Genomic DNA, 57671 nt, shown 5'->3' on the forward strand with positions numbered 1-57671 from the left:
GGGGGGGGGTAGAATGTGTTTATAAGGGGCATTGGTAGTCATTAAAAATAAATTATTATGAGTGTTTTGTTTATTTATTTGCAAATGATTTATACCCAAAAAAGTAAAATTTTAATTTATCCCATTAATGTTTATTTGTCAAAACAAAGGATTATCCATTTCTTTGGGTATTTCTAATCCCATCAGTTTTAAAATACTTGGTGCGATATTGTTTAAACCTCCATTTTGCACCTTTTGCACATTAGGTGCGGAGATAAAACACCATACTTCGCCTGTCGTGTGGTTGGTGAGAATCTCGCCTTTGTCATTTTGCATTTCTTCACAATTCCCATGATCGCTTGTAAGGACAAAGGCATAACCATTTTGCTTGGCACTCTCATAGATTCTACCAATCTCGCTATCTACTGCTTCTACTGCTTTTATCGCTGCTTCATACACGCCTGTATGCCCTACCATATCGCCATTTGCAAAATTTACAACGATAAAATCATAGTTTTCTTGTATCGCCTTTAGCACACAATCCCCTACTTCTTTGGCACTCATTTCTGGCTTTTGGTCATAAGTTTTTACCTTTGGGGAGGGGATTAAAACTCTTGTTTCATTGGGATATGGCTCTTCTAATCCACCATTAAAAAAGAAAGTAACATGGGCGTATTTTTCTGTCTCTGCTGTGTGGAATTGGCGGAGGTGGTGTTTGGAGATTACTTCTGCTAGTGTATTTGGGATATTTTCTTTGGGGAACAAAATGGGGAAATCAAAATTTTTGTCATAAGGCGTCATAGTGATAAGCGGTATTTTGAGCCATTTTTTTCTTTGAAATTCACTGAAATTTTCATTGCCTAATGCACTTACAATCTCTCTTGCTCTATCGCTTCTAAAATTTACAAAAATTAAGCCATCTTTGGCTTCTATCCCGTTATTATCAAAACTTGCAGGTTTGATAAATTCATCAAAAATGCCCTCTTGGTAGCTTTGGTGGATATATTCTTTGGGCGAAATGGATTGTGGATTTTCTGCACATACAATGACATTATAAGCTTCTTCTATCCGCTCCCAGCGATTATCTCTATCCATAGCATAAAAACGCCCACTAATCGAAGAAATCTTGATATTTTTATTTTGTATTTTTGTTTGCACTTCTTCTAGGAATTTTAACGCAGTTTGTGGCAAAACATCTCTACCATCTGTAATGAGATGCAATAATATCTCATAGCCTTTGCCCTCTAAGCCTAATGCTAGGGCTAAAATATGTTCCAAATGCGAATGCACTCCGCCATCACTCATTAAGCCAACTAGATGAATCCTTTTGCAATTTTGCAAAGATTGCAATGCGGGATTTTCTAAAAGTGTCCCATTTTGAATTGCTTGATTGATTTTGACTAAATCTTGGTAGAGGATTCTTCCGCTTCCCATACACATATGCCCTACTTCAGAATTTCCCATTTGTCCATCAGGCAATCCCACAGAAAGCCCATAAGTTTTAATCATTCCATAAGGGACTTCTTGGAATAACCTCTCATAATTAGGCTTCTTTGCCGCCTTAAAAGCGTTGTATTTTTCTTGTTTGCTATCACCAATGCCATCTGTAATTATCAAAATTGTCTTCATAATCTTATATCCATTTTAAAGTTTATTTAGATAGAATCCTACCTTATTTTTTTGATTTTTTGAATTTTTTGTGAAAGTTTTTAGATGATCTATTATTTATATAGTTTTTTAGAAATTAATTTGTTTCAATATATTACATTTAGGGCTGCGATTGCTTTTTTTGTGGCGTTTTTTTTGACTATTTTTATTATGCCTTATTATATTGTATGGGCAAGGAAAAAGAATGCTAATCAGCCCATTTCGCAATTTACCCCACAAAACCACAAGCAAAAAGTCAATATCCCTACAATGGGCGGAATCATTTTTGTATTTGCGACACTTGTTGCGTCTATTTTGTGTGCAAAACTCGATAATGCCTTTGTTGTCTTTAGTTTAATGAGTCTTGTTTTGTTCTCAAGTATTGGAATTTATGATGATTATTCTAAAGTGCTACAAAGAAAAAATGCCGGCATGAGTGCAAAAATGAAATTTACCCTGCAAGCTATAAGCGGTTTTTTGGTTTCTTTGGGACTTTATTGTTATGGTATGGATAGCCATTTTTATTTGCCATTTTTCAAGAATTTTATTTGGGATTGGGGGCTATTTAGTCTTTTGTTTTGGACGCTAGTGTTTGTTGCTACAAGCAATGCAGTCAATCTCACCGATGGCTTAGATGGACTTGCAACTATTCCTTCAATTTATGCTTTAACTTCTTTGGGAATCTTTGTGTATATCGCAGGACATTCTGTATTTAGCACCTATCTTTTGTATCCAAAAATCCCAGATAGCGGGGAAGTTGTGGTTGTCTCTGCTGCTTTGATAGGTGCATTAATAGGCTTCTTGTGGTATAACTGCCACCCTGCACAAGTCTTTATGGGTGATAGTGGAAGTTTGGCATTGGGCGGAGTGATTGCCTATATGGCAATTATCTCTAAAAATGAAATTTTGCTATTTGTGATTGGATTTATTTTTGTAATAGAGGCACTCTCGGTGCTTTTGCAAATTGGTAGCTACAAAACACGAGGAAAAAAGCTGTTTTTGATGGCACCTTTGCATCACCATTTTGAAGAAAAGGGCTTAAGTGAGAGCAAAATTATCGTCCGATTTTGGATTATTGCTTTGATGAGTAACCTCATTGCACTTTTGACTATCAAACTAAGATAAGGGAGGATTGAATGCTTATTTTACTAGGATATGGACAAACTAATAAAGCACTTGCAGAGAAATTTGCCCCTTGCTGTATTTTTGATGATAGTTTTACTCAAATTTCAAAAGATTCTTATGGGAATACTCTACTTCCTCCAAACAAACTTCAAGAAACTTTGCAAAAATATCCTCAAGCACAAATCATCACCACACCGGGAATCCCACCACAAAACGCAATGATAAAACTTACTAACCCCATAAGTGAGTATGATTTTTTTGCTACAAAAATGCCTTTTAGTATTTGGATTAGCGGGACAAATGGAAAAACCACTACCACCCAAATGCTCACTCATCTTTTAAAACACAAAGGGGCTATAAGCGGTGGAAATATCGGGAATCCTCTAGCAAATATGGATACTAACGCACCGCTTTGGATTTTGGAAACTAGCTCTTTTACCCTCCATTACACCAAAATTGCTAAACCTAATCTTTATTTGCTTTTGCCCATTACACAAGATCATATCAGTTGGCATGGGGATTATGAATCTTATATCAATGATAAGCTCAAGCCTATTTTGACAATGCAAGATAAAGAAATCGCTATTCTTCCAAAGTCTCTACAATCTCACCCCTTTTGCCAAAAAAGCCTTGCAAAGCTTTTTTTCTATGAAGATTCACAATCGCTTGCTAGAGAGTTTTTTTTGGAGATTCCAAAAATTCGCTTCCAAGAACCCTTTTTGCTTGATGCACTTTTGGCTTTGAGTGCAACACAGGTTTTATTCCAACAAGTTGATTATGATTTGCTCAATTCTTTTAAAATCGGGGAACACAAAATAGAAGAATTTTGGGATAACCAAAATCGCCTATGGGTAGATGATAGCAAAGGGACGAATCTTGATGCGACTTTGGAGGCTATCAAACGCTACAAAGATAAGAAAATTCATCTTATTTTGGGGGGAGATGATAAAGGGGCGGATTTAACTCCGCTTTTTGAATTTATGCGATTATGCCAAATTAGCCTATATGCCATTGGCTCTAATACACAAAAACTAACCCATTTAGCAGAAAAATATCAAATTAACCATTTGCCTTGCTATACGCTAGAAGTCGCTGTCAATGAGATTAAAAAACACCATAATTCCCAAAGTATTGCTATGCTTTCCCCCGCTGCTGCAAGTTTGGATCAATTTTCTTCTTACAAGCAAAGGGGGGAGAAATTTAAATCTTTTGTGCTAAATACCCCTTAAACCCTCGCTTACAAATTCTTCAAAACGCGTCAAAACAGAGTTAAGAAGCTGACTTTTTCGCTTTAGGCTATAAAAATGTCTCTCCAAATTTAGATTGATAATTTCCAAAGGGAATAAGATTCCATTCTGCAATTCTTGTTTGATAGCCACTTCTGAGAATACCGCAATCGCTCCTTTGTTAATCACCAAATCCTTAATCGCTGTCGTCCTATCTAGCTCCAAAAAAATTGGAATTTCCTTTTTGAGATTCCCCAAAGCATTCAAAAAACTATCCCTAAGCCCAGAACCATACTCCCTAAAAATCCATTTTTTATCTAATAATTCATCAATATATCTAGGCTTAGAAGCCAAAATAAAATCATTGCTTGCCACTACCAAAGTATCTTTACACAAAACCTCTCTTATTAGCCCCTCGCTTTTAGCATATTCTAGCCCGATTTCCCCCTCTACAATCGCTAATTCCACATCACCATTTTTTAGAAGGCTTAAACACTCTTTGGTATTGTAAATTTTAAAATTAATTTTAACTTTGGGGTATTCTTTGGCAAAATCAAACAAAATTCTAGGCAAAAAATATTCTCCAATAGTATGTGTTGCTACAATATTAATCTCTCCTAGCAATACACCCTCTTCCCCCAAAGCCTCCAAACTCGAATAATACCCCTGCACCACTTCAAGCCACATTCCCCCAAGGTATAAGGCTTGAGTAGTGGGCAAAAGCTTTTTGCCTAATCTTTCAAAAAGCTTGATACCAAACATTTTTTCGATATTTTTAACAATCACTGAAACATTTGGCTGAGTAGTTTTGAAGTTTTCTGCTGTGAGCGTGGGACTTTTGGTGTGCAACAAATCTATAAAAATCTCTAAATCTCTTATTTTCATTCTATTTCCTTATTTTTCTTTATGGATTATTCCACATTTTCAATAAATTTTCATTAATATTTTTTATTGTTTTAATAAAATTGATATATTTTTATTATTTGATACAAAATTATATAATTTCCAAAAATTTATTAAGGGGGTTTTATGATAAATCTTATTCATTTTAAAAATTTTTTGCAATCTATCTTTAGGGGACTATTTTTTGTCGGAGTTATTGTAGCTTTGGCTTTTTATCTAGCAAGTGTAGAAAAAATCCATGATTCTACGCATTTGGCAGCCACTGCATTGGCAATTATCATTGGCGCTATACTTTCTCCTTGGTTTTTTAAATACCAACATTCATTACAAGCTGGGGTTCAATTTAGTGCTAAAAAACTCTTGCGTTTGGGGATTATCCTTTATGGATTTAATATCACTTTTAATGAGCTTTATAATATCGGATTTTATGGATTTTTGATTGCTTTTATTGTGATTAGTGTCGTATTTTTGGTAGGTCTTTTTGTGGGGGTTAAAGTTTTTGGGCTTGATAGAGAAATCTCTATGCTTGTAAGTGCTGGGAGTGCTATTTGTGGTGCTGCTGCGGTTTTGGCATTAGAATCCACTCTCAAATCTGATTCTTTTAAAGGGGTTGTTGCAGTTGGAAGTGTCGTTGTTTTTGGGCTTATTGCGATGTTTTTATACCCTATTGCCTTTAGTAGTGGATTTATACCGCTTTTAAATAGCGATGGAATGGGGCTTTTTATGGGGGCTACTTTGCATGAAGTTGCTAATGTCGCTGGAGCAGCTGAAATGGCAAAAGATATGACAAGTGGAGCCTTTACTCAAAGTGCTGCAAATCTTGCTATTATCCTCAAAATGATGCGAGTAATTTTATTGGTGCCCTTTTTGCTAATTGTTGGCTATTATGTCGCCAAAGATAATTCCCATAGCAATAATCCCCACCACACTAGCAAAAAAATCGATATTCCCTATTTTGCTTTTCTTTTTTTGGGTGTTATTGTTTTGAATACTTTTTTGAACACTTACAAAGAAACTTTAATTTTTGCTAATTTTAGTGTGCAATCTTTGATTGATTGCGGTAGGCTTCTTTGCACTCTTTGTATTGTTTTTGCTATGGCTGCCTTGGGCTTACAAATCGATTTTAAAAAATTTATAAAACTAGGGGGAAAGGCATTTGGATTAGCCCTTGTATTATTTGCAATACTTATTTTTGGTGGATACTTCCTTACCCTTTGTTTTCAAGGTATTTTGTGGTAACTATTCTAGGCAATGAGCGATTTCTTCGTCCAAAAAATAAATATTTTGGTATCCTGCTTCTACCAAATCACTACCCAGCAAAGAAGCAGAATGCCCCAAATAGCAATTAATTAGAATCTTTTTATTGAGTGTGAGTATTTCTTGTAACTCTTCTTGTGTTGTGATGTTTTTTGCACCCTTTAAATGTCCAACCCTGAAGTCATCGGGCATTCTAATATCTACACAAATCCATTCATCATTTTCCAAAATCCCTTCTAAATCTTCTTTAAAAATCGCTTTAGCTAGGCTTTTGTATCGCTTTCCATAATATTGCATTTTTTTCCTTTTAGTTTTATTGATTAAGCTACAAAATAACTCAAACTACTTTTGCCAAATTTCTTTGTTTTTACCTTTTGAAAACTTCCAATGAATTGCGGTATTTCCAAACCAGAAATATGCTCTAAAATAACAATTCCAAAAACTTTGGTATCGAGTTTTTCTATCATTTTAAAGCATTTTTGATAGATTCCAGTCATCCCTTCTCTAATATCAAAAGGTGGGTCAAAATACCCTATACTCAAATAATCTAAGCCCTTCAATGCTTCTTGATATTTTTCAAAAGTATCCCCAAAAACAATACGATAATGGCAACCTTGACAGATATTTTGCAAATTTTCTTCCAAAATTCTACAAGATTCTTTGTTTTGTTCAAAGAATATTGCACTTTTGGCACCTCTGCTTAGTGCTTCAATGCCAATGCTTCCACTTCCAGCAAAAAACTCCACAAAATTTGCCAACACCACTTCTTGATTTAATGTATTAAAAAGAGATTCTTTCAAAATCGCTTTAGATGAGCGAGTAATTTCTAGGGGTGCCATTTTGATATTTCTCCCCTTAAAAGCACCTCCAATTACTTTTAATAAAGGCTTCTTATTTTGATTTGTTTTCATTATTTTTTTTCTTTGTAATGCTCTTGCACTATCATTGTGATTTCTTTGGCATAATTTTCTAACACTTTAAGAATCTTTTGATGAAGTTCCAAATCTAAAGGCTTCTTTTCCTCCTCTATCTCTACATCTTTTAGCATTTCATTCCAATTTGCACTCTCTACATTAGTATATTTAATCTCTTCCTCTTCTTTGGCTTCTTGTTCCCCTCTTATTTGCAAAAAGAAAGCTTCAAGGGCTTGTAATAAAATCTCTTTTGTAAAAGGTTTATGCAAATTTGCATTTTCATATTCACCAATCAAAAAAACAGGCTTTTGAGAATCTACAGGTTGTGTTGCGACAACAAAATCACAAAGTTTATAGCTTGTCAAATAATCTTTTAAATACATCTCCAAAGTTCTATCAAGCAACAAAGAATCGCTTATGAGAGCTATCTTCATAAATATTCTCCCTAAAATCAAAAAATTAAAGAATTATATTCAAAATTTTACAAAAAGGTAAAGAGGAAATATTGATGAAAGTATAGAGATAATCTATACTTTCAAAAATGCAAGAATCAAAAAATAAATTATCGGATAACTCCACACACCATTCTAGCACCACCTCCACCTAAAACTTGTGGATGATCATGGTAATTATCACCGCCAACATGAATCATTAAAGAATGATTTTTTAATTCTTCTAAAGTTTTAATTTTTGGGGACAATACCGGAGTTTTAATCTCATTTTTATCGCTAGAATAAAGTGCTGGCAAATCTCCCTTATGCCCTTCATCTGCCCAAGGATAAGAATGTGCCTTATTCTCTTGTGGATCCCAATGTCCTCCTGCTTTCATTCCTAAGCCCTTCTCTGTAGCTCCACAATCTGGATTAACATGCACATGGAATCCATGTATTCCGCTCTCAATACCCTTTAAATCTGGATAAAAGGCAACTCCATATTTTGTCTCTACTGCTACAATCTCACCTGCTGGGGTATTGCCCTTTTCCCCTAAAATCTCCATTTTAATTACGAGGTGATTCTTTTCTGCTTTTGGATTGTAAATCTTTGTTTCATCTTGTGCCATTAAACCTACTGAAACAAAACTAACCGCCAATGCACTAAGTAAAATTTTCTTCATAATCTATCCTTAATCTTAAAAATGTTTAATGCAAAATTATTCTAACACACTCCCAAACAATATTCAATTTTCTTGTATAGAAAAAATCATTTTTATTTTACTTTGTGCAAAAAAGTAACCAAAAAATCTTTTATAGAAAATCAAAATAGAAATTGTTATGTTTTTTGTTATAATTACCAAAATTTTTTACTTTGTATATTAAGGAGCTTTTATGAAAGTAATTGTAATCCAAGGACCAAACTTAAATATGCTTGGAATTAGAGAACCGCGAATCTATGGGACAGCAAAACTCGAAACCATTCATCAAAATATCCAAAAACACGCCGAACAAATCGGACTAGAAGTAGATTTTTTTCAAAGCAACTTTGAGGGGGAAATCGTCGATAAGATTCAAGAATCTTTAGGACAATACCAAGGTATTATTATCAATCCTGCGGCTTATTCCCATACTTCTGTTGCTATCCGCGATGCAATTTCTGCGGTGGGATTACCAACTATTGAAGTGCATATCTCTAATATCCATGCTAGAGAAGAATTCCGACAAAAAAGTCTCACAGCTGGAGCATGTTCTGGAGTGATTGCTGGTTTTGGTCCAATGGGTTATCATTTGGCATTGCAAGGCATCTCACAAATCCTCAATGAGATTCAAGCTATCAGACAAGCTAGAGAGGCTCAAGCAAAACAACAAGAACAATAAATAGTGTAAAATATGGATAATTTTATCATCAAAGATGAAAACGCAGTTTATTTTGAAACTAATTATAGTTGCGATAATGTAATCTTCCTTGCTATTGGAGAGAAAGGTTATTTTATCACAGATGGACGCTATGAAGTCGAGGCAAAAGAGAATATCAAAAATCATAAATACGAAATTGAGATTCTCATCAGCCACAATCTCATACGCACTGCTAGGACTATTTTAAAGAAAAACGAAAAAATCTCTCTTATTTATAACCCTCAAGAATTTTCTGTCTATGAGTTTGAAAAACTAAGCAGTGATTTAAAAATTAATTTTATGCCAAAGCCAAATTTTCATCAAGAAAAAAGAATCCGCAAAACACAAGATGAGATAAATCTCATTGAATATTCACAAAAACTAAACATTAAAGCCTTTGATAAATTTGCTAAGTGGATTGACAAAAAGGGCAAAAATCAAAGCGAGGCTTTTTTGCATTTTAAATCACAAAGTTTTTTAAGCAAAAAAGGTCAATATGATTTGAGTTTTAACCCTATTGTTGGCATTAATGGAAATGCAGCAAAACCGCATGCCCTACCCTCAAGCGATATTCTCCAAAAGGGAGATTTGCTACTTTTTGATGCGGGCATAAAATACAAAAGATACTGCTCTGATAGGACAAGGACAGGATACTTTAGCAAAGATGGATTTAACTTTGCCAAAAAACAAACCTTCAAAGATAAAGAATTACAAAAAATCTATGATATTGTTTTAAAAGCTCAAGAAAATGCCATTAAAAACGCAAAAGCAGGAATGTTGGCTTGTGAAATTGATGCCTTAGCGCGCAGTGTGATAGAAAAGGCTGGTTATGGAAAATACTTCGTGCATTCCACTGGACATGGGATTGGCTTAGATATTCACGAACTCCCAATCATCTCTCCACGCTCTAAAACCATTATTGAAGAAGGTATGGTTTTTTCCATAGAACCCGGCATTTATATTCCCCAAAAATACGGCGTCCGCATTGAAGATTTGGTCGTGATAGAACAAAATGGAGCAAGGATTCTTGGAGAATAAAACCAAAACTTATTTCAATACAAAAACCTACCACACAAAAGAAATCAAAAAAGACTTTTGGCGTTTTATCCCCCTTTATCCAAAGCCCAAATACCACTTAAAGCCTGCTAATAAACTTCCAAGATTCCTTCTTATCCGCAGAGAAAATCCCTATCGCCACTTCAAAAACTATTCTAAACTTCAATCTTATGTAATTTTAGGAATTGGTAGCAATCAAGGAGAATCTTTGGTAATTTTTTGGAAACTTTTTTTAAGGTTGCAAAAGAAAAATGATATAATTTCTTTTTCTCCTTTTTTGAAAAATCCAGCTTTTGGATACACAAAACAGGCAGATTTTTATAATGGTATTATTTGGCTAAAAACAAGGCTTGGTTATGCTGATTTTTTTAGCCATTGTGCGTATTTGGAAAGAAATTTTGGGCGAAAACGCAAACGAGATTTTAAAAATGCACCAAGGACTTTAGATATTGATATTTTGGGTTTTAAAAACAAAAATATAACTCTTAATCATTTATGTATCCCACACAAAGAGTGGGCAAAAAGAGAGAGCGTAACTATCCCTCTAAAAGGATTCAAATGAAATTATTTACTTATACCGCAGAAACTTCTACTCTAGCCTTAGCAAAGGCTAAAAAAGAATTAGGCGATGAATTTTCTATCATCTCACAAAAGAAACTTGCCGATGGAAATTATGAAATCTCTGTTGCCATTAGCGAAGAAGATTTAAAACAAGTCAAAGAAAAACAAGAATTAGCCCAAAAAGAAAATTTGCCTTTGGTAAAAAGCAATAATATCGCTGAACGCTTAGAACTCATCGCACAAAAAGAACTAGAAAGAAAACGCGCCGCTCAAAGCCTCCAAAGCCTCCCAGAAGAAGTTTCACTCCAGCTTTCAGATGCAGTGCGACAAATCTCACAAATTGCCGGTGTGAATACAAAAATCCCTCCAAAATCTCCCTATAATCCCAAAGAGAAATCTTCACGTGATGAAAAAATAGAAAAGCCTCAAGCACCATCTAATTCCCTTGAAAATACCAAAGCCAAAAAACAAGAAAATCCTCAAGATTCAGTCAATCTCCAAATCATAAGAGGGGAAATTGACAAACTCAATGACAAAATCAAACTCATTCAAAATATGTTTTGGGAAGAAAGAGGACCAAAAAAAGAAGGTTTGATTATCCCTCATGAATTTGCAGAAATTTATCGCATCGCAAAAGCAAGCGGAATGGCAAAAGAACATTTAGAAAAAATTATGCAGCTAACTTTGGAATTAATGCCTATTAAAATGCGTGAAAATTCTATACTAATCAAACGATACTTCCGAGAAGTATTGCGAAAAATGGTTTATGCAAGGGCAGAAAATCTTAGCAGCAATGTAAAAAATATTATGATGTTAGTTGGTCCAACAGGTGTTGGAAAAACCACCACTTTAGCCAAACTTGCAGCCCGCTATTCAAGAATGCTTAATAAAAACTATAAAGTTGGTATTATTACCTTGGATACTTATCGGATTGGTGCAGTAGATCAGTTGATGTTTTATGCAAAAAAAATGAAACTAAGCATTGATACGGTGGTAGATACAGAAGAATTTATTAATGCACTTGATTCACTCAAATATTGCGATTATATCTTAATTGACACCGTGGGAAGCTCCCAGCATGATAGAGCCAAACTAGAATCTCTCAAAAATTTTGTCAATGCAGACCCAAACACCAAAATCGATGTTAGCCTTGTGATGAGTGCAACGACAAAATACGAAGACTTAAAAGATATTTATCACACTTTCTCAACATTAGGAATTGATACACTCATTTTTACAAAACTTGATGAAACGCATAGCTATGGGAATATTTTTTCTCTCATCTATGAAACCAAAAAAGCAACGAGTTATTTTTCAATCGGTCAAGAAGTCCCTAATGATTTGATGGTTGCTACAAGTGATTTTTTAATTGATTGCTTACTTGATGGACTAAAACGAGCCTAGAGATGAAAAATCAAGCAGCAAACTTAGAGCTTTTATTGGATTCCCCCAAAAAGATAAACACCAAATTTGTAACTATTACAAGTGGAAAAGGTGGCGTTGGGAAATCTACCTTTAGTGCAAACTTGGCTTATAAACTTTGGCAATTAGGCTTTAAAGTTGGAATTTTTGATGCAGATATTGGGCTTGCAAATTTGGATATTCTTTTTGGAGTGCGTTGCGAAAAAAATCTTTTGCATGTCCTCAAAAATCAAGCCACTCTAAAGGATATTATCATTCCAATAGAAAGAAATCTCTATTTAATACCCGGAGATTCTGGCACAGATATTTTTCGCTACAAAAGTGAATTTATGTTTGAAACACTTATAGAAGATTCAAGTTTCCTAGATGGATTAGATTTTGTCCTCATTGATACGGGTGCTGGGATTGGTGAATACACACAAACTTTTCTCAAAAATAGCGATGATTCTATTGTCCTTACAATTCCAGATCCTGCTGCAATAACCGATGCATACGCAACTATCAAGCTCACTTCCACTTTCAAAGATAAAATTTTTATGGTTATTAATATGGCTAAAAATCAAGAAGAAGCTGAAATGATTTTCAAAAAAATCCAAAAAATCGCCCAAAGCAATATTGGCAATATTAGCCTAGATTATCTTGGCAAACTCACAAAAAATCCACTGATTAATCATTATAGCAAAAACCGCGGAATCTTTGTAAAAGAAGAGCCAAATTGTAGTGCTTCTATGGAAATAGAAAAGATTGCAAGAACATTGGCAGCAAAAATGGAACAAAATGTGCTAGTGCAAGAAGATAAAAGATTCGGAAAATTTCTCAAAAGAATCTTAGGACATTTTTAAATAAGGATATTTATGTCGCTAAAAATGGATAACTTCTTAAGTTTTGCAATTGTCAATGGATTTTTTATTGGACTTTTATTGTCTTTTTTGAAATTTGATGAACCAGAGATGATTGTAGCTTGGACGCTTGTTTCAACCATAGGTTTTTATTTGATTACTTTAGTTAGCGTTTCTTTTTTTGTGAAATTTGTAGATGAACAAGAAAGAACCACCAAAAAACCTTCTTATAACGCAACCTTAGAAGAATATATCCAAGAATTTGACAAAAGAGAAAAAATCGCTAATAAGATTCGTGGTTTCTTAAGAACTATGGAAAAAACAATGCGTGAAGAAGAAGAGGAAAAGTATGCCTCCTCTAAAACCAAACACAATAAAGAACGAGAAAATGTTGAAGACTTCTAAGGGCTATCAAAACATTATCAAACAAAATCAAGATAACCTTGCTCTAGATTATCTACCTGCCCTCAAAGCCCTTGCTGCTAGGCTAAAAGAGCGTCTCCCAGCAAATGTAGAATTTGCCGATTTAGTCTCTATTGGCACAGAAGAACTCATCAAACTTGCTAGAAAATACGATAGCACCCTTAATGATTCTTTTTGGGGTTATGCAAAATCAAGAGTCCATGGTGCTATGCTAGATTATCTAAGAGGGCTTGATTGTATGAGTCGCTACTCAAGAACTCTAACAAAAAATATCGATAGAGAAATCTCCAAATATTATAATGAACATCAAGAAGAACCAGATAATGCCTATCTTAGTCAAGTTTTAAATGAAGATATAGAAAAAATCAAAGATGCAAGAAATGCTAATGAAATCTATGGGATTCTACCTTTGGATGAAGAATTAAGTGCTTCACAAGATGATAAAACCTATAATAAAGTTGAAAAAGAAGAGTTGATAGAAATTATCCAAAAGATTCTAGAAACTTCACCACAAAATGAACAACTAGTTATTCAACTCTACTATTATGAAGAATTAAATTTTAAAGAAATTGGGGAAATTTTAGAAATTACTGAATCAAGAGTTTCACAAATCCATAAGGCAGTGATACGAAAAATTAAAAAATACCTTGAAGAAAGGGGGGTAGATGGCTGATATACTAAGTCAAGAAGAAATTGATGCACTCTTAGAAGTGGTTGATGATGAAGGGACAGAGCCAGAGACATTAGAGCGACCAACTGCTATCCAACAAAGACAAGTTACACTATATGATTTTAAACGCCCAAATCGCGTTAGCAAAGAACAGCTAAGAGCTTTTAGAGGCATACACGACAAAATGGCACGCTCTCTCTCTAGTCAAATTTCTGCCATTATGCGTTCGATTGTAGAGATTCAACTTCACAGCGTTGATCAAATGACTTATGGGGAATTTCTTATGAGTTTGCCAAGTCCTACTAGCTTCAATGTTTTTTCAATGAAACCCCTTGATGGAACAGGTGTTTTAGAAATCAATCCAAGCATTGCATTCCCGATGATTGATAGGCTCTTAGGAGGCAAGGGAGATCCTTATGAATCAACAAGAGAATTTAGTGATATTGAGCTTAACTTGCTAGATACAATTTTGCGTCAAATGATGCAAAATCTCAAAGAAGCATGGGCGCCTATTACAGAAATTTTCCCAAATGTAGATGTCAAAGAATCTAGCCCTAATGTTGTGCAAATTGTTGCACAAAATGAAATTGTCATTATGGTAGTTATGGAGATTATCATCGGGCATAGTAGCGGTATGATGAATCTTTGTTATCCTGTTATTTCTTTAGAATCTGTGCTTTCTCGTTTGGCAAGTCGCGACATTATGCTAAGTGAAACTAGCTCCAAAAAATCCCGCAATAAAGAACTTCAAGCACTACTAGGAGGTGCAAAAGTCAATGTTACTGCTATGCTAGGTGAGACCAAACTCACACTAAGGGAAATTTTGGAACTAGAAAGTGGCGATATTGTAAGGCTTGATAGACCCGCAGATGATACGGTGATTATCAATGTTGATGGGAGAGAAAAATTCCTAGCAAGTATTGGTTTGCACCGCTATCGCAAAACTATCGAAGTCAAAGAAATGATCAAAACAGAAAAAGATCAAGTAAAAGAAATTTTAGAAATGCTAGAATCTCAACGCAAATCTCGTGCTAATGAGATTGAAGATGAATAGGAGTGATTATGTTAAATGATTTTTTAAAACTCATTACACAAGAAAGTATTGCAACCATTGAAGGATTACTAGGACAAACCCCAGATATTAGCCATTTAGAAGAAAAAAACGGAGACAAAGAATCCATTAAAGCCCCCATAGCAAGAATCGATATTGCAACCGATAATGACGCAAATCTAGCACTTTTTATTTCCCCCAAAGTTGCTACCGCACTTGCAGATATGATGCTTGGCGGGGAAGGCACTACCAAAGATACAATGGACAATGACGATTTAGATGCTACCAAAGAAATTACTTCCAACATTTTTGGAGCCATCTCCACTTCTCTTGGTGCACAAAAAGAATTACCAAAACTAAGCTTCACACTCAAAAATATCCAATTTATCACCGAAGATTCAGAGTTGGGGCTAGAAAATTTTAGCGGTTTTTACACCTTTGCTTTTAATCTTGGCAGCATTCAAGACTTTCTTTATTTTGCTTTCTCTTCAAGTTTTGAAAACTCTTTCAACCCTAATACCGCAGAAGATAGCGATAATGTTGCTTTGGATGCAAATACCCAAACTGAAGCTGAGGAAGAAAAATTCGAACTTAATAATGCTGGATTAAAAAATATTGCCATGCTTCTTGATGTGCGTTTGCAAGTCAAAGTAAGAATCGGACAAAAAAAGATGCTCTTAAAAGATGTCATTGCAATGGATATTGGTAGCGTTGTAGAACTCAATCAGCTTGCTAATGATCCTTTAGAGGTATTAGTAGATGATAAGGTGATTGCTAAAGGCGAAGTGGTTATTGTCGATGGAAACTTTGGAATCCAAATTACAGAAATTGCTCCCAAAAAAGATAGAATAGAACAATTAATGTAATCTTTATCCTATTTTAGCTTAGGGTTTATAAAATTTAGAGGTAATTTTTTGTGAATCTTTATGCAAAATTTAGGTTCTCCCTCCCCAAAGCACACTCTCTCTTTATCCCAAAATTCAATACAAAAATCTCCGCCTTTATAATGTTTTGCCAAAGTTTTAATCATAGTTTTTTCAAACATAATAATCCTTTAATGTGAAATATTTGCATTATTTAATCAAACTAATATATGCAACAATAATGCTTCTTAGACAAAATGCAACTAAAATTACATATTTATTTTTGCGATTCTATCCCTGTGCTACTTAAAAATTTTAAATTTTTTTAAAATTTTTAACCTTTACCCCTTGACTTAGAGTACTCTCATGCTTTATAATCCCTCCATTTTATTTTAATCAACCACCAAATAAAGGAATAAAATGTGGAATGATGGTTATGTAATGGGAATTGATTATATTAATGCTTATTTTTATGGTCTAAATCCTCTCAATATAGATTTCAATCTCACATTAGCAGGCATCAAAAACACCAAAGATTCCTCAATAAGCTATTTAGAGCTAGGTTTTGGCAAAGGATATAGTCTAGCTTTGCATTCTGTTTGCAACAAAGGGGAATTTATCGGAGTGGATTTCAATCCTTCTTTTGCATTCAATACCAAAGAACTATCCCCCAACAGCAAAATTTACAATGAAAGTTTCAAAGATTTCTACAAGCGTGCCATTTCTGAAAAAATAAGTTTTGATTATATTGTTTTGCATGGAGTATGGAGCTGGATTAATTCAAAAAACAAAAAATATATTCAAAAAATCATTGATAAATGCCTCAATATCGGCGGAATTGTATATATTAGCTACAATTCTTTTCCCGGCTGGGAAGGGGGATATTCTTTGCAAAAAATCCTTAAAGCTTTTGAAGAAAGACAAAATGGAACGCCCACCACAAAAATCAAAAATTCCCTCGAAATTTTAGAACAATTTAGCAAAATACCTATGTCCTTTTTGCAGCAAAATCCCAAAGCGAAAGAAGAAATTTTATATATTTTAAATCAAGATATTTCTGTATTAGCACACGAATTTTTTAATAAACACTGGAATTGCCATCACTTCTTAGATATTGCAGAAATGATGCAAGAATGCAAGTGTGAATTTGCTTCTAGTGCAAATGTTTTGTGGCATTTTGATGATTTAACCCTCTCCCAAGAAGAACTAAATTTTATAAACACCCTACAATGCCCCTTATTGCAAGAACAAATCAAAGATTTTTTTGTCAATAGAAAATTTAGAGCAGATTTATTTATCAAAGGCAAATGTATGCTAAGCACACAAGAAAGAGAACAAAAACTTTTAAAAACCGCTTTTGTGTTACTTAGAGAAGATGCAAAAATACAGGGATTAGAAAACATTGCTGAAGTGCAAAAAATCTATTCAAAAATTTTAAATTTTCTCACTTTGGATAACTTTGCCCCAAAAACAATAGAGCAAATTATCCAAACTTGCGATATAACACTCTTGCAGGTTTTACAAATCTTGTGCGTAATGATGACTTACCAAATCACCGCACCCACACAAAACATTTCCCAAACACAAATCCAAAACGCAAAAATCTTTAATCACAAAGCCTTACAACAAAATCACGACAAAATCTATCTTGCTTCCCCACTTATTGGGGGAGGATTTTCTATCACCCAGCAAGAAGCCACAAAGATTAGAGATTATCTAAATAACAAAAATCTACCAACAAATTTGAACTTAGGATTCTATCAACAACTTAGCATTCTCTAAAATTTTAGATTTATTAGCAAATTTTAGATTTTTGCTCTTGACTTAGAGTAGCTCTCATATTTTATAATTTCATTTGTAATTTAATTTTTAAGGAGGCAATATGCTTTTAGATTCAAACCTAAATGAAGCTAGAGAGGGCAAAAGAATCACTGCAAAGGGCTATGCGGTGCAACACAAAAGTGATAGCTTTAAACCTTTTGAGTTTTCACGTCACGCGTTGGGCGAAAATGATATTTTAATCGAGATTCTGTTTGCTGGAATCTGCCACAGCGACATACACTCCGCACGCAGTGAGTGGAAAGAGGGAATCTACCCTATGGTGCCCGGGCATGAGATAGCAGGCAAAGTCGTGGCAGTGGGTAGCAAGGTTAGCAAGTTTAAAGTCGGCGATTATGCGGGAGTTGGCTGTATGGTCAATAGCTGTGGGGAATGTGAGGCGTGTAAAGCGAGCAATGAGCAGTATTGCGAACGCGGAATGGTGGCTACCTATGATTGCCACGATTATTTTCATAACAATGAACCAACCTATGGCGGATATTCTAACAATATCGTGGTAAGCGAGAATTTTGCTGTGAATGTGCCACAAGATGCTCCACTAGAGAAAGTCGCACCCTTGCTTTGTGCGGGGATTACCACCTATGCACCGCTAAAATTTAGCAAGGTAAAGCCGGGTGATAAGGTCGCGGTAGCAGGATTTGGCGGACTAGGTATGATGGCGGTAAAATACGCTGTGCAAATGGGTGCGGAAGTGTATGTGTTTGCGCGTAATAAAAACAAAGAACAAGACGCGCTAAAAATGGGGGCAAAAAAGCTTTATGATACCACAGATTCTAGCGTGGTGGCAGAGCGATTTGACCTCATCATCTCCACAATCCCCACGCCTTATGATATTACCGCTTATCTTAAGCTTTTAAAACTTGGCGGAGAGATGGGAATCGTGGGGCTTCCACCTACAGAAGTCGCACCCACCATCGATGCAGCAGGGCTTATCTTTAACGCACATAAAAAAGTCTATGGCTCACTTATTGGCGGGATTAAAGAAACTCAAGAAATGCTAGATTTTTCTTTGAAACACAAAATCTATCCTGAAACTGAAATCATCGCAGCAAATCAGATTAATGAAGCTTATGAGAATCTCACTAATGGCAAGGCAAAATTCCGCTATGTGATAGATATGAAGACATTAGAAAATTAACCTACAAAGCATTAGAGTATCTCAAAATCTGGGATACTCTTACTGCCTAATCAAGTCAATTTTAAGTTTTAATTGCTTCAAACGACTTTCATCACTCACAAAATCACTCAAAATATGAAACACATAGCCTTCATTGGTAAAATTATGATTTGAATCTGTAGAATCTTGTAAAGTAGAATCCAAATAGGATTTTAATTCTTGATTGATAGATTTTTGAATTTGTGAGGTTTGGGATTCTTTTGTAAAAGCAGGATTTAAATTATTAGAATTTTCTAAATGCCCCCCCCCCCCCGCTAGAATTAATTGTTTCATTTTGATTAGAATCTACACAAAAATCTGCAAAAGTCTTGTTAGGATTTGTATTTTTAATAATGCTTGTTATTAAAACTGCGGCATAGGGAATGTATTTTTCATCTGCATTAAAAACAATGTGAAACATCCAATCTCCTATAAATTCAATATTTAAAGGCAAAATTATAGCATTTTTGGAATCTTTTTAACCCGCTAGGTAATTTTAAGATTAATAATTTTGTGATAGAATACTATAACTTTTTATTCTTAAAATACTCAAAATAAAGGAAGGCTACCTTGAAAAGCGGAATCTTCACACTCATAGAAAATTGGGACAATAATGAAGCAAATACAATTTTGGATTCTCTAGCACTTATTCAGCATTGTGATGCTTTGGGATTAGATGAAGTATGGATTGGCGAGCATCATTTTAATAATTTCACGCTTTGTTCTGCGATTATTCCACTTATTAGTGCCGCTCTTGCTCAAACCCAAAATATCAAAATAGGCAGTGCTGCAATTTTGCTTCCGCATTACCACCCCATTAGAATCTCCGAAGAAATCGCCACATTAGATTTAATCTCCAAAGGACGCTTTTTGTTTGGATTTGCACGAGGGGCATTTCCTATTTTTGATATTGCTATGGGCAATAATGCTAAAAACAATCGTGATATTATGCTAGAAAATGCACAAATCATTCACAATTTGCTTTTTAAAGAACAAGTTAATTTTAGTGGGGATTTTTTTGAAATCAATAATATTAGCATTCGCCCTCACCCAAAAGGGCTAATCCCCTTTTATATCGCTAGCACTCACAAACCAACGCTACAAAAAGCCGCAAATCTCGGCTACAATTTTTTAGGCTCCCTGACACTAGATAGCACAGAAGCAAAAGAGATTCACCAAATTTTTCAAACCAATGCCAAAAAATACGATTTCACTCTCATGCGTGCATTTTATGTAGATAAAGACCGCAAAGTAGCAGAGGAAAAGGCACAAATAGGAGTTGATATTTTTACTCAATGTATGCTAAGAGCCAATGAAAATAATCCAACCTTTGAATCAATTATCAAAACAAGCGATTATGAAGAATTTAGGGCTGACTTTTTTAACAAAGACAAAATCCTAAAAACCATGATAGTTGGCACTCCACAAGATTGTATAGAGCAAATTAGAGACTTACAAAAAGAATATGGCGTTACTTCATTAGCCCTCAAACTCCTCTCATCAAACCTTGAAGATTCTAAAAATATTCTAAATATTTACAAAGAACAAATACTTCCTAATCTCTAAATTAGATGAACACTCCCCCAAACCCCTCTTCTTTGCATACTGAAATTTTATTATGGTATTCAAAAGGGGGAAGGAAGTCGCTCCCTTGGCGGGACAAAACCCAAAAAAATCGTGCTTATAGAGTTTGGATAAGTGAGATTATGCTTCAACAAACTCAAGTTAAAACCGTGCTTGAAAACTACTATTTTCCTTTTTTAGAAAAATTTCCCACTTTAGAATCCCTTGCTAATGCTAAAGAAGAAGAAGTTTTATTGCAATGGCGTGGGCTTGGATATTACACCCGTGCTAGAAATCTTTTGAAAACCGCTAAAATCTGCAAGGAATCTTTTAATGGAGAGTTGCCAAAGAATTTGGATTTACTCCAAAAATTGCCGGGTATTGGTAGATACACCGCAGGTGCGATTGCTTGTTTTGGATTTGATTGTGCGGTAAGCTTTGTAGATTCTAATATCAAAAGAATCTTGATGCGTTTTTTTGCTCTTCAAAATCCTACCCAAAACCTTTTAGAATCCAAAGCCAAAGAGATTCTTAACTGCTATGATCCCTTTAATCACAACCAAGCTCTTTTAGACATCGGAGCAACTATTTGCACACCCAAAAATCCGCTATGCCCTAAATGCCCGCTTCAAAGCTTCTGTCAAGGCAAAGCCAACCCATTCCTTTATACACAAACCCAAAAAACTACCACTATCAAAAAAGATTTGCTTTTGGGGATTTATATCCAAAATTCAAAAATCGCCCTCACTAAAAGCACTAGCAAGCTTTATTATAATCTTTACAATTTCCCAAACCTCACCTCCAAAACACCCAAACTACTAGGCACACTCAAACACACTTACACCAAATACAATCTCACTTTACATCTCTACAAACTCAACTCTTGCAGCCAAATAGCCGCTAATCAAAAGCTAGAGTTTTTCTCTCCAAGTGAATTAAAATCTCTACCCATCTCAAATATGACGCTTAAAATTCTACAATTTTTAAAAATTTTCTCCAATTAAACTTTTTGTGAATTTTTTTTGTATAACATTTCAAAAATATTTTATTTAAAGGATTTTTATGCCACTTTTAGATAGTTTCAAAGTTGATCACAAAAAAATGCCAGCCCCTGCTGTAAGACTAGGCAAAGTAATGCACACGCCAAAGGGCGATGAAATTTGCGTTTTTGATTTGCGTTTTTGCAAACCAAATGTTAAGATTCTAAGTCAAGAGGGCATCCACACTTTAGAGCATCTTTTTGCAGGATTTATGAGAGACCATCTAAATAGCGATAAAGTAGAGATTATCGATATTTCCCCGATGGGTTGTCGCACAGGATTTTATATGAGCTTGATTGGCAAACCAAGTTGCGAGGAAGTCAAAAACGCATGGGAAGCAAGTATGAAAGATATTTTGGAAGTGAGCGAGATTCCAGAAGCCAATGAATTGCAATGTGGCACTTACAAAATGCACTCCCTACAAGCTGCCAAAGAAATCGCACAAGATACACTAAATAAAGGAATCGGGATAATGGACAATGAAGCCCTAAAGCTTGATTTATGAATTATACACAATACCTACAAGCTATCAAAACTCTAAATCTTTGGGCAAAACATTATTATATCTTAGATGATCCCATTGCAAGTGATGAAGAGTATGATACACTCTATCACCAAATTAAAGAGTTTGAAGCCAAAAATCCAAATCAAATCGCCAAAGATTCCCCCACCCAAAGAGTTGGGGATAATATCTTAGAATCTTTTAGCAAATCCGAACATATCGAGCGTATGTGGAGTTTGGAAGATATTTTTGATACTCAAGAATTACAAGAATGGATTAATCGCGTCAGCAAGGGAGAAAACCTGCTCTTTACCATTGATCCAAAATTTGATGGTGCAAGCCTCAATCTGCTTTATGAAAATGGCAAATTACAAAAAGCCACCACAAGAGGCGATGGATTTATCGGAGAAAATGTAACACAAAATGCAAAAACTATCCAAAGCATTCCCCTAAGCATTCCTTACACTGATAGAATCGAGATTCGCGGTGAATGCGTAATTGCAAAAAATGATTTTGAACGCTTAAATCAAGAAAGGCTAGAAAATAACGAATCGCTTTTTGCCAATCCACGCAACGCAGCTGCTGGAAGCTTAAGGCAACTAGATTCCAAAATCACCGCTAAACGCAAATTACAATTTATCCCTTGGGGCGTTGGATTTTGCACCATAGAAGAAAATAGCTTTTTTGAACTTATGCAGAAAATCCGCTCTTTTGGCTTCCTCACTTCTCCCTTTTCTAAACTTTGCAAAAATCTCCAAGAAATCGAGGAATCTTACCAAAACCTAATCTCCAAACGCGATTCTTACCCTATTATGCTAGATGGAATGGTGATTAGGATTGATAGCATTGCTTTGCAAAAAAATCTAGGATTCACGATAAAAGCCCCACGATTTGCTTGTGCATATAAATTTCCAGCTATCGAAAAAAAGGCAAAGATTCTTGATATCACTCTGCAAGTAGGCAGGACGGGCGTTGTTACCCCTGTGGCGATTTTAGAACCCGTGATGATTGAGGGGGCAAAGGTAGCTAGAGCCACTTTGCATAATTTTGATGAAATTAGAAAAAAAGATATTTTGATTAATGACTCGGTAATTCTTATCCGAAGCGGCGATGTGATACCCAAAATCATCAAATCCTTGCCCTCTTTGCGTGATGGCACTCAAAAGAAATGTGAAATCCCAACCCACTGCCCGATTTGTGGAAGTGAGTTACTCATCGAAGAAAAACTCATCAAATGCCAAAATCTAAGCTGCAAAGCAAGGCTAAAAAACTCCCTAATCCATTTCATTAGCAAAAAGGCACTCAATATCGATGGGCTAGGCAAAAGGATTATTGATTTGCTTTTTGAAAGAGGCAAAATCACCAAAATCGAAGATATTTTCTCACTTCAATATGAGGATTTAGAGGGCTTAGAAGGCTTCAAAGACAAGAAGATTCACAATATTTTAAATGCGATAAAAGAATCCAAAGGCATTGATTTGTGGCGATTTATCAATGCTTTGGGGATTGAACACATCGGCGAGGGAGCAAGCAAAAAGCTAGCCAACACTTTTGGGCTGGAATTTTATCAAAAGGATTTTGAGGACTTCATCACTCTTGATGGTTTTGGGGAAGAGATGGCAAACTCTTTGATAGAATTTTGCCACATCAATCAAGAGAGGATAAAAAATCTACTCAATATCCTAACCCCAAAAACCACCCAAACACCCCAAAGCACCACAAACCTTAGTGGCAAAACCTTTGTCATCACAGGCACACTCTCACAAAAACGAGAATCCTATCAAGAAATCCTAGAATCCCTTGGTGCAAAAGTCTCTAGCAGTGTTTCTAAAAAAACTGACTTTTTGCTTTGTGGAGAAGAAGCAGGCTCCAAACTCGCCAAAGCCCAAGAACTAGGAGTGAAAATCCTAGATGAAAAAGACTTTTGGGAACTTATAAAAGAATAAGCTATGGGATTCTAGCTTTTCTTTTGTTGTTCTTGATTTAACAAACTCAAAATTTATTTTAACTTCATTATATCTTTAGATTATCCACAGCCTTTTTCTACTTAGATACTGCCCTTTTAGCCACTACAATCCCTTTTAACTCCCAATTAAGCAAATATTAAGGGGGGGGGGGGGCATAATAAAAGCTTTAAACAAAACTGCTCAAAGGAAAAAAATGGGAAAGAAAATAGAAAAAGAAAAATGGCGTAGAATGCAATTTTCAAAATTTAGAGAACTTGAGAATTGTGAAAACCCCGACAAAACACTCACAAAACGACTTAAAAACTACCAACAACAAGCAAAAAGCCCATATTATCGATTTTGGGAGATTTTAAAAGATTGTGAATTGTATATGACAAATTTTGAGAAATTTAATGATATTGATGAGGGGAGATACTCTTTTTATAGCTCACATACAGACCCACAAGAAATAGAATCAATATGTCAAAAAATTAAAAATATGAAAAAAGATAAAAATATTTGTGCTTTTGCCGATTTGAAAAGATTAGAAAATAATGAAAATAATCTAAGTCTAATGTGGGCACATTATGGTGGCTCACATTGTGGAGTAAAGATTGATTTTAGAATCAATCCAAACTATGAGGGAGATATTTATAAGATAGATTATAATATACACGATAACACATACAATATTAATCTTGTTGATAATAGATTATCACTTTCAACAGAAAATACTGATTCAGAGATTATTAATATTCTTGCCACCAAAAAACCTTGCTTCAAATACGAATGCGAATACAGAGCCATTAGCTCAAGCACAAAGAAGCTTCCAATCATCATTGAAAAAATCACTCTAGGCAGAAGATTTGCATCAGAGATTGTTTGTAGCCAAGAAAATGAAGAGAGAAGTTTTAGCGATGAAATCAAAAATCTTGCAAAGAAAATTTTGGAAGTTTGGGAAACGGGAGTAAAAAGAGGCGATATAGAACCTGAAATATGGGCTTACAAAACTAGATATTCCGAAAAACCAAAGAAAGTTGAAACAGAAATATAAAGGAGGGTATAATGGTTGAATTTATAGGTTGGGTTGCAATAATCTTTATTGTTTTAATGATTATTGGCTATTGGATAGAAAGAAATGAAAATGCTCAAAGAGTAAGTTCACATAGAAAAATATTAAAAAAGGATAATGAAAAGGATTTTGTTGGAGTAGAAATAGGCACAACCACACTATATGACTTAAAAAAATATGGCTTATTATGGCGAGAAGATAATAACGGTTATAGTATAAATAATAAATTTTTAAGCTATGATAATTTACCAGCTTACGAAAATATTTTCAATTTTGATACAAATGGAAAACTAACAATTTATTTTATAGTTTACTGCAAAGACCCAATGTCAACAGCTCTTTTAGGCGAATCTCTAAATGCTCATTATAGTTTAAATTCATTTTCTAGTTTCGTTAAGCAATTTGAATATTTTTTGGATAACCCCAAACAAACTTGGATTGATTTCCCACGAGCTATCAAAGCGATAGTAATGGATAATGGCTCAAAAGCTGCATTCATTGTACTCAATGATGACTATTCCATTTACATTACAATTACATATTCATCAGCAATGCCTATTTATATTAAAATAACTAAAGAAAAGGCTTTAAAAAAATAACTTCATCAGAAGTATCATTTCTGATAAAAGTTTTTAAAGAATTATGTAAAATGTTTCTATAAGGGGCTACTGCCCCCCCCCCCATCCTATTTATCTAAGCTCCCCTACTTTTGCAGCACCTTATACAAAAACTCTTGCACTCTTTTGTTTTTTGGATTATCAAAAAGCATATTAGGCGTAGAATCCTCAATAATCTCGCCCTCACTCATAAAAAGGATTCGGCTTGCCACATTTCTGGCAAACCCCATTTCGTGCGTTACAATCATCATTGTCATTCCCTCTTTTGCTAAATCCACCATTACATCTAGCACTTCTTTTATCATCTCTGGATCTAGTGCAGAAGTTGGCTCATCAAATAGCATAATCTCTGGCTCCATAGCCAATGCCCTAGCTATCGCTATCCGCTGCTTTTGTCCCCCTGATAGTTTGCTTGGATAAAAGTCTTTTTTGTCTATAAGCCCCACTCTCCCCAAAAGTTCCATTGCCTTTTTTTCTGCGGTTTCTTTTGGAAGTTTTTTTAGCTTTGTGGGTGCTAAAGTGATATTTTCTAATACATTTTTATGGGGGAAAAGATTGAAATGCTGAAACACCATACCTAGCTTTTGTCGCACTTTGTTGATATCTGTCTTTTTGTCCATAATGTTTTGGTTATCAATATAAATCGCCCCGCTACTTGGCTCTTCTAGTCTATTGATACAACGCAAAAAGGTTGATTTCCCACTTCCTGATGGTCCAATGATGGCTATTACCTCCCCTTTTGACACCTCTATATTAATACCCTTTAAAACCTCTAATTCACCAAAATTTTTGTGTAAATTCTCAACCCTAATCACTTTCTTGTAACCTCTTCTCTACTTTTCTCATAAGCATTGCAAAAAGCGAAGTAAGAATCAAATAAATAATCCCTACTGCCAATAAAGGCTCTATTGCTCTATAAGTTTGGCTTGTAATAATGCTTGCCGAACGCAACAAATCCACACCGCCGATAAAACCAACGATTGAAGTTTCTTTTAGCAAGGCAATAAACTCGCTCACAAGTGGAGGCAAGATTCTTTTAATCGCTTGAGGGATAATAATCTCTTTCATCGACATTGCATAACCCATCCCCAAAGCTCTTGCTGCTTCCATTTGCCCTTTATCCAAACTTTGGATTCCAGCACGGATAATCTCTGCGACATAAGCGCTTGAATTAATCCCAAATGCAATCGCTGCAATAAGCAAAATTGGCGTATCCCTCAATGCTCCTATAAAAATAATATTTGCCCATATCATTAGCTGCACCACAGCAGGAGTCCCACGGATAATATACACATAGGCATAAGCAATCTTTGATAAAGGATTAAAATTCGCCAATGCTTGAATATTTCTAAAAGGATAAAAATTCGTAAGCTGCATCAATGCCACTACAATACCCAAAACAATACCGATAATAGCTGCTAGTGCAGTGGTAGAAATAGAAAATATTAACCCCTCTAAAATATATTTATAGCGGCTATCTACAATAAAGATTTCTTTGAGTAACTCCAAATATTCCAACATCAACTTTCCTCAAACGAATCTTTAACAATTATTGAAAATATTTAGCAATCAAACCATCATAAAAACCATTTTCTTTGATTTGTTTGATTGCTTGATTGATTTTCCCTAGCAATTCTTCATTCCCTTTTCTCATGGCAATAGCATATTCTTCTGAAGCAAAATCTGTCTGCACCAACTTTAACTCACTATTTTGTTTTGCATAATTTTTAGCAGTTTCATAGTCCATCACAACAGCTTCTATTTTTTTGGATTTAAGAGCCAAAATCACCTCTGAAGCTGCATTGAACTTTTGAGATTGAATATTTGGGATTTTACTTACCAAAATATCCCCTGTAAATCCTAATACCACGCCGACTTTTCTACCTACCAAATCATCAAAACTTTGTATTTTTTGCTCATCTTGATACACCAAAATTGCTTGTTTGGTACTATAATATGGGGAAGAAAAATCAACAAACTTTTTCCTATCTTCTGTGGCAGTCATACCAGAGATAATCAAATCAATTTTTCCTGATTCCAATGCAGGCAACAAACCATCAAATTGCATATCCACAAACTCAATCTCAAATCCAGAAATTCTAGCAATCTCTTTTATCAAATCAATATCAAAACCAACGATATTTTTTCCTTCTCTATATTCAAAAGGTGCAAATTCCGCATTTGTCCCTACATAGACTTTAGAGCCTTTTTCATTCTTTTGACAACCAAAAACCAAAGCAACTACCAAAATAGCCAATAAAAACTTCATCATATTTTTAATCATTTTTTTCCTTAGAATTTAAATTACAATCTTATGGATTAATCGGTACAGCGGCTTGAAATGGCGGTAAAATCAGCATAAGATTCCGCAAATCCACATTAAACAATCTATCAACATCACAAGAATTAATCCCAAATCCAGACTTCCTAGGGGTATTAAAAAATGTAATACATTCATCTGCATTTAGCACCATAGAGCGTATTTGCACTGCAGAAGTCGTGGTGGGTATGATAGAAAACACCGTTTCTAATTTTTTGCTTTCAATATCCTTTTTGCAAGATTTACCAACAAACTTCCCACTCTCATCAATAGCAAGGCATACATCAGCATTATTAGGGCTTACAAACTGCACATAACTTAGCTTAAAAAATGGCCATGGATCGCGTTCTTTAATCCCACTATCATCGGTAATTTCACGCAAATTCCAATTCAATTGTTTTTCATCAATGGTAAGCACAGAGCCATCATAAGCACTGCGTATCATAAATGAGGGGGTAAAATCTGGCAAATCCTCAGGATTTTCAGCAAACAATGGCATACTTCCACACAAAAGCACAAAAGCCAAAAAAGATTTCCACATTTGCTTATGCAAGGTTTGCAAACTACGGCAATAAACTAAAAAAGCATTTTTCATAAATATCCCTCTATATTTCATTAGAATCTTCCAAATCGAACAGGAAAATGATCAGAACTCAAGTATGAACGCACACTAGCTGCTGCCAAAATCGCACTTAAAGCCGGGAGTGAAACTTGCACTCCGGGTGCTTGTGTATTCCCCACAATCGCATAATCCAAAATACGATTAGTCCCACGGGAACTAAAATGCGTAGCTGTATTTGGCGAGATAATGCGGATATTGTTTGTCACTCTAGAATCCAATCCACTCAAAAGACTTGCTGGCTCGCGATTGAAATCCCCAGCAATCAACCAAGTAATTTGTGGCATATTCATAAAATGATCGTGTACCGCAGTAACAAGTGCAGTCGCATCGCCCCCGCCACTTGCTAAGGCATGGAGAGAGAAAAACACATCAGTGCCTATGCGTATGCCAAGTGCTGGGCGAGAAGCCTCTGTGGCTATGGTATTTTGATGCACGACAATAACCTCATCAGCCATTCTATCTGATACAATCGCCAAATTAACGCGTCTTGCTCCCACATCAATATCTGCATGATAAATAAAAACCGATCTTGGACGAGAAATTGTGCCAAGCTCCCAAATGTATTCTTCCACAGGTGTGCCACCGGGTTGCACCATTCTACCCGTTCGTCTTGCGGAATTTGGCACACTCCCTGCCTCTTGAAGCATAAGAATATTAATAGGATTATCCCCTGTAACCAACTGACGCACACTAACTTGCCATTTATTTTCTGTGCTAGCTGATGAACCTTGTAGATTCCAAGTCCCCACCCTAAAATCCTCAATTTTAGCATATACAGCTGTTAGCACCAAAAGCAAACTAATTAATATTTTCTGCATAAACTCTCCTTAATCAATCACAAAAATAGGCGGGGTAGATGTAAGTGGTGCCGTAATCACCCATTGTTGTGAAATATTATCATTTCCGCTAGAAGGATTTTGCTGCGTTACACATTTAGCCAAAAAAATACTGCCAAAATTTTTCGTGCGTATTACGGGAGTTTGCAAACAAGTTTTGGTAGCTTCATTTTGTAGCTGTATAGCACGATTTGAAAAAGGATTGATATTCCACAATTGTGAAGGATTATTCTCTCTGCAAGGCAGATGAATAACGCCATTTTTATAAGCACTCATACAAGTTCCAGTTTGCACATTTTGAAAACTTATTTTTCCATTAGAGCGAGTAAGTATCCTCCATTGTCGTGCTTTACCAAACTCTATGCTATTAAATGGGGGATAGCCCCAAAGCCAGTTTCCCGGATTTGTCGCCCACACTGTAAGTGCAATACCACCTCCACTCAAAAGCGTAATAACATCCGAAGTGTCCAAGTTTCTCAAACGAGAGGAATTTGCATTAGAGGGTTTTTGAGAATTACGAGAATGATTATCCAAACTCGTAGTTGTTTGCTTGAGAAATTCCTTTATGGCTTCTTCTTTGATATTTGGACCTGCAAAAAGCTTTGGATTTTCTATCGTTTCATTAGCAGAGATTCCACTCTCAGCGGGAATCATCGGAGTATCTCCGATACCAAAATCAACCCCATTTGTAGTTGCAGGGATAATATCTTGACTAGGTTTTTTGCTTCCACATCCACAAAAGCAAATCACAAAAACCATTCCCAACATAATAAAAGTCTTCATTTTCTCATTCCTAATAACTTGAAAATATTATACTTGTGTGATTATAGCAAAACTTTTTAACAATCATTTTATGTTTTTGAGTTTTCCTGCATTAGTTTTGATGAAATGCCAAAATTCAGAAAATTTCTCCACCAAAGTTTGACATTACACGATTGCATTGACAAAATATAAATCACGCCCAAACTTCAATCTCAAAATGCAAATTAGCCGTTACCCAGCATATGATATTATAAATTTTAAACAAATTAACAATGAATTATTATGCCTTAGATTACTAAATTTATCAAATTAACTTATTTTTATGCGTTGCACTCATTATCAAAGATTCTTTATGAAAACAAATACCATCCATCACATACAAAACCAAGCTCTTGCCAAATAGTTTCATTAAACAAATCACACAATGTTTCTAAAGTTTGCAAATCTGCTTCAAAATTCGAAAAAATATCTAAAATAAAACCCCCATATACTTCGTATTTGTAAGACATTTGATGCAAAAAAAGAATACAAACAACACTTACTTCACTATCTCATCAATAATTTCTTTTACGCTACTCTTTTTGTATTTTTCAAAGCCTATAAATTCCCCCACATTTTTATTATAATAAAAAAGATAAGTTTGAATCTTTTTACCTCGATATAAAAACTCCTTGTCTTTAAATATATCCTCAAAGCCTTGTATCTTATCTCTAGCATTTGCCTCTCTTGTAAGCCCTTTTGGGTCTATGAAAAGGATTTTATATTCTCCATTTTCTTTACTTTTAAACCAAAAGATGAAGTCTGGATAAAACTTTCTTTCGCTTTGTGCCTCATTATCAAAATATGGGATATAAATAGTATCGATATTTTCTACAAGCTTAGAAAAACACCATTCATATTTCATAAGCTTTTCAGAATCTCCTTGTAAAAACTCCTCTAAATCTTGTAAAAATTCCCTTTCACTCTCCTCATTTATTGCAAAATTAATCCCAGAATCTCTATCGTTTTTACTATAAATAATAAGCGGATTATAGTAATGCTCTCTTAGTTTTGCACTGATTTGATAAGAATCAATAATCCTACTTTGTTTTTTGGCTTCAGATTCTAAAATAGCTGGGATATATTCCTCTGCTACTCCCTCTTTTTGCAAATCCTCTCTTGTTTTTAAGGCTTTATGTGCATTGAGAGTTTTTATAATCGCATTTATCTCATTTGCGAAACTTTCTCCCAAAGTGGTTTTAAAGCTTTGATAATGATTGATTTCATCGCTTAAATCTACAAATTCTTTAAGCTCTCTGTTTCTAACATTTAAGATTCTATGAATATGGCTAAAAGTCTTATTTTTATCAAATTCTTGAAAATCCCCGTATTGGATAATTCTCTCGCTTTTATCGTCTAAAAAATCTTTAATTTCCCTTAGCGTGTCATAGCTACATTCTTTATGTATCACGCATTTACTAAGCGTTAAAATATCCTCATCAAAGCTTTGTATATAAGCTTTTAGTTTTTGCGCCTCGCTTCGTCCTATTTTATACTTTCTTTCTTTAGATTCTATCTCTTTATACTTTGGTGCGGGTAGGGGATTTAGCTCATTTGTCTTTTTAAAGCCTTTTAGTGGATATTGAGTGATGAAGCTTTCAATCTCTTCTAAAATATATTTAATAGCCTCATTATCACTTGCTAGGATAAACAAAGTCTCTAGCCCACAAGCAAGAGGGCTTAGAATCTGCTTTGTGCTATACTCGTGTATATCACAATATCGCATTCTCTTTCGCACATTAGAAAAAGGCTCGATTCTAACACCTCTACCGATAGTTTGCAAAACATATTTTTTCGCATTTTTGCTGCCAATGTTGATAAAATAGATAAGATTCACGCGGTTGCTATCCCACCCTTCGCTAAAGACTTTGCTTCCAAGCATAATGTTAATGCTTGAATCGCCCTCATTGATATGTTTAAAATAACTTTTTTGCAAATCCTTAAAGCTCTCTACTCCAAGCTCCAATAAATGCTCTTTCTCCCATTTTTTAGCCTCTGCGATATTAAGCAGCATAAAGGGCTCATTGGCATTCTTGCTTTTAAAGGCTAATTCTTTATCATTTGCCCTAAAACATTCTAGGTGTGATGGCTCACTCGCATAAAATATATGTTCCCTCACACTCTTAGAATCTATGCTTTTTACATATTCTAAAAATTCATCGCTTAGATTATTGTTTGCAAAATACAGCTCTTGTGCTTTGAGTTTCTCATAAAGATTCTTAGCTATCTCTTGTATATCTTTATCTTCTTTTAGAATCTGTAATATCGCTTTAAAATACAGCTTTATCCCAGCATCTTGGGTATTGACCTTATCAGATACGGCGATGATTAGGGGATTATGGTATTGTATATTTGAGATACCAAAGTCCCTAGCCTTACGCAATAACTCCTTTTTACTTTGTTTGATAGCACTAAAAAGTATAAAGCCCTCGATGATTCGTATTATCCTTTCACTCTCATCACTCTCTTTACTAAAAGATTTGAGATGAGAATCTAGCACAGCGATATTCTTGCCATATCCATCATTATTAAACTTTTCTAAATTATAATTAAAGGCACAAGTAAAAAAATCTAGCTCATCGCTAAAAGTCGCTGAAAAATTAAAAATAAAGCCCCTAGAGTAGCCATTATAAGAGTAGCCCTCATACTCCCTAAGCTTATCCCCGCAAGCTATTTCATTGATATAGTATTTTCTAATAGATTCTTTGCTATCTCCCCTATGGGCTTCATCTAGCAAAATATACCAGCCCTCATTATTGCAGTAATTTTTATAATCAAGTCTTTTGGCACTTTTATCTTTGCCCACATTTTGTGCGCAATCTAGCAAATCGCTCCTTGCGATAAAAACAGTAGTCTCTGAAAGCAAATTATTTTGCATAATGCTTTCGTATTCTCTAAGCTCTTTTAGCGTGATAAAGTCGGCGTTGTAATTGTTATATTTTGCTACATTGTCTTTAAATTGTGCTAAAATCGTATCATTTGGAGCAAGTAGCATTATGGGCTTATTTGGAATCTTTTTCTCTCTTATAGCCTTACCCAAGAGTGAGAGTAGCTTTATCATCACTATGCTTTTGCCACTGCCTGTCGCCATCCAAAAGGACGCACGGTTAATCTCCTCTTTTTCTAGCTTACAATCTTTGTATTGCTCTTTATAGATTCTATAAAGCTTTTCGCCTATTTGCTTTGTAGAATCACAATCTTTGTAGCACATATACAATTCTAAGGCTATAAGGGCATTTTGCAAACTTGCTATTTGATAATCTTGTAAGGAAATATCCGCACTAAAGCTTTTTAAATCATAGTTTTCATAGCTTTCTTTATATTGCACTCTTTTTTCATTTACTATTTTACTTAAAAGCAGGTGTTTTTTTATGTTTGTTTGCTTCTTTGGCATTATCTATCCTTTAAAGCCTTGTAGGTTTTTTCTAGCATTTTTTCATCTTCTAAATCAGCTTTGATTCTTGTTTCTTCTTTTCTCTTTTTATCAAAAATTTCATATCTTTGCCTTACGACTTGCTCCATTTTTTCATTGGAAATGCCACCATTGCCCTTTAATATATCCTTGCCTTGAAAGGTAAGCAAACTATCTACATTTTCTTTCCAAAAATCCATAGTCAAAGTTTTATTGTCCCTTACTCTAAGCTCTGCTGATTCCAAAAAGACATTGACAAGCCTATTTAAATTATCTAACTCATCTTTAGAAAGATAGTTTTTAGCGATGATAATATCGCCCTTTCGCACTTTAGTCCCTTTCCAAGAAGTAAGCCCCATATTTGGCTTATTAAGATTAGCCCTATTGTAGATAATTTCAGCCGCAGTTTGTTTGGTAATGGCATATAAAAGCTTGTTTTGCGTATTGGCAAAAAACATCTGCGTAGCCTTATCACTAGAATCATAATCTACACACAAAGCAAATAAATCTCTTATCTTTTGATAAAACCTTTTCTCACTAGCTCGTATATCTCGTATTTGCTCTAACAGCTCATCAAAATAATCCGTTCTACCATTTGGATTTTTAAGCCTATCGCTATCGATGATAAAGCCTTTTTGTAGATAGCTCTTTAAGTGTTCATTAGCCCAGATTCTAAACTGCACTCCCCTTTTGCTTCTAACTCTAAAACCTACGGCTAAAATCATCTCTAAAGAATAAAATTTTACTTTATATTGTTTATTATCTTTGGCAGTTGTTCGGAAAATCCGAACAACTGAATCTTCCTGCAGTTCCCCATCTTTTAGGATATTTGTTATATGCTCACTTATGCTAGATTTTGAGGTGTCAAAAAGTTTTGCGATTAAATCCTGTGTGAGATATACGCTCTCGCCAAACTCATAAAGCTCGACTTTTATTTTTTTATCTTGCGTGGTGTAGAGGATTAGGTTATTTTGCATTATTGATTACTTCCAAAAAACTCATATCCATCTATATCACATTTTCCATTATCATCTACTTCTATTTTACATTGAATTAGGTTATCCTCTGATGAATATGTAGGTCTTTTTTGTGACATAGAAGCGGGATAAAGAATAAGACTTTTTGCATTTTCTATGGCTGTATTAAAATCAATATTTTTACTGTATTTATGCAAATAACTTTTATAAAGATATTCAAAAAATATTTTAGAGCTTTCTATTTGTCGTTTAGCCTTTTCTCTAGTTTCCCTAGTGTTGCTAGACTTTATTTCACAAAAAAATATTTTTAAATCTCTATTTTTTGTTAAGAGTACAATAAAATCACAAGATTCTATTCTATTTTCATTGTTACCAAATAAATTTGTGATTGGAGGACAATTCTTAATGTCCTGTTGAATAATTAAAACGTTATCTCTTTGGGCAAACTTGAAAGTGATTTCCTGTATTACACTTTCTTCTTCTTGTTCTTTAACAACAAGATATATACCTTTTTGCATAGCTTTCAGACTACCATGCAAACAATTTTTAAAATCTTGCAACTCCCTATTTGTCATCTTGCTTCCTATGCATTTCTTTAAAAATCAAACCCTGATTTTCATTCTGCCATTCAATAGCTTCATCAAAGGTTTCCATAAAAATACCTTGCTTCTGTGTTATATTCACTTTTTCTAAAGTATTTTTTCCTTGAATATTTTTTGCTACATATGCTTTAATTTTATCACCATTTAATTTATGCTCTTTAAAATAACACCTATTTTTAAGCTTTTGTATTGCTTGGTCTGTTAGATTGCTAAGCATGATACAATTACTCAATTCTCTCACAATATAATCACTATGAGTGGTGATAAAAATTTTAATGCCTGCATTTACTAGTAATGCAAAAAGTCTTGCCAATAGAATCTGATTTTTAGGATGCAAGTTAAGCTCTGGCTCATCTATCATCAAAATATCACCTTTTTGAGCTTGGTGTAAAATATAGTAATTCAGCATAAGTAGAGAACGCACAGAACTGGATGCTCTTTGTATTAAAAATCTGCCTTTAGTAATTCTCTTTTTGGCTCCCGGTGCAAATTCAATACCTCCTTGACTTACTATATATTTTCCACCAACTATCTCAAACAATAAATCCAAAATTTTTTGATATATTTCTTTTGCATTAGAAACTTCTTTAACTCCTTTTTGTATGAAACTTGCTTCTTTAGTTATATCCTCCAATTCTCTTACAAAATAAATATTATCTTTAACTGGTTTTGGGTATCTAGAATATCGTTTTATTAGGATACTAAGGACAGCCCGTTCAATGTCGCCACTTTTTGCTTGAGAAATTTGATCTACAATTTCATTTTTATTAACATCTAGTTCTTTTTGAAACATAGAAGCTCCTGTCCGCTCTGCACTCAATATAAATGCTCCAGAATAATCTGAACACAAAGATCTAAAAAAAGCAATTACAAAATGAATCTTTTTTGCTTCTGAATTTTTTCTCATATCTTCAATAAAATGATTTTTACTTTTACCGTAATCCAATTTAATATAGTCCTCAGCAATTTTAAGCACTTCAAAGAAGTTATTATTCTTTTCAACAACTTCTTTAAATGCTTCATTATTGTTATTAATTTTATTTATTGATAATTTTAGATGCTCATCTTTGAATATGCTATGTTGAAAATCATCATCTTTTCCAGCTAATACTTCTGGAAGAGTTTTCTTATACTCCTCTTCTACTTTTTCAATAATTTTCTTACAGAAATCCCAAATAACACTCTTTGGTATTTTTACAATGCAATCTTCTACTTCTATTTGCTCTAAATAATCTCTTATAATCTCAAAAATAATGCTTGCCAATTTATCATTTAAAAAATTAAGATACCCATATAAACTATAAGTCACATAAGTTTTTCCAGTATTATTTTCACCGCAAATTAAAGTAATATCGCCTATTTCAAATTCAGCTTCATCAAGCATTCCTATATTTTTTAGTTGAATTTTCATTTTACCTCTCCCACCAAATGAGATTTGTTAGCTTTGGATATTTACATAAATCCACGCTATCACTAGATACTATATCGCCATTGTCAAATTCCGCACATTCTATGCCTTTAGAATCTAAAAAGAGTCGCTTGATTTTTAGCCCTAAAACATTTGCCATAGTGTGCAATACATCAAAGTCTTTTCTATATCCGCTCATATCTAAGCTTATAGCCTCGCCTTTATTTAGGGCTTTTATGAGTTTTCTTGATTTGCGATAATCGATGATTGAATCTTTATCTAGCACATATTCACAGTTTGCCAAACTTTCCTCATAAGATTCTAGCTCATAGTATCGAAAAGCACCACCGCCTTTAAATTCTACTTCTTTACTAATCCCACTAGCAAAACCACCGATAACCTTTTTCATTCTAGGAATGATAACTGTATAAAAATGATCTCCCATTTCTACACCTAACCATTTACGCCCTAGTTTATGAGCAGTAGCAATCGTCGTGCCAGAGCCCAAATGATAATCTAACACGACGGAATTTTGATTGCTAGCCGTCAAAACCACTCTTCCTAAAATTTTTTCATGGTTTTCTGTCTGAAATCCCCAATCACTAGAATAACCAACCCAATCAGTCCAATTGGAAGTTAATTTCTTTATACTTCCTTCTAGAGTTTTTGGAACACCATCAATCAGCTTTATACCACCTTTTTTCTCTAGATCAAAAATGGTTTCTTGACTTAAAGCCCAATGTCTTCCACTTGGTGGTAAATATTCTTTTCCCAAAATAATTCTAGCTTTACTCGTCCATTTATTATTTTTGAAAACTAAATTTTCCTTTGAAAACAATTTTATATATTCATTTAGGATAGGCGACCACCTTTCTCCGGGTAAATGCATTGGACGCCATTTTCTTTCTGCCCTTTCAATTCCCTGAACATTAAAAATATAATTTTCGCTTTTAGAAAAGAAAAATAAGGTATCGTTTCCACTGTGGTATTTTTTAATGGTTTCTGTAAGTTTGGCAGACTTGCTTACAATTATCTCATTGACAAAATTATCCTCTCCAAAAATATTATTTAAAATACTTCTTACAATAAAATTACCATTATAATCGCAACGCACAAAAATACTTCCTTTAGTGCTTAAAAATTCTTTAGCAAGTTCCAAACGAGAATCTAATAATGAAGCCCAAGTGGAATCTTTAAAATTCACCTTATAATCAAAACTTGCATTTTCTCCAAGATTAAAAGGCGGGTCGATATAGATTAAATCCACCTTGTTTTGATATTTTGGTAGTAGGGTATTAAGTGCCTGAAAATTATCAGCCTTGATAAGTTCGCCATTTAGGGTAGATTCTATATCCTTAAATGTGCTTAGAATCTTGTATTTTGTTGCCTTGCTAAAGTGCTTGGTATCAAGGGGTAGAAATTTATACTTTTCATCACTGATATTTTTTGTATCAAAGCTTTCATCTACTAGCTTTAGCTCCTGCCATTCTTTTAGCTGTGCTTTAAAACCCTCATCGTTGATGACAGAATCTAATAAGGCAGAATCTATCCTATCAAGGCTAAAGACATACTCCACCCTCTTAGCAAATTTTGGCTTACACCATATCGCCTTTAGCTCCTCTTCAAAATCTGCGATGAAATCAATTATCTTAAAGGCTACTCTTTTTAGGGTATTTAGCTCATCGATTTTTTCTTTACTCCAGTGCGTAAGCTCATCTACTGTGTGCTTAAAGAGCCATAGAGAAAACTGCTCCTCTAAAAAGGCTTTGGCATTTTTATGGATAAAAAAATCTATCTCATTTTGTCTTTTATAAGAGTTTAGAATCTTTTTTATCTCCTCTTCTTTAAGCATAATTTTCTCATTTTTTAAGGCTTTGAGAAAGTCCTCACTTAACTCCGTGCTATTTTGCTTAAATACAGGGGGAAGGTCTTTTAAGCTTTCTTTATCATTTAGCACATAGATTCTTATATTTTCCTCTATTGTAAATTTAAAAATAGCCTTGTTTTTGGCATTATCAGCATTTGGGGCAAAATAGCTTGTATCAAAGATAAAAGTGTATGCAAAATCCTCGCTTGTAATCTCTGCATCGTGGTAAATTGTATCGGATTTGACATAGTAGAGGTTTTGAGTTTTATAAAAAAGGCTTGTGTCTTTTGAGTTGGTATAGACTTTAGCATAGATGTTTTTGTGCATGGGCGTATCGTAAAAAAAGGGCGTGCCTGTCTCGTTGAGATAGCTTGAAAAGAAATTATACAGCTTAGTATAGATTGAATGGTTTAGCTTTTCTTTCTCTAAAAGATTCTTAATATGCCCAAAATATTTTGATTTCATTTGCAATAAATTGATAAAGCCACTCTTTTTGAGGGCTTCCCTTGATAGTGAATCTTGTGAGAATAAATCTTTTGTATCTTGTATCTGCACACCAAGATAGCTATTTTCTAGCTGTGATAAAAAGGCTTGTTTGTAGTCCATATCCTTGCTTCCTTAATAGTTTTGCTTATATTATTGTTTTTGCCTATGCAATTTTTACATTTTTTAGCTTTTTTTGCACTTTTTTGCTAGATTCTAGATTCTGTAAATACGTCATATTGAGCGTAGCGAAATATCTAAGGATTCTAGAATCTCTAAAGAGTCTTCATATAGTCATTGCAAACTTTGCTATGTAAAGTTTAGAATCTCATTTCACTTTCTCCCGTCCTCTAGCACTTTAGAATCTCCATTAGAATCTATTTCAAGCACGACATAAGGTAAGCCTTGTTTGTTGAGTTCTTGCATAAATGGGTCGGGGTTGTTTTGCTCCATATTCCACACACCACTTCCATTATCAGAATCTATGCCTTGATACTCCCCACCTTGTGGCATATCAGCATTGAGGGCTAATCGCTCTTGTGCATAGCTAGATTCTGCAATTCTAGTATCTTGCGTAAGAGATGAATTGCTCCCAACGCCCCACTTGCCCTCACATATAAGCTTTGCTCCTATCATCGCTGGCACTCCTGTGGTATAGCTTACCCCTTGTGCATTTACCTCTTTATAACAAGCCTCATGTTCGCAAATATTATAAATATAAATCGTGCGTTCTTTGCCATCTTTTACGCCCTTTATATAGCAGCCGATGTGTGTTTGTCCTTTGGTGCGGGGCGCTAAGGAAGCTGGGTCTGGTAAAAGTGTCTTTAGCACTTGGATAGGCACGATTTTTTGTCCATTATGCTCCACCTCATCAACACGCAAAAGCCCGACATTTTCTAGGCATTTCATATGCGTTAAATAACTCTCGCCAAAAGTCATAAAAAAGCGAATTCTGCGTAAGCCTTTGATATTTCTTATAAGAGATTCTAGCTCCTCGTGGTAAAGCAAATAGCTATTTTTTACCCCAACTTCAGGATACTCCCACTCCTTCATTAGTGCTAACGGTGCTACATCACGCCACTGCCCACCAAAATAAGCCTCATCTTTTAAATCCTGCGTATTAGATTCTAGCTTAAAATGCTTTTCCTCTCTTTCAAATTTGCGGTAAATCTCATCTTTTTTTAAGTCTTTATTTAGGGCTAGATTGGATTTGATATTATCATTTAAAAGCTTGGCTAGTAATTTCGCCCTTGATATAGCAAAATGAATGATAGCAAAGTCCCTGCCCTTTGAATCTTTTTGGCTTTTGCCACGCTCTTTAAAGCCTAGTTTTTGATAGAAAGTTAAGCCTCTTTCATTTTGCTCATTACAATCTAGCAAAATTTCATTTTGCTCTGTAAAAAAGGCATTTACAGCCTCTAGGATAAGCCTTTTACCAAGCCCTAGATTAAAGAATTTTGAAGCCACAAAAAGCATTTCTATACTTTTTTCACTCACACCGATAAAACCTGCAAAGTCGTTATTTAGCTTTGCTACAAGGATATTTTGTAAAAATGCAAAAGCTCCCTTTACTTCCTCTTTTATCTCTACTATGTCATTATCTTTTAAGAAAAAATGCGAGGCTCTTACAGAATCTTCCCAAATTTCAAGCATTGCGGGTAGCATTGAAGGCTCATAGGAAAGGATAGTGATGTTACAAGGATTTGCCTCTTGGGCTAAAATCAGTGATTGTTGAGATTGTGCGGGGCTAGATTCTGTAATTCTAGTATCTTGCGTAAGATTTGAATGTTTTTCAAGGTGAGGCGAAGGGAGTTTATTAGACATAAATGACCGAGCCGAACCGCCGAAATCATTCAAAGATTGCGTAAGAGACGAATTACTAACCCAGTAACGGGCTTTTGAGCTTACCTCGCGTAGATTAATCTCTGGATTAAAATTCGTAGCAAAGGCATAGCCGTGATCCCCTGCATTACAATCCAAAATATCGATAGTATGTATCTCATCAAAATAATGTTTTTGCGCATAAGCACAAAAGACATTCGTAACGCCCGGATCAAAGCCGCTGCCAAGTAGAGCAAAAATCCCTGCTTGTTTATAGCGTGTATCATACGCCCACTGCTCTTTATACTCAAAGTGCGCTGAGTCTGGATGCTCGTAATTTGCGGTATCAAGATAATGCGTCTTAGTTTGTAAGCAAGCCTGCATAATACTTAAATCCTGATAAGGCAAAGCCACATTCACCACCAAAAAGGGCTTATACTTTTCTATCAACGCCACGATTTCATCGACATTATCCGCATCAACCCTATCTATCTCTATCTCGCCTAGCCCCTTAGCACGGATAGAATCTGCTATCGCCGCACACTTAGCGATGTTACGCGAAGCCAAAACAATGCGTGAAAACACCTCCCTATTCATAGCCATTTTGTGTGCTACCACACCGCCAACGCCACCAGCACCAATTTGCAAAACACAAGCCATTTTCTTTTCCTTTCTCTACAAAACTAAATTAAAATTTAAAAAATCAAAAACAATCAGCCAAACAGCTTTTTGCTGCCAAAACCAAGCCATAGCGAGATAATCCCAAAAAACAACACCATTAATGCAATCATAAAACCAATTGTAACACCACCAACAGTGGGATTAGCGATGAAAATCACGGCAATTAGAATATTCAAAAGTGCAATAAAAAAAGTCATCCCCCAACCAAATCCTAGCTTTTTGAGTTTAAAGGCATAGCCAATTCCCAAGATTCCTTTAAACAAAATCATAAACGCCACGAAAGCAACAATGGCTAGCGAAGTGAAGTCAATTCCATTCCAAAAGAAAATCCAAGCAAATAAGAGATTCAAAAGTCCATCAACCAAAATAAACTCCGCACCCCTTGCTTCCCTAGCATAGAAATAATAAATCACATTACTAAGCCCACCAATAAGCAAAAATATCGGTAGCAACACTGCAAACCCCACAAAAGTCTCAAGCGGCATCAAACAGCCAAAAACGCCACTTACAATCATCACCACACTAAACAACAACCAAACCACATAGCTAAAAAACTTCATTTTCTCCCTCTCTTAAGCTCTTGATTCTACACTTTTAATTCAATTAAAATTCAATCAAACCGCTCTACTTCACCAAATATTCTTGCATAAGACAAATAGAATCTTCTCCAACTTCCACATAGGCTTCCACTTGCCAACGCCCCTGTTTTTTGACTTCAAAAGCAGGACTTTGATAGATTCCATCCACCAATTCACCCGCTCCAAGTTTTTGATCTTCTTGTGTGGTGTTTGGACGCGTCAAAAAGAAAGTTATCTTTGCATTATTTTGTATTTTTTGATTCTCCAAATTTTTCACCCTCAAAAAAGCCATTTTAAATTCATTAATACTTTGCTCTTTTGCCCCTTCAAAATTTATAGCATATTGCTTTAAAAAAGCCTGTCTTTTTTGAGTGATTGCATTAATATTTTCATCTACATATTGCGAGTCCATTCCGCACATTCCCTTCATCTCTACAGGATTTGCCAATGCAGTTTTGATTGTCAAAACAATCAAGCCTACCACCACCATCGCCAACAAAAAAATTCCAACAGGCCAATAATTTTTATTCATTATTTTCTCCTTAAATACACAAAAACAAACAAAATCAACAATACAAAAAGCATCACATAAAGAGCTGTTCTAACTGCGATTTGTATTCCTTTGTTTTGCTTAGGGAAACTATGCTCAAGCTGGACTTGATAATATTCTGCTATCCTATCTGCGATATCCACAAGACCATTGAGCAAAAATGCAGAGATTCTTTGGCTATTTAATTCTTTATCTGAAGTAGGTATCAATGGGACAATATAATCCCAATAAACTTCTTTTTTGTCAAATACTTTTTCAATATCTTGACTAACAAGAATATCAATTTTTTTTTCGGCTTTCACAAAAAAAAGCAACACATAGGGAGCTTTTAATTTTTCAAGATAAGTTTGTTCTTTCTCCTGAAGATTCACTCCATTTAAACCCTCAAGAGCAACAACATGCATTCTTACACCTGTTTTTTCATAGACTTCATCTGATAAAATCTCAATAAAACCTGTTGTTTTTTCTACTAACTGATGCTGGTTTTCCAATACATAAGGCTGTGCAAAAATACAATTCAAAAAAAATAGGGAAAAAATCCCTATTTTCAACTTTGACAACATTCTAACCAACAAAAAGAAGCATATCTGGGATAAAAACTACTGCAATAGAAGCAATAATTGCAACAATATGTGCTGCAAAAAGAATTTTTTCCAATCCACTATATTTTGTCATCTTTACTCCTTTGCATTTTGAAAGTGTTGAGCGTTTTCAACACTTTTCATTTGTATGCTATTTGCATTTTCAATCACATAAGGATTATTAGCTTCCGCTTTTTGTGTAATAACTGCTGTATATCCCAATCCAAATACTACTGCAAGCAATAATACAACAGCTATAATATAACCACCTAGCCCATTAATTCCAAATAAACCATTCATAGCACAATCTCCTTAATTTTTATCCGAATAAATAAAATGTCCTAGAGCTTCTTTTTGAATGTCTGTAAACATTTGATTTTTGAAGGAAGGCATAATACCAATGTGTCCTTTCTTGCCTTTTTCCAAAACTTCAGCTACAAATGATGGAGTTCCATACTTGCTTAAATCAGGTGCCATTCCACCCATTCCTTTACCATCTTCACCATGGCAAGCATTACAAGTTGCAGCTTCATAAAGTTTTTTACCTTTTTCTACCAAATCTGGATATTTTGTTTTCTTAACCTCAGAAATTTCAGCCATTACATAAGCAGCTACTGCCTTTTTATCTTCTTCTGTGCTCAAAACACCCGGAGCAACTTCTTCAATAGGCAACATATCTCCAAGCATATAGCCTAATCCCTTGCTTCCTTGGTCAATAACAGTAATAATCCCTTCTTCTCTACCCCACTCAGCTAGATTTGCTGCTGTCCCATTCATACCTTCAGTGGTAATTCCGTGGCATTGTGAGCATTGAACCAAAAATAGATTCTGTCCCATTTTGACCAAAGTGGCTTCATCGATATTTTGCCATTTTGCCTCAAACTTTGCATTATAAGCTTTTACCTCTTCATTGTATTCACCAATTTGGGAATAAGAATTCAAAGGATATCCAACAAACCAATACCATAATCCCCAAATTATAAGCACGAGATAAGTTACACCCCAACCAATTGGAATATCATTTTTAAACTCTTTAATTCCATCCCAATCTTCACTTGATAAATCACCTTCTGCTTTGCTATTTTTCATTTTCTTGATATAACCACCAGCAACAAAAATAGTCAAAACCAGAATCGCCACAGCACCAAGCAATCCAAGCTGATTGATGCTATCGCCTAAGTTAAACCATTCCATTTAGCTCTCCTTCTTTTTATCTTTATTGCTTCTTGCTTCCACCAAATCATCATTCAAATTATCATCTAAAGCCAACCTGGCATATTTTTCATAATCAATTTTCCCAGACTTTTGGCTTTTATACAAATGATAAATATATCCATAAAGCAAAATTACTAACAAAATCGTAATAGCCCAATATGCATAACCTTGAATAATTCTTATAGTTTCGTAATCCACAACTAATTAGCCCTTCTTTTTTGTCCCAAGCTATTAAGATAAGCAATCAATGCTACAATTTGCTTAATCTCCCCTCTCTCCAATGCTGCCTTAATCTCTGGATCCTTCATATCCTCAACCAAAACTTTAGCTTCTGCTAAAATTTCTGCTCTAGCAGCCTCTAAATCTCCAAGTTTAGGATTCCCCTCTGTATCATAAGGCACTGCAAAAACAACTTTTTGGGTATAAGCTTCTGCATATGCTGTATCTACATCCACATTCTTTTCATACAAATGTGCATACGCAGGCATAATAGAACCCGGAACTACAGAAGCTGGATTTAACATATGCTCTTCATGCCAATCTGTTGTCCTATAATCACCTACGCGGTGCAAATCTGGACCTGTCCTTTTAGAACCCCACAAAAATGGTCTATCATATGCGTATTCACCACTTAAGCTATAAGCTCCATATCTGTCAGTTTCAGCTTTAAATGGACGAATTAACTGCGAATGACAAGCATTGCAACTCTCTGCAATATAAATCTGACGACCTGCTGTTTCTAATAATGTATAAGGTTTAAGATTCTCCGTAGGACGAGATGCTTTCGCAAAATCTGGCAGAATCTCAACCAATCCAGCAATAGAAAATACCAATAAAAAAACTACCGTAAAGAAAAACGGATTTTTTTCCAACCAATGAAACATTCAACCCTCCTTTACGCTGCCATTGGAGTTGCATAGTTAGGTTCTTTTTCAAGCTCTCTACTTGCAACAATGGTCATAATAATATTATAAGTAAATATAATAAATCCAATAAGATACATTGTTCCACCTATTGCCCTAATTGTATAGTAAGGGAATAGTACAGTTACAGTATCAATAAATGAATAAGCCAAACTTCCAAATTCATCTGTTGCTCTCCACATCATACCTTGTGTGATACCCGCAATCCACATACTTGAAAAATAAAGAATAATGGCAATGGTTTGAATCCAAAATTGAATATCCATAAGCTTTTTAGAGTAAATTTCTCTTTTAAACAATCTTGGAGTCATATGATAACAAGCTGCTATGATTGTAAATCCAACCCAGCCCAAAACACCATCATGAACATGCCCTACAATCCAATCTGTAAAGTGTGCTAAAGCATTAACAGATTTGATAGATTGAATTGGACCTTCAAGAGTTGAAAGCATATAAAAAGTTGAAGCAAGTATCAAAAACTTAATCAAAGGTGATTCTTTTAATTGATGCCATTGTCCCTTCATAGTCAAAAGCATATTTACAGCTGTTCCCCAAGAAGGCAAAATCAACACAACAGAGAAAATTGAACCCATAGTTTGCATCCAATCAGGAACAGTAGAATAAATAAGGTGATGGCTACCTGCCCAAATATAAACAAACATTAATCCCCAAAATGAAAACAAAGTCAATTTATAAGAGAAAATAGGCTGTCCAGATTCTTTTGGCAAGAAATAATAAATCACCCCAATAATCCCTGAAGTAAAGACAAAAGCAACAGCATTATGACCAAACCACCATTGCACCATTGCATCATTTGTCCCTGCATACAAAGAAATAGAATTCCATACAGAACCAACTCCTGAAACAAGATAAGTTGGGATAGATAAATTATTAAAAATATAGAGTGCAGAAATTGCGACAAAAGTAGCGATAAAATACCACAAACTAATATAAATAGTTTGCTCTCTTCTTACCCCCATTGAACCAAAGAGACTAACACCCCACAAAACCCAAACAACAACAACTAATAAGTCCAATGGCCAAACAAGCTCTGAATACTCTTTTGATTGAGTAAGTCCAGCAAATAAGCTCACAACTGCCAATGCCATCAAAACAATATATAGCACAAAATGCAAATATCCGATAAATTTCAAAAACGGATGCTCATTGTAAGATATTTTTAATACCCTTTGACCCAAATAATACCAGGCTGCCCAAATACCGCTCAAAGTGAATCCATAGATAATTCCATTTGTATGTAGCGGTCTAAGTCTTCCAAAAGTCCCAAACTCTCCAGCTAGATAGTTAAGATTTGGAAATGCCATTTGAAAAGCGATAATCACGCCCAACAATAATCCAACAATACCAAATACAATCGTTGCAAAAAGAAATAACTTTGCAATGGAGTAATCATACTCTAATGCAGGGTTTGATTGCATATCTACTCCTTCTTTAAGATTTCCCTAGAAATATTTTAGAGAACTTAGCATTTTATAAGAAAAAAAATAATTAAAAGCTTAAAAAACAACAAATGGTAAATGAAAAAATAAAAACAATGAAGATAGTCTCCTATCCCCACTTTTGAAGAATCTTTAGAATATGTGCAATTAGATTCGCCCTACTTCATACAATTGAACAATCCCCACAACTTTCTCCCCCTCCATTACAACCAACTCTTTAATTTTTGATTCCATCATTAAGGATTCTGCTTGGGTTGCCATTGCATCGCTTTGAATCGTTTTTGGCTGTTTTGTCATAATTTCAGCAGCATTAGAATCAAATTTATCATCCATTAATGCACGCCTTAAATCCCCATCTGTAATAATTCCAACCAAACGCCCATTATCCAAAACCAAACACACTCCCAACCTTTTACTTGTCATCTCTGTAATTAAATCTTTAAAATTAGTTTCCAAATTTACAATGGGCAATTCTTTAGAAACCATAATATCTTTAACTTGTGTGAGTAATTTTCTACCCAAACTTCCTCCGGGGTGAAACATTGCAAAGTTTTCAGGCTTAAATCCCCTAGCTTTCATCAAAGCCACTGCAATTGCATCTCCCATAGCCAAAGTTGCCGTTGTAGAAGAAGTTGGCGCAAGTTGCAAAGGGCATGCTTCTTTTTTGACTGCAACATTCAAAAAATATTTCCCTTCCTTTGCCATGGTAGATTTTGGATTCCCACTCATTACAATTAGCGGTATCTCCCTCTTTTTGATAATAGGGATAATACGCAAAATCTCTTCACTTTCTCCAGAATTAGAAATAGCAATCACCGCATCTTCTTTTGTAAGCATTCCCAAATCTCCATGCAAAGCCTCTCCGGGATGCAAAAAGAAACTTGGAGTCCCTGTGCTTGCCAAAGTCGCTGCAATTTTTTCGGCAATATGCCCAGATTTCCCCATTCCAGTAATCACGCAATGCCCTTTAAGTTTCAAAATACATTCAACAACAGCATTGAAATCCTCACTTAACTGCCCTTTTAACTCTAAAATTGCCTCCGATTCTATCTCAAAAACTTCTTTGGCTATTTCTATAAAATCTTGCATTTAAAACTCCTTATAATAACATTGCACCAATCATTCCACCAATCAACAATGGAATATTGTAAGCCAAAAATGTTGGGACACAAGTATCCCAAATATGATTATGCTGTCCATCTGCATTCAAACCAGAAGTAGGACCCAAAGTGCTATCAGATGCTGGACTCCCAGCATCTCCCAATGCTCCTGCAATACCAACAAGCAAAATAATTGCTTCTGCACTAAAGCCCAATTTCAAGGCTAAAGGACAATAAATTGCAGCAATAATAGGCAATGTCCCAAAAGAAGTGCCAATCCCCATTGTTACTAGCAATCCTATCAACAGCATCATCAATGCACCACCAAACTGCCCACCAGAAAGCGAAGAAACTGCCTCAACAAGTGATTCAATGGCTCCTGTCTCTTTTAACACATTCCCATACCCAGCAGCCACCAACATCACAAATGCAATAAATGACATCATTTTAAAGCCATCTTCCATAACAATATCAACATTGCTCCATTTAATCGCCCCAAAAACAATCATAACCAACAATCCAGCAAGCCCACCAAGAGGCAAAGAACCCTCTACAATCTGCACCACAAAAGCCACAATTGCCCCAAATAAAACCCCATAATCTTGCTTTTGCATTTTAGGATTGTCCAAATGTTTTAAAACATTTTCTTCTAAAAAAGTATTTTGGTATTCCCTAGGCTTCTTATAAAATACAAAAATTGCCAAAAGTAAGCCTACAAGCATGCTCACTCCGCCAATCCACATCACACTTGAAATATCATTCAAGCTAACATTAACTCCATTTTGCACCAATTGATCTCTCAAAATTGTATGAAAAATCAAACCAAATCCAACACTAAAGCTCACATAAGGCGCTTTCAATCCAAAAGTCAAAGCACAAGCAACCGCTCTTCTATCAATTTTCAAACGATTCATCAAAGGTAAAAGTGGAGGAATAAGAATGGGGATAAAAGCAATATGCACAGGAATAAGATTTTGCGAAAAACACGCAAAAAAAGCAATAAAAAGACAAAACATTAAACGACGATTTTGAATAAAATTTGCAATATAATGAATCAAAATAGGGGTAAGATTCGTCTTAGAAATAGCACTTGCTAAAGCCCCCAAAAGAATATAGCTTAAAGCAGTTTCCAAATTTCCAGACATTCCTGCTATTAGAGTATCAATGCTCTTTTCTACACCCAAACCAGCCATTACTCCCGCCACCAAAGCAGAAATCAAAATCGCCAATAACACATTCAATTTTGCCAAACAAAGCACACTCATCACAAGAATAGAAACCACGACAGGATTAGTTAGCATACCAAGCCTTTATGCAAAATATAAGGGGATAGCAATACAAGCTCCCCCAATTTTTTATTTAAATAATCTGCAATCACATTGCATTTAATTTTAAAAAGAAAAAATATTCTAGAATCTTCTCTAGCTATTTTCTCCATTGATTCAAAATTCCCCATACCCTTTGCAAACACCAAATCTGCCTCTTTAAATATTGTTTGGGATTGAACATTCGCCAAGGGATAAATAAACCCCGGACTTGGCACTCCACTATCCACCACTTCACAAAGAGCAAAAAGCCTAGAATGGCTATTTTTAAGATCATTCAAAGTGATATCATTGATAATTTCCATTCCACGAACAAAATAAAAAATTTGCATTTGCGGATAGCAATCTTTCAAAACTTCTATCAAAATCTCATCTAGCTCATTTTCTCCCGCATTATCCCCAATATAAACAAGCTTTTTAGTTTCCTTCAAACGCTCCAACAAAGCCTCCAAATGGAAATAAGCAAAATCTGTATGAAAAATTTTATTGCTTTCTTCTTCTATATCATAAGAATGTTCTGCACCATAATCTATAACATTTCCAAGAACCGCACAAGAAATAGCAAAAGCCAATCTATCTTCCTTTGACATAGGAGCCATTCTTTCAAGCAATTTTTCTTTGATTTTCCTTGCTTTTATTATGCTTTGTTTTTTAATTTCGCTATAAGGTGCATTATTTTGCAAGACTTGTGAAATTTTATCATACAAGACAACTGCTAAAAGCGTAGGTGGAATCTCTATATCTTCCCCAAAAACTATACCAAATTTTTCTGCAAAAAATGCAAGAGCTTCCTTTTGATAATTATCCAAAACTTTTTTACTTTCTTGCTCAATCAATTCTATCTCACAAAAATCGACATTTTTAGCTGTCCTTATTGCTTGTTTTGCCAAACACTCCAAGCATCTATTTTCTAAATTAATCTTCTATTCCTTCTTTTGGTTTTGAATCAACAACCTTACCCCACATCATTTTATATTTTCTTTTAAGAAACTCTATCTCTTCTTGTGCCACTTTTAGCTGCTCTCTTAAAAGTGCTATTGTTTTTTTATCATCTTCATAAACTTCTTGCGTATTAAAAAGCGCATCTTTAAGGAATTGATTCTCACTTTTCACACTCAAAATAGTCTCTTCTTTTGCACTCATTACTTTTTCATGCAAACTAAGAATCGTGCCGATAGTTTTTTCTACAAACTCACTATCCACGCCCCCACTATGATTCTCCACCATTACCGCATTTCCGGTAGTATGCACAACAGCTTTTGTCCCACTCCCTGCATCAATCATAAATTCGCCATTTTCTTGCTTCCCTTTTAGCTCTCCATTTGCCACCATTTCCAAAATTTTTTCTCTAGTCAAATTTGCCAATGTAGAAAATTCTTCGATTTTAACCCAAGTTTCCATATATTTCCCTACAAAATTACCTCAATATCTTGAGAATCCAATTCCACATTCTTTGCTTTCATCACTCTATCTTCTCGCAATTTTCCCTCTAATTCTGCATTTTCCAAAGCCAGAATCTGCATTGCCAAATAAGCACTATTTACCGCTCCAGTTTTACCCAATGCCACAGTTGCCACAGGCATACCAGAAGGCATTTGAACTGTTGATAACAAAGAATCCAATCCGTCCAAAGCCCCACCCTTTAAAGGCACACCTATAACAGGTTTTGTTGTCATTGAAGCCACTGCTCCAGCCAAATGTGCCGCCATTCCAGCTGCTGCGATAAAAACTTTTGCTCCCTTTTGCTCTGCTTGTTTAACATATTCTTTAGTTCGGTTTGGGCTTCTATGTGCAGAGCTAATAACCACTTCATAAGACACATCAAACTTTTTTAAAACACTAATGCACTCACTCATTACTTCATAATCACTCTTGCTACCCATCAAAATTGCTACAAATTCCATAGTTCTCCTTATATTGTTGATAAACCTACACCTATGCCTATTAAAAATCCTCCAACAAGCACAAACAAAAACAAATAAAAAAATAAATACAAAAATGCTGGCAACAGCACCAACCACCAAGACCATTGAATCTTATTTGTTAATTTTAAAGCAATCAACAAAAGCTGCAATCCAACAAAAAATAATTCTGTCATTTATTCTTCGTCCATTTCAAAAGGTTTTTTTCTCGCTTTAATACGCACAATTCTAGCACCCTCAGTAGCCAAAACCTCATATTCACAGAACTCATCACTAATAACATCGCCAACTACTGGCATACGCTCCAACAAATTAAAAACATACCCACCAATAGTAACCTGCTCTGTATCCTCTTCAAAAGAAATTCCAAGCACATCAGCAACTCTTTCTAAATCCAGCATTCCATCAAAAGAGTATGTATCCTCATCGATTTTGTGGTAATCCTCACTCTTCTTGTCATGCTCATCAGAAATATCCCCAATGACTTCCTCCAAAATATCTTCCATCGTCAATAACCCAGCAGTTCCACCATATTCATCCACTACTAGCGCAGTATGTATCTGTCTGCGATTCATCTGCAATAAAATATTAGAAATCGAGGCACTCTCTGGGACAATAATCATCTCTCTAACAAGTTTTTCTAATTCTCTTGAAGGATTCTCTGACAACATAGTCTCCAGCAAATCCCTTAAATGCACCATTCCAATAATATTATCTTTTCCTTCTTTGCAATATGGATAACGCGTGTGTTTGGTAGTTGTTACAATTTGCATATTTTCTTCATAGCTATTATCATCATACAAACAAATCATATCTTTCCGCGGTGTCATAATCTCTTTTGCCATTGTATCAGAAAAGCTCACCGCATTTTGGATAATCTCATTTTCTATGGTATCTAAATAACCACCCTTTAAGCTTTCTCCAACAATGATTTTTAGCTCTTCTTCTGAATGCGCACTCTCCTCCCCTTCACTTGCAGGCTTGATATTGATAGTATGAAGAATCATAGCAGCAATAAAATCAAAAATTTTAATCACAGGATAAAAAACAATCCAAAACCAATGCAAAGGTCGAGCTACCAATAATACAGATTTTTCTGCCTTAGCTATTGCGATAGATTTAGGCACAATCTCACCTACAACCACATGCAAAAGCGTGATAAAGCTAAAAGCGATGACAAAACTCACAGAATGCAACAAAACAGGATTTTCTCCAATAAAATATTTAAAAGGAACTTCCAATAATCTAGCAACTGCTGGCTCTCCAATCCAACCAAGCCCAAGAGATGAAAGGGTGATTCCAAGCTGCGTTGCAGAGAGATAAGAATCTAGTTTTCCTGTAATTTTTAAGGCAAGCTTTGCACTTGGAACCTCACGCTTTACCAACTCTTCCAACCTTGAACGACGTATTTTGACAATAGCAAATTCAGAAAGAACAAAAAAACCATTTAATAAGACAAGAAATAAAGCAAGAATGGACAGCAAAATCGAATCAACTTCCAAAAAATTCTCCTTAAAATTTTAAAAATTAAAGTTATTATAGCATAATATTATTCTTGAATCTCTTTTTCTAACTCTTTGATAAATACTTCATTAATTCCCCTGCTTAAACTCATACCAAAAAGTAAAATTGCCCACGAAAGATACACCCAAATAAACAAAAACAATAAAATGCTAAAAGAACCATATAATGTCAAATAGGCTTTATTATAAAACACATAATACACAAAACCCCATTTACAAAGCGACCACAACAACGCTGTAAAAAGAGAGCTCAAAAGTGTATTTTTTGTGCTAATATAAACATTAGCAGAAATTTTAAATAGCACAAAAAATATTGCCCAAGTTACCAAATAAGGCGTTATGCGAAACAACCAAAGCATAAAATCTTTATAACCCAAAATATCCAAATAAGCATAAGCCTTAGCACTTAAATAAATAGAAAATAAGATTCCAACAGGAAAAAGCGTCATACATGTCCAATAAACTGCCAAAGAATCCCAGAATCCACGAGGCTTTGTATGAAAGATTTTTCCAGCAATAAATTGATAATTTTTAAAAAATAAAATCGAGGTAACAAAAGCATAAAAAAGCCCCATTCCACCAAGTTTGGTAGAATTTGCCAAAAAGCTATCCATATACTCCAAAAAAACATCAGAATAAGTAGGCAAGAAATTAGTAATGACTAAATTTTTAAAACTCTCCAAATATTCTTTGAATTCAGGCAAAGCCGCCACCAAAGAAAAAACAATCAAAAGCATCGGCAAAAGCGCAAATATAGTATAAAAACTAAGACTTGCTGCAAAATACAGCAAATCTCCTTTTAAAAAAATATACAAATGCTTTGATAAAAGAATCATCTTTTCTTTAATTTTGTCAAGAAAATATAATTTCACTCGCTGCCTTCACTCACAACTTGTAGCTATACCATAACCATAACTTTTAATTCTCTCAACCTCTTCTTTTGGTTTATTTCCTTTTGTGGTAAGATAATCCCCCAAAACAACCGCATTAATTCCACATTCAAAAAGCTCTTTTTGATCTTCCCCAAAAACCCTCTCTCTACCTCCAGCTATCATTAATCTTGCATTAGGCAAATATTCTCTTGCTAACTTTACACATTCTAATGCTTCTTGCCTAGTTAAAACTTCTTGAGTGAGAGGCAAAGCGGGATTTGGAATGAAAAAATTAACCGGGGAACTATGTGGATTTAAAGTCTGCAAGGCATACAATAAATCCATTCTATCCTGCCAAGATTCACCCATTCCAAAAATCCCTCCGCTACACAAACCAAGCCCCACTTCCAAAGCATTCTCACAGGTTTGATACCGCTCATCAAAGCTATGCGTTGTGCAAATTTTTGGAAAAAAATTCTTGCAAGCCTCTAAATTATGGTTATAGCTTGCAATTCCAGAATCTTTTAATTCTTTCAAAGCCTCTTTAGATGCAATCCCATTACAGCCAATTAAATGCAAATGCAAACCCTCTGCGACAATTGCCCTAGCAGCCTTTGAAACATACTCTACTCTCTTATCATCAAGATTCCTTCCACTTGTAACCAAACAAAATCCCAAAGCCCCATTTTTGGCAGCTTCTTTTGCCTCAAAAACAATTTGCTCAATAGGCTTTAGTCTATATCTTTCAATGTCTGCATTATATTTCGCGCTTTGGGTGCAATATGCACAATCCTCAGCACAGCTTCCACTTGAAATATTTGAAATTGTGCACAAAAAAATATCACTCATCTCTTTCCTTAAATTTAATATTTTAATATCTCTTCTCTTCCACCAAAATCTTGAATCTTAATACTCACATTCTCCAAATAAAAAACAACAAAATTTGGATTTTTTGGATTTTGATAAATATTTTCAAGAGTTGGATATTTTTCAAACATTGCCTCTTTGAGTGCCAAATCATCATCAAACTTCACTTCTCCACGAATCCTAATCCACTTATCCTTGCCATCAAAAGCACTCAATTCCACCCCGGCAAAATTCTGCATATGCTTATACATACCTTTTTGATTAGAAGTGCAAAAATAAAGCTTTCCATTTTTGTATAAAGCAGATTTAATAGGACGCACTCTTGGATTGCCACAAGTCCCTTTTGTCGCCAAAAAAGTAACATTCTCATCTAAAAAATCTAATATCTCTTGTGTCATAATTCACTCCTTTGTTTTATTTTCTGTATCTTCAATACGCTCTTTGCAGGCAATACACTCCAAAATAGGCTTTTTGCGATAAAGTCTTTTTGCCATCAAAGAATCGCATTTGGGACAATGAATATTAGTAGGCTCATAAGTCGAGATAAAGTCGCATTTTGGATAATTCCCACAACCATAAAATTTACCTCTTCTACTCATTCTCTCCAAAATCTCCCCTCCACATTTAGGGCATTTCACACCTTCTATTGCCTTTTTGGTATTAGAGATTGGATTAAGAGCCTTTGTGTTTTTGCAATCTGGATACCCGCTGCAAGCCAAAAACTCTCCATTTTTCCCATATTTTTTCAACATTGGCTTACCACATTTCTCACACACCCCATAATCTTCATTGCTTTCTTGATTTGTCTCTGTTTCTTTTTTGATATATTTGCATTTAGGGTAACCACTACAACCAACAAATTCTCCAAATCTACCACTTCTTTTAATCAATTCCTTCCCACAAAGCGGACAAATCTCACCAGTTGGGATTGCTACTTTTTGACTTTGTATAATCGTCTTGCCTTCATTGACTTTTTGGATAAAAGGCTCATAAAAATCCCACAAAAGCTTTTGCCAATCTTGTTTGTTTTCTGCAATTTCATCGAGCTTTTCTTCCAAACTTGCTGTAAATTTAGAATCTACAATTTCCAAAAAATATTTCTCCAAAAGTTCCACAACTTTAAAAGCAACTTCTTGAGGCTTAATTTGTTTCTTTTCAATTTTGATATATTCACGCGAATTAAGAAGTGAGATTGTCGGTGCATAAGTGCTTGGACGACCTATTCCTAGAGATTCTAATGTTTTAATCAAACTTGCTTCTGAGAATCTCGCTGGAGGCTCTGTTTGATGCTCACTAGCTCCGCATTTTTCTAGCTCTAAAGTCTCTCCGATTTTCAAATTTGGCAACAATTTATCTTTATCCTCATTGCTTAAAACCCTATAAAATCCATCAAAAATAAGCTTTCTACCACTAATTTTTAACAAAGATTCACTAGAAGCTACAAAAATATTTTGCAATTCAAACTCTGCATCATTCATCTGTGAAGCCAAAAATCGATTATAAATCAAAGAATAAAGTTTCAGCTCATCTCCTTTGAGATATTGTGCTGCAACTTGTGGAGTAAAATCAATCAAAGTAGGTCTAATCGCCTCGTGTGCTTCTTGTGCTCCCTTTGCCTTTGTAGCATAATTTTTTGGCTTATTTGGAATGTATTTTTTCCCATAATTTTTATCTATAAACTCTCTAGCCTCATCTTGTGCTACTTTGGCGATATTTAAACTATCTGTCCTCATATAAGTAATCACTCCCATAGAACCTTTATGAGTCATTACTCCTTCATAGAGTTTTTGTGCTGTTTGCATTGTCTTAGAGGGTGAAAATCCCAAAATAGAACTTGCGCTTTGTTGGAGTGTTGAAGTCATAAATGGCGGGGGAGTGCTAACTTTACGCTTTTTATTTTCAATTTCCTTTACTTCAAATTTGGCTTTTTTTAGCTTTTCTACAATCTCCAAAGCACGCATCTTATCTTGCAAACTTAACTTTTGTATTTTTTCTCCACTAAATTCAACAAGCTCTGCTTCAAGATTGTCTTTTAAGATAATATCAATTGTATAATAAGTGATGGGCTTAAAATTTAGGATTTCTTTTTCTCTATCTACAATAATTTTTAAAGCACTACTTTGCACCCTTCCAGCACTTAAACCTCGCTGAATTTTAGAGGAAATCAAAGGACTTAGTCGATACCCCACAATCCTATCAAGCAATCTCCTAGCCTGCTGTGCATTGACTTTGTCCATATCAATATAGCGAGGATTTTTCAATGAATCCAAAATCGCCTTTTTGGTAATCTCATGGAACACGATTCTAGGCAATTTCAATGGATCTTTGCCAATAGCAGTTGCAATATGGAATCCTATTGCTTCACCCTCGCGGTCCTCATCGGTTGCGATATAAATGGTTTTAGAATTTTTGGCTAATCTTTTTAACTCATTGACAACATTTTTATGTGATTCATCAATTTTGTATTCTGGAACAAACTCTTGATTGTCAATTTTAATTCCAAAAGTGTGTTTTGGTAAATCTCTAATATGCCCTTTTGAGGCAATTACCTCATAATTATTCCCCACAAAGTTTTTAATTGTTTTTGCTTTGGTTGGAGATTCTACAATAATTAAATCTTTCAAAACTATTCCCTATTTTAGAAAATTTTTCTAATCATACAAAAATTTTACAATAAATATCAATAATTCCCTCTAATCTTGTAAAAAATCTCTATAAATCTCTCCACCCACTTGACTCTTTGCAAAAGCGATAAAATGGTTATTTCTGATATTCTCTTTATTATAAAGCAATGGTTTTTTGGTAATGCAGTCTAATATCTCTCCCCCTGCCTCTTGCAAAACAATATCACAAGCAGCCATATCCCACTCACTTGTACCATTAAATCTAGGATACAAATCCGCCTCACCTTTGGCTAATGCACAAACCTTCAAAGAAGAGCCATATTTTCGCACCTTTAAATGGTATTTTTGCAAAAATTCTTGTGTTTCTTTGGTGCTATGAAAATTCGAATCACAAGCCACCAATTCCTTATCTTCTAAAGCCCTATCACCATTTAGATGAATTTTATGGGATTCCAAAAACACTTCATCAACCAAATGAGATTCCATAGCATTTTTTAGCAATTTAGCATCAAAAGTATAACTTCCACTCCCCCTTAATGCTATATAAAGCTCATAAAAACAAGGTGCATAAACCACACCCAAAATAGGACGATTATTAGAAATCAAAGCAATATTAATTGTCCAACCTCCATTTTGTGCCAAAAAATCCTTAGTCCCATCAAGCGGATCAATCAACCAATAATAATCTAAATCTCTACGCTTTTCATACTCCAAAACCGCTTCTTCAGAACAAATTTCAAAGCTTGAGAGATTTTGCAAACTCTGCATAATAAAGGCATTTGATTCTAAATCTGCTTGAGT

Annotated in this window: 62 protein-coding genes (1 of these 62 running past the window's edge); 20 read left to right on the forward strand and 42 right to left on the reverse strand. The window is 34.9% G+C overall.

Features of this window, described 5'->3' with window-relative positions; translation table 11 throughout:
* Positions 1-138: 138 nt before the first annotated feature.
* A complete protein-coding gene (gpmI, locus tag JJQ98_RS06020) occupies positions 139-1608 on the reverse strand; it encodes a 2,3-bisphosphoglycerate-independent phosphoglycerate mutase (protein WP_151105193.1) in 1470 nt (489 codons plus the stop codon).
* 84 nt (positions 1609-1692) lie between these two features.
* On the opposite strand from gpmI, the gene mraY reads away from it, so the two are divergent.
* Both mraY and murD read left to right on the forward strand, forming a co-directional pair.
* Positions 1693-2751, forward strand: a complete 1059-nt coding sequence (gene mraY, locus JJQ98_RS06025) for a phospho-N-acetylmuramoyl-pentapeptide-transferase (protein WP_151105194.1) — start codon at positions 1693-1695, stop codon at positions 2749-2751.
* 11 nt (positions 2752-2762) lie between these two features.
* Positions 2763-3980 (forward strand): UDP-N-acetylmuramoyl-L-alanine--D-glutamate ligase, encoded by a 1218-nt coding sequence (murD, locus tag JJQ98_RS06030; RefSeq protein WP_060663188.1) that lies wholly within the window; start codon positions 2763-2765, stop codon positions 3978-3980.
* On the opposite strand, the gene JJQ98_RS06035 is transcribed toward murD, so the two are convergent.
* Complete coding sequence (locus JJQ98_RS06035) at positions 3966-4862, reverse strand: LysR substrate-binding domain-containing protein (RefSeq protein WP_065828868.1); 897 nt, start codon at positions 4860-4862, stop codon at positions 3966-3968. The genes murD and JJQ98_RS06035 overlap by 15 nt on opposite strands.
* Before the next feature lie 144 nt (positions 4863-5006).
* On the opposite strand from JJQ98_RS06035, the gene JJQ98_RS06040 reads away from it, so the two are divergent.
* Positions 5007-6119: a putative sulfate exporter family transporter gene (locus tag JJQ98_RS06040; RefSeq protein ID WP_151105195.1), complete on the forward strand. Its 1113-nt coding sequence runs from the start codon at positions 5007-5009 to the stop codon at positions 6117-6119.
* Here JJQ98_RS06040 and JJQ98_RS06045 read toward each other — a convergent pair whose 3' ends face one another.
* The 4 genes from JJQ98_RS06045 to JJQ98_RS06060 form a co-directional block, all read right to left on the reverse strand.
* The gene (locus JJQ98_RS06045) at positions 6120-6434 is read right to left on the reverse strand and encodes a rhodanese-like domain-containing protein (RefSeq protein WP_151105196.1); all 315 of its coding nucleotides are present in this window, start codon (positions 6432-6434) and stop codon (positions 6120-6122) included.
* A gap of 23 nt (positions 6435-6457) precedes the next feature.
* Positions 6458-7048: a 16S rRNA (guanine(966)-N(2))-methyltransferase RsmD gene (gene rsmD, locus JJQ98_RS06050; protein ID WP_104745832.1), complete on the reverse strand. Its 591-nt coding sequence runs from the start codon at positions 7046-7048 to the stop codon at positions 6458-6460.
* Complete coding sequence (locus JJQ98_RS06055; RefSeq protein WP_104745833.1) at positions 7048-7485, reverse strand: hypothetical protein; 438 nt, start codon at positions 7483-7485, stop codon at positions 7048-7050. The genes rsmD and JJQ98_RS06055 overlap by 1 nt, the downstream gene beginning before the upstream one ends.
* 128 nt (positions 7486-7613) lie before the next feature.
* A complete protein-coding gene (locus JJQ98_RS06060; protein ID WP_005022620.1) occupies positions 7614-8165 on the reverse strand; it encodes a superoxide dismutase family protein in 552 nt (183 codons plus the stop codon).
* A 211-nt stretch (positions 8166-8376) separates the two neighbouring features.
* Between JJQ98_RS06060 and aroQ the strand changes: the two genes are divergently transcribed.
* Genes aroQ through fliY form a run of 9 tightly spaced genes read left to right on the forward strand, consistent with a single transcriptional unit; the run spans position 8377 to position 15768 of the window.
* Complete coding sequence (gene aroQ / locus JJQ98_RS06065) at positions 8377-8862, forward strand: type II 3-dehydroquinate dehydratase (protein WP_005022618.1); 486 nt, start codon at positions 8377-8379, stop codon at positions 8860-8862.
* 12 nt (positions 8863-8874) lie between these two features.
* Positions 8875-9918, forward strand: coding sequence for a M24 family metallopeptidase (locus JJQ98_RS06070; protein ID WP_005022617.1), 1044 nt, complete (start codon positions 8875-8877; stop codon positions 9916-9918).
* Complete coding sequence (folK, locus tag JJQ98_RS06075) at positions 9893-10498, forward strand: 2-amino-4-hydroxy-6-hydroxymethyldihydropteridine diphosphokinase (RefSeq protein ID WP_199767728.1); 606 nt, start codon at positions 9893-9895, stop codon at positions 10496-10498. The genes JJQ98_RS06070 and folK overlap by 26 nt, the downstream gene beginning before the upstream one ends.
* A complete protein-coding gene (gene flhF, locus JJQ98_RS06080) occupies positions 10495-11901 on the forward strand; it encodes a flagellar biosynthesis GTPase FlhF (protein WP_104745835.1) in 1407 nt (468 codons plus the stop codon). Before folK ends, flhF begins: the two co-directional genes overlap by 4 nt.
* Before the next feature lie 2 nt (positions 11902-11903).
* Positions 11904-12761 carry a P-loop NTPase gene (locus tag JJQ98_RS06085; protein ID WP_054195570.1) on the forward strand — a complete coding sequence of 286 codons (858 nt, stop codon included), beginning with the start codon at positions 11904-11906 and terminating at the stop codon, positions 12759-12761.
* A 12-nt stretch (positions 12762-12773) separates the two neighbouring features.
* Complete coding sequence (locus tag JJQ98_RS06090) at positions 12774-13163, forward strand: hypothetical protein (RefSeq protein ID WP_151105197.1); 390 nt, start codon at positions 12774-12776, stop codon at positions 13161-13163.
* Positions 13147-13854: an RNA polymerase sigma factor FliA gene (locus tag JJQ98_RS06095; protein ID WP_060663180.1), complete on the forward strand. Its 708-nt coding sequence runs from the start codon at positions 13147-13149 to the stop codon at positions 13852-13854. The genes JJQ98_RS06090 and JJQ98_RS06095 overlap by 17 nt, the downstream gene beginning before the upstream one ends.
* Positions 13847-14905: a flagellar motor switch protein FliM gene (fliM, locus tag JJQ98_RS06100; RefSeq protein WP_005022609.1), complete on the forward strand. Its 1059-nt coding sequence runs from the start codon at positions 13847-13849 to the stop codon at positions 14903-14905. Before JJQ98_RS06095 ends, fliM begins: the two co-directional genes overlap by 8 nt.
* A gap of 8 nt (positions 14906-14913) precedes the next feature.
* Positions 14914-15768 carry a flagellar motor switch protein FliY gene (gene fliY, locus JJQ98_RS06105; protein WP_060663179.1) on the forward strand — a complete coding sequence of 285 codons (855 nt, stop codon included), beginning with the start codon at positions 14914-14916 and terminating at the stop codon, positions 15766-15768.
* Between the two features lie 8 nt (positions 15769-15776).
* On the opposite strand, the gene JJQ98_RS06110 is transcribed toward fliY, so the two are convergent.
* Entirely contained in the window at positions 15777-15947 is a 171-nt protein-coding gene (locus tag JJQ98_RS06110; protein ID WP_170252228.1) for a hypothetical protein, read from the reverse strand.
* A gap of 238 nt (positions 15948-16185) precedes the next feature.
* On the opposite strand from JJQ98_RS06110, the gene JJQ98_RS06115 reads away from it, so the two are divergent.
* A complete protein-coding gene (locus JJQ98_RS06115; RefSeq protein ID WP_151105198.1) occupies positions 16186-17547 on the forward strand; it encodes a class I SAM-dependent methyltransferase in 1362 nt (453 codons plus the stop codon).
* 100 nt (positions 17548-17647) lie between these two features.
* Positions 17648-18742 (forward strand): NAD(P)-dependent alcohol dehydrogenase, encoded by a 1095-nt coding sequence (locus tag JJQ98_RS06120; RefSeq protein WP_151105199.1) that lies wholly within the window; start codon positions 17648-17650, stop codon positions 18740-18742.
* Between the two features lie 39 nt (positions 18743-18781).
* Here the strand turns inward: JJQ98_RS06120 and JJQ98_RS06125 are convergent, their stop codons facing one another.
* Positions 18782-19054 carry a hypothetical protein gene (locus tag JJQ98_RS06125; protein WP_210670796.1) on the reverse strand — a complete coding sequence of 91 codons (273 nt, stop codon included), beginning with the start codon at positions 19052-19054 and terminating at the stop codon, positions 18782-18784.
* Complete coding sequence (locus tag JJQ98_RS06130; protein ID WP_210670800.1) at positions 19005-19181, reverse strand: hypothetical protein; 177 nt, start codon at positions 19179-19181, stop codon at positions 19005-19007. Before JJQ98_RS06130 ends, JJQ98_RS06125 begins: the two co-directional genes overlap by 50 nt.
* Positions 19182-19330: 149 nt before the next feature.
* Here JJQ98_RS06130 and JJQ98_RS06135 point away from each other — a divergent pair, with 149 nt between their 5' ends.
* The 6 genes from JJQ98_RS06135 to JJQ98_RS06160 all read left to right on the forward strand — a co-directional run bounded on the left by JJQ98_RS06135 (position 19331) and on the right by JJQ98_RS06160 (position 25482).
* Positions 19331-20326 carry an LLM class flavin-dependent oxidoreductase gene (locus JJQ98_RS06135; protein ID WP_054195564.1) on the forward strand — a complete coding sequence of 332 codons (996 nt, stop codon included), beginning with the start codon at positions 19331-19333 and terminating at the stop codon, positions 20324-20326.
* Between the two features lie 5 nt (positions 20327-20331).
* Positions 20332-21327, forward strand: a complete 996-nt coding sequence (gene mutY, locus JJQ98_RS06140; RefSeq protein WP_151105200.1) for an A/G-specific adenine glycosylase — start codon at positions 20332-20334, stop codon at positions 21325-21327.
* Positions 21328-21385: 58 nt separating this feature from the next.
* A complete protein-coding gene (gene luxS, locus JJQ98_RS06145; protein ID WP_151105201.1) occupies positions 21386-21868 on the forward strand; it encodes an S-ribosylhomocysteine lyase in 483 nt (160 codons plus the stop codon).
* Positions 21865-23811: an NAD-dependent DNA ligase LigA gene (gene ligA, locus JJQ98_RS06150; RefSeq protein WP_151105202.1), complete on the forward strand. Its 1947-nt coding sequence runs from the start codon at positions 21865-21867 to the stop codon at positions 23809-23811. Before luxS ends, ligA begins: the two co-directional genes overlap by 4 nt.
* Before the next feature lie 214 nt (positions 23812-24025).
* On the forward strand, positions 24026-24865 hold the full coding sequence (locus JJQ98_RS06155; RefSeq protein ID WP_151105203.1) for a DUF2971 domain-containing protein: 840 nt from the start codon (positions 24026-24028) through the stop codon (positions 24863-24865).
* A gap of 11 nt (positions 24866-24876) precedes the next feature.
* Positions 24877-25482, forward strand: coding sequence for a hypothetical protein (locus tag JJQ98_RS06160; protein WP_151105204.1), 606 nt, complete (start codon positions 24877-24879; stop codon positions 25480-25482).
* Between the two features lie 104 nt (positions 25483-25586).
* Here JJQ98_RS06160 and JJQ98_RS06165 read toward each other — a convergent pair whose 3' ends face one another.
* From JJQ98_RS06165 to JJQ98_RS06335, 33 genes are all read right to left on the reverse strand, one after another.
* Positions 25587-26315 carry an amino acid ABC transporter ATP-binding protein gene (locus tag JJQ98_RS06165; protein ID WP_005022590.1) on the reverse strand — a complete coding sequence of 243 codons (729 nt, stop codon included), beginning with the start codon at positions 26313-26315 and terminating at the stop codon, positions 25587-25589.
* Positions 26308-27021, reverse strand: a complete 714-nt coding sequence (locus JJQ98_RS06170; protein ID WP_054195549.1) for an amino acid ABC transporter permease — start codon at positions 27019-27021, stop codon at positions 26308-26310. The genes JJQ98_RS06165 and JJQ98_RS06170 overlap by 8 nt, the downstream gene beginning before the upstream one ends.
* A 28-nt stretch (positions 27022-27049) precedes the next feature.
* Positions 27050-27784: a basic amino acid ABC transporter substrate-binding protein gene (locus tag JJQ98_RS06175; protein WP_005022587.1), complete on the reverse strand. Its 735-nt coding sequence runs from the start codon at positions 27782-27784 to the stop codon at positions 27050-27052.
* Between the two features lie 28 nt (positions 27785-27812).
* On the reverse strand, positions 27813-28415 hold the full coding sequence (locus JJQ98_RS06180; RefSeq protein WP_050751343.1) for an RICIN domain-containing protein: 603 nt from the start codon (positions 28413-28415) through the stop codon (positions 27813-27815).
* 20 nt (positions 28416-28435) lie between these two features.
* Positions 28436-29260 carry a cytolethal distending toxin subunit B family protein gene (locus JJQ98_RS06185; protein ID WP_065827181.1) on the reverse strand — a complete coding sequence of 275 codons (825 nt, stop codon included), beginning with the start codon at positions 29258-29260 and terminating at the stop codon, positions 28436-28438.
* 9 nt (positions 29261-29269) lie between these two features.
* Positions 29270-30061 (reverse strand): RICIN domain-containing protein, encoded by a 792-nt coding sequence (locus JJQ98_RS06190; protein ID WP_151105205.1) that lies wholly within the window; start codon positions 30059-30061, stop codon positions 29270-29272.
* A 329-nt stretch (positions 30062-30390) separates the two neighbouring features.
* Complete coding sequence (locus JJQ98_RS06195) at positions 30391-30549, reverse strand: hypothetical protein (protein ID WP_170252230.1); 159 nt, start codon at positions 30547-30549, stop codon at positions 30391-30393.
* A 29-nt stretch (positions 30550-30578) separates the two neighbouring features.
* Positions 30579-33473: a DEAD/DEAH box helicase family protein gene (locus tag JJQ98_RS06200; RefSeq protein ID WP_247596710.1), complete on the reverse strand. Its 2895-nt coding sequence runs from the start codon at positions 33471-33473 to the stop codon at positions 30579-30581.
* A complete protein-coding gene (locus JJQ98_RS06205; RefSeq protein ID WP_151105207.1) occupies positions 33473-34468 on the reverse strand; it encodes a virulence RhuM family protein in 996 nt (331 codons plus the stop codon). Before JJQ98_RS06205 ends, JJQ98_RS06200 begins: the two co-directional genes overlap by 1 nt.
* Positions 34468-35043, reverse strand: a complete 576-nt coding sequence (locus JJQ98_RS06210) for a hypothetical protein (RefSeq protein WP_151105208.1) — start codon at positions 35041-35043, stop codon at positions 34468-34470. Before JJQ98_RS06210 ends, JJQ98_RS06205 begins: the two co-directional genes overlap by 1 nt.
* Positions 35033-36481, reverse strand: a complete 1449-nt coding sequence (locus JJQ98_RS06215; protein WP_151105209.1) for an AAA family ATPase — start codon at positions 36479-36481, stop codon at positions 35033-35035. The genes JJQ98_RS06210 and JJQ98_RS06215 overlap by 11 nt, the downstream gene beginning before the upstream one ends.
* A gap of 1 nt (position 36482) precedes the next feature.
* Complete coding sequence (locus JJQ98_RS06220; RefSeq protein ID WP_151105210.1) at positions 36483-38951, reverse strand: site-specific DNA-methyltransferase; 2469 nt, start codon at positions 38949-38951, stop codon at positions 36483-36485.
* A 210-nt stretch (positions 38952-39161) separates the two neighbouring features.
* Positions 39162-41309 (reverse strand): GNAT family N-acetyltransferase, encoded by a 2148-nt coding sequence (locus tag JJQ98_RS06225; RefSeq protein WP_151105211.1) that lies wholly within the window; start codon positions 41307-41309, stop codon positions 39162-39164.
* A gap of 53 nt (positions 41310-41362) precedes the next feature.
* Positions 41363-41890, reverse strand: coding sequence for an HdeD family acid-resistance protein (locus JJQ98_RS06240; RefSeq protein ID WP_151105212.1), 528 nt, complete (start codon positions 41888-41890; stop codon positions 41363-41365).
* 64 nt (positions 41891-41954) lie between these two features.
* Positions 41955-42440 (reverse strand): FixH family protein, encoded by a 486-nt coding sequence (locus JJQ98_RS06245; protein WP_151105213.1) that lies wholly within the window; start codon positions 42438-42440, stop codon positions 41955-41957.
* Entirely contained in the window at positions 42440-43021 is a 582-nt protein-coding gene (locus JJQ98_RS06250) for a TPM domain-containing protein (RefSeq protein ID WP_170252231.1), read from the reverse strand. The genes JJQ98_RS06245 and JJQ98_RS06250 overlap by 1 nt, the downstream gene beginning before the upstream one ends.
* A 114-nt stretch (positions 43022-43135) precedes the next feature.
* Entirely contained in the window at positions 43136-43339 is a 204-nt protein-coding gene (locus JJQ98_RS06255) for a DUF4006 family protein (RefSeq protein WP_005022567.1), read from the reverse strand.
* Positions 43340-43351: 12 nt separating this feature from the next.
* A complete protein-coding gene (locus JJQ98_RS06260) occupies positions 43352-44233 on the reverse strand; it encodes a c-type cytochrome (protein ID WP_054198359.1) in 882 nt (293 codons plus the stop codon).
* Positions 44234-44452 (reverse strand): cytochrome c oxidase, cbb3-type, CcoQ subunit, encoded by a 219-nt coding sequence (locus JJQ98_RS06265; protein WP_005022564.1) that lies wholly within the window; start codon positions 44450-44452, stop codon positions 44234-44236. It lies immediately after the preceding gene.
* Positions 44453-44454: 2 nt separating this feature from the next.
* On the reverse strand, positions 44455-45138 hold the full coding sequence (gene ccoO / locus JJQ98_RS06270; RefSeq protein WP_060661648.1) for a cytochrome-c oxidase, cbb3-type subunit II: 684 nt from the start codon (positions 45136-45138) through the stop codon (positions 44455-44457).
* 11 nt (positions 45139-45149) lie between these two features.
* Entirely contained in the window at positions 45150-46616 is a 1467-nt protein-coding gene (gene ccoN, locus JJQ98_RS06275) for a cytochrome-c oxidase, cbb3-type subunit I (protein WP_005022562.1), read from the reverse strand.
* A 168-nt stretch (positions 46617-46784) separates the two neighbouring features.
* A complete protein-coding gene (locus JJQ98_RS06280; protein ID WP_005022561.1) occupies positions 46785-47726 on the reverse strand; it encodes a KpsF/GutQ family sugar-phosphate isomerase in 942 nt (313 codons plus the stop codon).
* A 10-nt stretch (positions 47727-47736) separates the two neighbouring features.
* Positions 47737-49038, reverse strand: a complete 1302-nt coding sequence (locus JJQ98_RS06285) for a Na+/H+ antiporter family protein (protein ID WP_065827925.1) — start codon at positions 49036-49038, stop codon at positions 47737-47739.
* The gene (locus JJQ98_RS06290) at positions 49032-49961 is read right to left on the reverse strand and encodes a damage-control phosphatase ARMT1 family protein (RefSeq protein ID WP_281728925.1); all 930 of its coding nucleotides are present in this window, start codon (positions 49959-49961) and stop codon (positions 49032-49034) included. Before JJQ98_RS06290 ends, JJQ98_RS06285 begins: the two co-directional genes overlap by 7 nt.
* Before the next feature lie 16 nt (positions 49962-49977).
* Positions 49978-50463, reverse strand: coding sequence for a DUF3972 domain-containing protein (locus JJQ98_RS06295; protein WP_005022557.1), 486 nt, complete (start codon positions 50461-50463; stop codon positions 49978-49980).
* An 8-nt stretch (positions 50464-50471) separates the two neighbouring features.
* Positions 50472-50966, reverse strand: coding sequence for a 5-(carboxyamino)imidazole ribonucleotide mutase (purE, locus tag JJQ98_RS06300; protein ID WP_005022556.1), 495 nt, complete (start codon positions 50964-50966; stop codon positions 50472-50474).
* Positions 50967-50974: 8 nt separating this feature from the next.
* Positions 50975-51160: a hypothetical protein gene (locus tag JJQ98_RS06305; protein ID WP_005022554.1), complete on the reverse strand. Its 186-nt coding sequence runs from the start codon at positions 51158-51160 to the stop codon at positions 50975-50977.
* Positions 51161-52486 (reverse strand): hemolysin family protein, encoded by a 1326-nt coding sequence (locus JJQ98_RS06310; protein ID WP_005022552.1) that lies wholly within the window; start codon positions 52484-52486, stop codon positions 51161-51163.
* Positions 52487-52533: 47 nt separating this feature from the next.
* Positions 52534-53379 (reverse strand): YihY family inner membrane protein, encoded by an 846-nt coding sequence (locus tag JJQ98_RS06315; RefSeq protein ID WP_005022551.1) that lies wholly within the window; start codon positions 53377-53379, stop codon positions 52534-52536.
* A 9-nt stretch (positions 53380-53388) separates the two neighbouring features.
* Complete coding sequence (locus JJQ98_RS06320) at positions 53389-54228, reverse strand: biotin synthase (protein ID WP_054198356.1); 840 nt, start codon at positions 54226-54228, stop codon at positions 53389-53391.
* Positions 54229-54242: 14 nt separating this feature from the next.
* Positions 54243-54644, reverse strand: coding sequence for a pyridoxamine 5'-phosphate oxidase family protein (locus JJQ98_RS06325; RefSeq protein WP_005022548.1), 402 nt, complete (start codon positions 54642-54644; stop codon positions 54243-54245).
* Between the two features lie 3 nt (positions 54645-54647).
* Positions 54648-56870, reverse strand: a complete 2223-nt coding sequence (topA, locus tag JJQ98_RS06330) for a type I DNA topoisomerase (protein WP_151105216.1) — start codon at positions 56868-56870, stop codon at positions 54648-54650.
* Positions 56871-56939: 69 nt separating this feature from the next.
* On the reverse strand, positions 56940-57671 hold the 3' portion of the coding sequence (locus tag JJQ98_RS06335; protein WP_065826934.1) for a 3'(2'),5'-bisphosphate nucleotidase CysQ family protein. Its footprint extends 111 nt past the window's final position; 732 of the gene's 843 nt are visible here — the last part of the coding sequence; its start codon lies off the right edge, out of view; it ends in the stop codon at positions 56940-56942.

This window comes from Helicobacter pullorum NCTC 12824, assembly GCF_017979475.1.
In the GTDB taxonomy this organism is placed as follows: Bacteria; Campylobacterota; Campylobacteria; order Campylobacterales; family Helicobacteraceae; genus Helicobacter_D; species Helicobacter_D pullorum.

Bases quoted from the DNA above. Each gene is read 5' to 3' on its own strand.
- gpmI (WP_151105193.1), bottom strand. From the start codon at position 1,608: ATGAAGACAATTTTGATAATTACAGATGGCATTGGTGATAGCAAACAA.
- mraY (WP_151105194.1), top strand. From the start codon at position 1,693: ATGATCTATTATTTATATAGTTTTTTAGAAATTAATTTGTTTCAATAT.
- murD (WP_060663188.1), top strand. From the start codon at position 2,763: ATGCTTATTTTACTAGGATATGGACAAACTAATAAAGCACTTGCAGAG.
- JJQ98_RS06035 (WP_065828868.1), bottom strand. From the start codon at position 4,862: ATGAAAATAAGAGATTTAGAGATTTTTATAGATTTGTTGCACACCAAA.
- JJQ98_RS06040 (WP_151105195.1), top strand. From the start codon at position 5,007: ATGATAAATCTTATTCATTTTAAAAATTTTTTGCAATCTATCTTTAGG.
- JJQ98_RS06045 (WP_151105196.1), bottom strand. From the start codon at position 6,434: ATGCAATATTATGGAAAGCGATACAAAAGCCTAGCTAAAGCGATTTTT.
- rsmD (WP_104745832.1), bottom strand. From the start codon at position 7,048: ATGAAAACAAATCAAAATAAGAAGCCTTTATTAAAAGTAATTGGAGGT.
- JJQ98_RS06055 (WP_104745833.1), bottom strand. From the start codon at position 7,485: ATGAAGATAGCTCTCATAAGCGATTCTTTGTTGCTTGATAGAACTTTG.
- JJQ98_RS06060 (WP_005022620.1), bottom strand. From the start codon at position 8,165: ATGAAGAAAATTTTACTTAGTGCATTGGCGGTTAGTTTTGTTTCAGTA.
- aroQ (WP_005022618.1), top strand. From the start codon at position 8,377: ATGAAAGTAATTGTAATCCAAGGACCAAACTTAAATATGCTTGGAATT.
- JJQ98_RS06070 (WP_005022617.1), top strand. From the start codon at position 8,875: ATGGATAATTTTATCATCAAAGATGAAAACGCAGTTTATTTTGAAACT.
- folK (WP_199767728.1), top strand. From the start codon at position 9,893: ATGGAGCAAGGATTCTTGGAGAATAAAACCAAAACTTATTTCAATACA.
- flhF (WP_104745835.1), top strand. From the start codon at position 10,495: ATGAAATTATTTACTTATACCGCAGAAACTTCTACTCTAGCCTTAGCA.
- JJQ98_RS06085 (WP_054195570.1), top strand. From the start codon at position 11,904: ATGAAAAATCAAGCAGCAAACTTAGAGCTTTTATTGGATTCCCCCAAA.
- JJQ98_RS06090 (WP_151105197.1), top strand. From the start codon at position 12,774: ATGTCGCTAAAAATGGATAACTTCTTAAGTTTTGCAATTGTCAATGGA.
- JJQ98_RS06095 (WP_060663180.1), top strand. From the start codon at position 13,147: ATGTTGAAGACTTCTAAGGGCTATCAAAACATTATCAAACAAAATCAA.
- fliM (WP_005022609.1), top strand. From the start codon at position 13,847: ATGGCTGATATACTAAGTCAAGAAGAAATTGATGCACTCTTAGAAGTG.
- fliY (WP_060663179.1), top strand. From the start codon at position 14,914: ATGTTAAATGATTTTTTAAAACTCATTACACAAGAAAGTATTGCAACC.
- JJQ98_RS06110 (WP_170252228.1), bottom strand. From the start codon at position 15,947: ATGTTTGAAAAAACTATGATTAAAACTTTGGCAAAACATTATAAAGGC.
- JJQ98_RS06115 (WP_151105198.1), top strand. From the start codon at position 16,186: ATGTGGAATGATGGTTATGTAATGGGAATTGATTATATTAATGCTTAT.
- JJQ98_RS06120 (WP_151105199.1), top strand. From the start codon at position 17,648: ATGCTTTTAGATTCAAACCTAAATGAAGCTAGAGAGGGCAAAAGAATC.
- JJQ98_RS06125 (WP_210670796.1), bottom strand. From the start codon at position 19,054: ATGAAACAATTAATTCTAGCGGGGGGGGGGGGGCATTTAGAAAATTCT.
- JJQ98_RS06130 (WP_210670800.1), bottom strand. From the start codon at position 19,181: ATGTTTCACATTGTTTTTAATGCAGATGAAAAATACATTCCCTATGCC.
- mutY (WP_151105200.1), top strand. From the start codon at position 20,332: ATGAACACTCCCCCAAACCCCTCTTCTTTGCATACTGAAATTTTATTA.
- luxS (WP_151105201.1), top strand. From the start codon at position 21,386: ATGCCACTTTTAGATAGTTTCAAAGTTGATCACAAAAAAATGCCAGCC.
- ligA (WP_151105202.1), top strand. From the start codon at position 21,865: ATGAATTATACACAATACCTACAAGCTATCAAAACTCTAAATCTTTGG.
- JJQ98_RS06155 (WP_151105203.1), top strand. From the start codon at position 24,026: ATGGGAAAGAAAATAGAAAAAGAAAAATGGCGTAGAATGCAATTTTCA.
- JJQ98_RS06160 (WP_151105204.1), top strand. From the start codon at position 24,877: ATGGTTGAATTTATAGGTTGGGTTGCAATAATCTTTATTGTTTTAATG.
- JJQ98_RS06170 (WP_054195549.1), bottom strand. From the start codon at position 27,021: ATGTTGGAATATTTGGAGTTACTCAAAGAAATCTTTATTGTAGATAGC.
- JJQ98_RS06175 (WP_005022587.1), bottom strand. From the start codon at position 27,784: ATGATTAAAAATATGATGAAGTTTTTATTGGCTATTTTGGTAGTTGCT.
- JJQ98_RS06180 (WP_050751343.1), bottom strand. From the start codon at position 28,415: ATGAAAAATGCTTTTTTAGTTTATTGCCGTAGTTTGCAAACCTTGCAT.
- JJQ98_RS06185 (WP_065827181.1), bottom strand. From the start codon at position 29,260: ATGCAGAAAATATTAATTAGTTTGCTTTTGGTGCTAACAGCTGTATAT.
- JJQ98_RS06190 (WP_151105205.1), bottom strand. From the start codon at position 30,061: ATGAAGACTTTTATTATGTTGGGAATGGTTTTTGTGATTTGCTTTTGT.
- JJQ98_RS06195 (WP_170252230.1), bottom strand. From the start codon at position 30,549: ATGTCTTACAAATACGAAGTATATGGGGGTTTTATTTTAGATATTTTT.
- JJQ98_RS06200 (WP_247596710.1), bottom strand. From the start codon at position 33,473: ATGCCAAAGAAGCAAACAAACATAAAAAAACACCTGCTTTTAAGTAAA.
- JJQ98_RS06205 (WP_151105207.1), bottom strand. From the start codon at position 34,468: ATGCAAAATAACCTAATCCTCTACACCACGCAAGATAAAAAAATAAAA.
- JJQ98_RS06210 (WP_151105208.1), bottom strand. From the start codon at position 35,043: ATGACAAATAGGGAGTTGCAAGATTTTAAAAATTGTTTGCATGGTAGT.
- JJQ98_RS06215 (WP_151105209.1), bottom strand. From the start codon at position 36,481: ATGAAAATTCAACTAAAAAATATAGGAATGCTTGATGAAGCTGAATTT.
- JJQ98_RS06220 (WP_151105210.1), bottom strand. From the start codon at position 38,951: ATGGACTACAAACAAGCCTTTTTATCACAGCTAGAAAATAGCTATCTT.
- JJQ98_RS06225 (WP_151105211.1), bottom strand. From the start codon at position 41,309: ATGGCTTGTGTTTTGCAAATTGGTGCTGGTGGCGTTGGCGGTGTGGTA.
- JJQ98_RS06240 (WP_151105212.1), bottom strand. From the start codon at position 41,890: ATGAAGTTTTTTAGCTATGTGGTTTGGTTGTTGTTTAGTGTGGTGATG.
- JJQ98_RS06245 (WP_151105213.1), bottom strand. From the start codon at position 42,440: ATGAATAAAAATTATTGGCCTGTTGGAATTTTTTTGTTGGCGATGGTG.
- JJQ98_RS06250 (WP_170252231.1), bottom strand. From the start codon at position 43,021: ATGTTGTCAAAGTTGAAAATAGGGATTTTTTCCCTATTTTTTTTGAAT.
- JJQ98_RS06255 (WP_005022567.1), bottom strand. From the start codon at position 43,339: ATGAATGGTTTATTTGGAATTAATGGGCTAGGTGGTTATATTATAGCT.
- JJQ98_RS06260 (WP_054198359.1), bottom strand. From the start codon at position 44,233: ATGGAATGGTTTAACTTAGGCGATAGCATCAATCAGCTTGGATTGCTT.
- ccoO (WP_060661648.1), bottom strand. From the start codon at position 45,138: ATGTTTCATTGGTTGGAAAAAAATCCGTTTTTCTTTACGGTAGTTTTT.
- ccoN (WP_005022562.1), bottom strand. From the start codon at position 46,616: ATGCAATCAAACCCTGCATTAGAGTATGATTACTCCATTGCAAAGTTA.
- JJQ98_RS06280 (WP_005022561.1), bottom strand. From the start codon at position 47,726: ATGCAAGATTTTATAGAAATAGCCAAAGAAGTTTTTGAGATAGAATCG.
- JJQ98_RS06285 (WP_065827925.1), bottom strand. From the start codon at position 49,038: ATGCTAACTAATCCTGTCGTGGTTTCTATTCTTGTGATGAGTGTGCTT.
- JJQ98_RS06295 (WP_005022557.1), bottom strand. From the start codon at position 50,463: ATGGAAACTTGGGTTAAAATCGAAGAATTTTCTACATTGGCAAATTTG.
- purE (WP_005022556.1), bottom strand. From the start codon at position 50,966: ATGGAATTTGTAGCAATTTTGATGGGTAGCAAGAGTGATTATGAAGTA.
- JJQ98_RS06305 (WP_005022554.1), bottom strand. From the start codon at position 51,160: ATGACAGAATTATTTTTTGTTGGATTGCAGCTTTTGTTGATTGCTTTA.
- JJQ98_RS06320 (WP_054198356.1), bottom strand. From the start codon at position 54,228: ATGAGTGATATTTTTTTGTGCACAATTTCAAATATTTCAAGTGGAAGC.
- JJQ98_RS06325 (WP_005022548.1), bottom strand. From the start codon at position 54,644: ATGACACAAGAGATATTAGATTTTTTAGATGAGAATGTTACTTTTTTG.